At 40.7% G+C, this 57,671-nt stretch carries 46 protein-coding genes and 1 tRNA gene (1 of these 47 running past the window's edge); 43 read left to right on the forward strand and 4 right to left on the reverse strand.

Annotated features, from left to right (window positions below; all coding sequences use genetic code 11):
- The coding region (locus E7C97_RS00805; protein ID WP_316107726.1) for a bL34 family ribosomal protein at window positions 1–86 on the forward strand (86 nt) is incomplete at its 5' end.
- Between the two features lie 182 nt (window positions 87–268).
- On the opposite strand, the gene E7C97_RS00810 is transcribed toward E7C97_RS00805, so the two are convergent.
- On the reverse strand, window positions 269–2,113 hold the full coding sequence (locus E7C97_RS00810) for an APC family permease (protein WP_060956227.1): 1,845 nt from the start codon (window positions 2,111–2,113) through the stop codon (window positions 269–271).
- A gap of 154 nt (window positions 2,114–2,267) precedes the next feature.
- On the opposite strand from E7C97_RS00810, the gene E7C97_RS00815 reads away from it, so the two are divergent.
- From E7C97_RS00815 to pflA, 13 genes are all read left to right on the forward strand, one after another.
- Window positions 2,268–3,044: a TatD family hydrolase gene (locus E7C97_RS00815; protein WP_316107664.1), complete on the forward strand. Its 777-nt coding sequence runs from the start codon at window positions 2,268–2,270 to the stop codon at window positions 3,042–3,044.
- The gene (rnmV, locus tag E7C97_RS00820) at window positions 3,041–3,604 is read left to right on the forward strand and encodes a ribonuclease M5 (protein WP_075228318.1); all 564 of its coding nucleotides are present in this window, start codon (window positions 3,041–3,043) and stop codon (window positions 3,602–3,604) included. Before E7C97_RS00815 ends, rnmV begins: the two co-directional genes overlap by 4 nt.
- A gap of 132 nt (window positions 3,605–3,736) precedes the next feature.
- Window positions 3,737–5,164, forward strand: coding sequence for an SseB family protein (locus E7C97_RS00825; protein WP_316107667.1), 1,428 nt, complete (start codon window positions 3,737–3,739; stop codon window positions 5,162–5,164).
- 89 nt (window positions 5,165–5,253) lie between these two features.
- Window positions 5,254–5,967 carry a dimethyladenosine transferase gene (locus E7C97_RS00830; RefSeq protein ID WP_075228316.1) on the forward strand — a complete coding sequence of 238 codons (714 nt, stop codon included), beginning with the start codon at window positions 5,254–5,256 and terminating at the stop codon, window positions 5,965–5,967.
- Between the two features lie 19 nt (window positions 5,968–5,986).
- Window positions 5,987–6,859, forward strand: coding sequence for a 16S rRNA (adenine(1518)-N(6)/adenine(1519)-N(6))-dimethyltransferase RsmA (gene rsmA / locus E7C97_RS00835; RefSeq protein ID WP_075228315.1), 873 nt, complete (start codon window positions 5,987–5,989; stop codon window positions 6,857–6,859).
- 1 nt (window position 6,860) lies between these two features.
- Window positions 6,861–7,739, forward strand: coding sequence for a ribosome small subunit-dependent GTPase A (gene rsgA / locus E7C97_RS00840; RefSeq protein WP_316107671.1), 879 nt, complete (start codon window positions 6,861–6,863; stop codon window positions 7,737–7,739).
- 10 nt (window positions 7,740–7,749) lie between these two features.
- Window positions 7,750–8,406 carry a ribulose-phosphate 3-epimerase gene (gene rpe, locus E7C97_RS00845; protein WP_316107673.1) on the forward strand — a complete coding sequence of 219 codons (657 nt, stop codon included), beginning with the start codon at window positions 7,750–7,752 and terminating at the stop codon, window positions 8,404–8,406.
- Window positions 8,369–9,031, forward strand: coding sequence for a thiamine diphosphokinase (locus tag E7C97_RS00850; RefSeq protein WP_316107676.1), 663 nt, complete (start codon window positions 8,369–8,371; stop codon window positions 9,029–9,031). Before rpe ends, E7C97_RS00850 begins: the two co-directional genes overlap by 38 nt.
- Before the next feature lies 1 nt (window position 9,032).
- Window positions 9,033–10,289 carry a DNA recombination protein RmuC gene (rmuC, locus tag E7C97_RS00855; RefSeq protein ID WP_316107678.1) on the forward strand — a complete coding sequence of 419 codons (1,257 nt, stop codon included), beginning with the start codon at window positions 9,033–9,035 and terminating at the stop codon, window positions 10,287–10,289.
- A complete protein-coding gene (locus E7C97_RS00860) occupies window positions 10,279–11,220 on the forward strand; it encodes a 3'-5' exoribonuclease YhaM family protein (protein ID WP_000703215.1) in 942 nt (313 codons plus the stop codon). Before rmuC ends, E7C97_RS00860 begins: the two co-directional genes overlap by 11 nt.
- A gap of 208 nt (window positions 11,221–11,428) precedes the next feature.
- Complete coding sequence (gene purR / locus E7C97_RS00865; RefSeq protein ID WP_006146682.1) at window positions 11,429–12,253, forward strand: pur operon repressor; 825 nt, start codon at window positions 11,429–11,431, stop codon at window positions 12,251–12,253.
- A 72-nt stretch (window positions 12,254–12,325) separates the two neighbouring features.
- The gene (locus E7C97_RS00870) at window positions 12,326–13,579 is read left to right on the forward strand and encodes a diaminopimelate decarboxylase (protein WP_316107685.1); all 1,254 of its coding nucleotides are present in this window, start codon (window positions 12,326–12,328) and stop codon (window positions 13,577–13,579) included.
- Window positions 13,580–13,712: 133 nt separating this feature from the next.
- On the forward strand, window positions 13,713–14,507 hold the full coding sequence (gene pflA, locus E7C97_RS00875) for a pyruvate formate-lyase-activating protein (protein ID WP_075228310.1): 795 nt from the start codon (window positions 13,713–13,715) through the stop codon (window positions 14,505–14,507).
- A gap of 83 nt (window positions 14,508–14,590) precedes the next feature.
- Here pflA and yidC read toward each other — a convergent pair whose 3' ends face one another.
- Together yidC and E7C97_RS00885 are read right to left on the reverse strand one after the other, a co-directional pair.
- The gene (gene yidC / locus E7C97_RS00880) at window positions 14,591–15,517 is read right to left on the reverse strand and encodes a membrane protein insertase YidC (RefSeq protein ID WP_316107689.1); all 927 of its coding nucleotides are present in this window, start codon (window positions 15,515–15,517) and stop codon (window positions 14,591–14,593) included.
- Between the two features lie 77 nt (window positions 15,518–15,594).
- Entirely contained in the window at window positions 15,595–15,873 is a 279-nt protein-coding gene (locus E7C97_RS00885; RefSeq protein ID WP_001174501.1) for an acylphosphatase, read from the reverse strand.
- 33 nt (window positions 15,874–15,906) lie between these two features.
- Between E7C97_RS00885 and E7C97_RS00890 the strand changes: the two genes are divergently transcribed.
- The 11 genes from E7C97_RS00890 to E7C97_RS00940 all read left to right on the forward strand — a co-directional run bounded on the left by E7C97_RS00890 (window position 15,907) and on the right by E7C97_RS00940 (window position 24,935).
- A complete protein-coding gene (locus E7C97_RS00890; RefSeq protein WP_316107692.1) occupies window positions 15,907–16,647 on the forward strand; it encodes an RNA methyltransferase in 741 nt (246 codons plus the stop codon).
- A 53-nt stretch (window positions 16,648–16,700) separates the two neighbouring features.
- Window positions 16,701–17,384, forward strand: a complete 684-nt coding sequence (locus E7C97_RS00895) for a Bax inhibitor-1/YccA family protein (protein WP_316107694.1) — start codon at window positions 16,701–16,703, stop codon at window positions 17,382–17,384.
- A gap of 97 nt (window positions 17,385–17,481) precedes the next feature.
- Window positions 17,482–18,474, forward strand: a complete 993-nt coding sequence (gene asnA / locus E7C97_RS00900; RefSeq protein ID WP_316107696.1) for an aspartate--ammonia ligase — start codon at window positions 17,482–17,484, stop codon at window positions 18,472–18,474.
- Between the two features lie 60 nt (window positions 18,475–18,534).
- A complete protein-coding gene (rsmD, locus tag E7C97_RS00905) occupies window positions 18,535–19,074 on the forward strand; it encodes a 16S rRNA (guanine(966)-N(2))-methyltransferase RsmD (RefSeq protein WP_316107697.1) in 540 nt (179 codons plus the stop codon).
- Window positions 19,064–19,552, forward strand: coding sequence for a pantetheine-phosphate adenylyltransferase (gene coaD, locus E7C97_RS00910; protein ID WP_316107700.1), 489 nt, complete (start codon window positions 19,064–19,066; stop codon window positions 19,550–19,552). The genes rsmD and coaD overlap by 11 nt, the downstream gene beginning before the upstream one ends.
- Window positions 19,536–20,573, forward strand: a complete 1,038-nt coding sequence (locus E7C97_RS00915; protein WP_316107702.1) for a SepM family pheromone-processing serine protease — start codon at window positions 19,536–19,538, stop codon at window positions 20,571–20,573. The genes coaD and E7C97_RS00915 overlap by 17 nt, the downstream gene beginning before the upstream one ends.
- Window positions 20,574–20,629: 56 nt before the next feature.
- Window positions 20,630–20,860: a DUF1146 family protein gene (locus tag E7C97_RS00920; protein WP_000615324.1), complete on the forward strand. Its 231-nt coding sequence runs from the start codon at window positions 20,630–20,632 to the stop codon at window positions 20,858–20,860.
- A 25-nt stretch (window positions 20,861–20,885) separates the two neighbouring features.
- Complete coding sequence (murA, locus tag E7C97_RS00925; RefSeq protein WP_316107705.1) at window positions 20,886–22,172, forward strand: UDP-N-acetylglucosamine 1-carboxyvinyltransferase; 1,287 nt, start codon at window positions 20,886–20,888, stop codon at window positions 22,170–22,172.
- Complete coding sequence (locus E7C97_RS00930) at window positions 22,159–22,353, forward strand: DNA-directed RNA polymerase subunit beta (RefSeq protein WP_080980079.1); 195 nt, start codon at window positions 22,159–22,161, stop codon at window positions 22,351–22,353. The genes murA and E7C97_RS00930 overlap by 14 nt, the downstream gene beginning before the upstream one ends.
- A gap of 46 nt (window positions 22,354–22,399) precedes the next feature.
- Window positions 22,400–23,230, forward strand: coding sequence for a DNA/RNA non-specific endonuclease (locus E7C97_RS00935; protein ID WP_316107708.1), 831 nt, complete (start codon window positions 22,400–22,402; stop codon window positions 23,228–23,230).
- Window positions 23,231–23,603: 373 nt separating this feature from the next.
- Window positions 23,604–24,935: a hemolysin family protein gene (locus tag E7C97_RS00940; protein ID WP_316107709.1), complete on the forward strand. Its 1,332-nt coding sequence runs from the start codon at window positions 23,604–23,606 to the stop codon at window positions 24,933–24,935.
- 384 nt (window positions 24,936–25,319) lie between these two features.
- Here the strand turns inward: E7C97_RS00940 and E7C97_RS00945 are convergent.
- Window positions 25,320–25,390, reverse strand: a tRNA-Cys gene (locus E7C97_RS00945).
- A gap of 182 nt (window positions 25,391–25,572) precedes the next feature.
- Between E7C97_RS00945 and E7C97_RS00950 the strand changes: the two genes are divergently transcribed.
- The 18 genes from E7C97_RS00950 to E7C97_RS01035 form a co-directional block, all read left to right on the forward strand.
- Window positions 25,573–27,552, forward strand: coding sequence for a peptide ABC transporter substrate-binding protein (locus tag E7C97_RS00950; RefSeq protein WP_316107711.1), 1,980 nt, complete (start codon window positions 25,573–25,575; stop codon window positions 27,550–27,552).
- Between the two features lie 65 nt (window positions 27,553–27,617).
- Entirely contained in the window at window positions 27,618–29,114 is a 1,497-nt protein-coding gene (locus E7C97_RS00955; RefSeq protein WP_049528232.1) for an ABC transporter permease, read from the forward strand.
- Complete coding sequence (gene oppC / locus E7C97_RS00960) at window positions 29,114–30,040, forward strand: oligopeptide ABC transporter permease OppC (protein ID WP_316107712.1); 927 nt, start codon at window positions 29,114–29,116, stop codon at window positions 30,038–30,040. The genes E7C97_RS00955 and oppC overlap by 1 nt, the downstream gene beginning before the upstream one ends.
- A gap of 8 nt (window positions 30,041–30,048) precedes the next feature.
- Window positions 30,049–31,116, forward strand: coding sequence for an ABC transporter ATP-binding protein (locus E7C97_RS00965; protein WP_070460776.1), 1,068 nt, complete (start codon window positions 30,049–30,051; stop codon window positions 31,114–31,116).
- Window positions 31,117–31,126: 10 nt separating this feature from the next.
- Entirely contained in the window at window positions 31,127–32,053 is a 927-nt protein-coding gene (locus E7C97_RS00970) for an ATP-binding cassette domain-containing protein (RefSeq protein ID WP_049502741.1), read from the forward strand.
- Window positions 32,054–32,497: 444 nt separating this feature from the next.
- Window positions 32,498–33,481 (forward strand): acetylxylan esterase, encoded by a 984-nt coding sequence (locus E7C97_RS00975; RefSeq protein ID WP_316107714.1) that lies wholly within the window; start codon window positions 32,498–32,500, stop codon window positions 33,479–33,481.
- A gap of 366 nt (window positions 33,482–33,847) precedes the next feature.
- Entirely contained in the window at window positions 33,848–38,005 is a 4,158-nt protein-coding gene (locus E7C97_RS00980) for an SIALI-17 repeat-containing surface protein (RefSeq protein WP_316107715.1), read from the forward strand.
- 624 nt (window positions 38,006–38,629) lie between these two features.
- On the forward strand, window positions 38,630–41,842 hold the full coding sequence (locus E7C97_RS00985; protein ID WP_316107716.1) for an SIALI-17 repeat-containing surface protein: 3,213 nt from the start codon (window positions 38,630–38,632) through the stop codon (window positions 41,840–41,842).
- A 294-nt stretch (window positions 41,843–42,136) separates the two neighbouring features.
- Window positions 42,137–42,835: an N-acetylmannosamine-6-phosphate 2-epimerase gene (locus tag E7C97_RS00990; protein ID WP_001135642.1), complete on the forward strand. Its 699-nt coding sequence runs from the start codon at window positions 42,137–42,139 to the stop codon at window positions 42,833–42,835.
- A 117-nt stretch (window positions 42,836–42,952) separates the two neighbouring features.
- Window positions 42,953–44,278 (forward strand): ABC transporter substrate-binding protein, encoded by a 1,326-nt coding sequence (locus E7C97_RS00995; protein WP_061863813.1) that lies wholly within the window; start codon window positions 42,953–42,955, stop codon window positions 44,276–44,278.
- Between the two features lie 233 nt (window positions 44,279–44,511).
- Entirely contained in the window at window positions 44,512–45,378 is an 867-nt protein-coding gene (locus E7C97_RS01000) for a carbohydrate ABC transporter permease (RefSeq protein WP_033587514.1), read from the forward strand.
- Window positions 45,379–45,393: 15 nt separating this feature from the next.
- Window positions 45,394–46,236, forward strand: a complete 843-nt coding sequence (locus tag E7C97_RS01005; protein WP_001183246.1) for a carbohydrate ABC transporter permease — start codon at window positions 45,394–45,396, stop codon at window positions 46,234–46,236.
- Between the two features lie 200 nt (window positions 46,237–46,436).
- A complete protein-coding gene (locus tag E7C97_RS01010; protein WP_006150881.1) occupies window positions 46,437–46,889 on the forward strand; it encodes a YhcH/YjgK/YiaL family protein in 453 nt (150 codons plus the stop codon).
- Between the two features lie 20 nt (window positions 46,890–46,909).
- On the forward strand, window positions 46,910–47,560 hold the full coding sequence (locus E7C97_RS01015) for a YesL family protein (protein WP_075228294.1): 651 nt from the start codon (window positions 46,910–46,912) through the stop codon (window positions 47,558–47,560).
- 164 nt (window positions 47,561–47,724) lie between these two features.
- A complete protein-coding gene (locus tag E7C97_RS01020; RefSeq protein WP_316107719.1) occupies window positions 47,725–48,642 on the forward strand; it encodes a dihydrodipicolinate synthase family protein in 918 nt (305 codons plus the stop codon).
- A gap of 15 nt (window positions 48,643–48,657) precedes the next feature.
- A complete protein-coding gene (locus E7C97_RS01025) occupies window positions 48,658–49,542 on the forward strand; it encodes an ROK family protein (protein ID WP_316107721.1) in 885 nt (294 codons plus the stop codon).
- Window positions 49,543–49,864: 322 nt separating this feature from the next.
- Window positions 49,865–56,173, forward strand: a complete 6,309-nt coding sequence (locus tag E7C97_RS01030; RefSeq protein ID WP_316107722.1) for an SIALI-17 repeat-containing surface protein — start codon at window positions 49,865–49,867, stop codon at window positions 56,171–56,173.
- A 666-nt stretch (window positions 56,174–56,839) separates the two neighbouring features.
- Window positions 56,840–57,671: part of an accessory Sec-dependent serine-rich glycoprotein adhesin coding region (locus E7C97_RS01035; RefSeq protein ID WP_316107724.1), annotated on the forward strand (this coding region is incomplete at its 3' end). The annotated region continues 1,661 nt past the right edge of the window; the window shows 832 of its 2,493 annotated nt.

The following is a 57,671-nucleotide window of genomic DNA, read 5'->3' on the forward strand; positions in this document are numbered from 1 at the left end:
GATTCCGTAACCGTATGTCAACTAAAAACGGTCGTCGCGTATTGGCAGCTCGTCGTCGTAAAGGACGCAAAGTTTTGGCTGCATAATCCAAACGAATTCAACAAAGAAGTCAGTAGGAACTCGAGTCTACTGGCTTTTCTGTTGCCTAAAAAAGTGAATTTTCTAAAATACCTTTTTTAGAATAAAAACTTCAGCAGATGTATTGGAAAGGAGACATATAGAAAAAAGCTCAAAATCAGAAGGTGAATTTCTGATTTTGAGCTTTTCTTTATTCTTTCAAATGATAAGAGTAGCTGGCAACGACGACATCTTCGTGCCATCTGAGAGCATATTTTAATTTGAGACTCATTTGATTGTGGAGGATATTTTGCCAAGGTTTGTTAGGGATAAATTGAGGTACTAGAACTGTGACTGTGTAGTTCTTTTTCTTGGCTTCTTGAGAGATTTTTCGAACATAGCGAACTGTTGGTGTGATGATATCGCGATAGCTAGTATTAATGTTTTTTAGAGTGATATTTGGGAAGTAGTCGGCAAATTCTTGGAGGATTTCTTGGTCTTTTTCCTCAGTTTCCTTGGTGGAAATGTGCATCGCCAAAACCTCATCTCCAATACTTTGCGCGTAATTAATCGCTCCGACGCTGACTCGAGTGACATTTCCTACTAAGACAAGGACGACATTGCCATCGTAGGTTTTCTTTTGAATTCCTTCATAAAGTCGAAGCTGTTTGGCCACTTTTTGGTAATGACTGTGGATAGACAAAAAGAGGAAGGTTAAGACTAGGATAATTGGGAAGAAGGGCCAGATATCTCCAAGTCTGAAGAAGAGTAAGATAAGAACGATAGCATAACAAATGATGGCACCGAGGATATTTGCAAAGGCAGATTTTAAGAAATGAGAACCTTTTTCTTTTTTCCAGTGGCGAATCATCCCTGTTTGAGAAAGTGCAAAAGGAACAAAAACTCCAATAGTATAGAGAGGGATCAAGCGTTCTGTATTTCCGTTAAAAATGAGCAGAAGGATCATAGCGCCAAAGGCCAAGGTTAGGATACCGTTTGAGTAACCTAGGCGATCTCCTTTTTCCATAAAAAGATGGGGCATGTACTTGTTTTTAGCCATATTGTAAGCCAACATTGGAAAGGCAGAAAAACCAGTATTTGCAGCTACGGCAAGGATGAGGGCAGTTGAAAATTGGAAGAGATAATAAACAATCTGACCGAGAGCTGAATCCCCTAAAATTCCTTTAGCCATTTGTGAGAGGATTGTTTCTCCGTGTTGAGGTGTAATTCCCATCCAGTAATTTAAGAAGGTAATCCCTGCAAAGAGAAATCCAAGAATAAGAGACATGATAGTAAGCGTTTGGGCTGCGTTTTTCTCTTTGGGAGTCTTGAAAAATGGAACAGCATTTGAGATAGCTTCAACTCCAGTTAGTGAAGCTGAACCGCTGGTAAAGGCTCTTAAAATCAGGACGATTGAGAGACTTGGGACAGTTTGACCAATTGCAGAAGTTGCATGATAGCTGAGAGAACCAGTCAATAGTTGGAAGATACCAAACAATAAGAGGAAGACCGTGCTAAAGATAAAGAGATAGACAGGGATCATCAGAGAACTAGCAGATTCCCTCAAGCCTCGCAGATTCAAAAGCATGAGTAAACAGACCAAAAAAATGGAGATGTGGAGGTTGTAGGGGTGGAGGGCAGGCAGTGCTGCTGTGATCGCATCAGCTCCTGCAGCCACGGATACGGCTACTGTTAGCATATAGTCAACAAGCAAGCTTCCACCGGCAATCAAACCGAGCTCAGGAGAAAGATTTTCTCGTGTTACCATATAGGCACCCCCACCTTGAGGGTAGGCGTGAATGATTTGTCGGTAAGAAATGGTTAGACTAGCAAGTAGCAAGAGGACAAAAATGCCGATAGGGAGACTCCACCAAATAGCAAGTGGAGATAGGCTAGCCAAGACAAGGACGACCTGCTCAGGTCCATAGGCGATAGATGAAAGGGCATCGCTTGAGAGCATTGCAAGTGCCTGTGTTTTTCCAAGTAGTCCTCCCTCGCCTTCAGTCAAGGACTTAAGGGGACGACCAATAAAGGTATATTTTAATTTCGTAAACATTTTCTTTCCTTTTCTGAAAATTTCAACAAGAGTTATTATACTGCTATGAAAATAAGTCGTCAAGAAAAAGTGAGTGATTTTAAAATATTTTTTCCTATAAGGATGAGAGCAGTTTTTTGGTATAATAGAAGGTAGAAAAAACGAGGGAATATAAATGATTTTTGATACTCATACCCACTTGAATGTGGAAGAATTTTTGGGACGCGAAGAAGAAGAACTTGCCTTAGCGGCTGAAATGGGTGTAACTCGGATGAATATTGTTGGTTTTGACAAACCGACTATTGAGCGGGCGCTAGAACTAGCAGATAAGTACGATCAACTCTATGCGACTATTGGTTGGCATCCTACAGAGGCAGGAACCTATACAACGGAAGTTGAGAATTACTTGTTGGAAAAACTAAAACACCCCAAAGTGATTGCCTTGGGGGAGATTGGTTTGGACTATCACTGGATGACAGCCCCTAAAGAAGTACAGGAACAAGTTTTCCGTCGTCAGATTCAGCTATCTAAGGAACTGGACTTACCTTTTGTGGTTCACACACGTGATGCGCTCGAAGATACCTATGAAATTATTAAGAGTGAGGGAGTTGGTCCACGTGGCGGCATCATGCATTCCTTCTCAGGTTCTCTGGAGTGGGCCGAGAAGTTTGTGGAGCTTGGCATGACCATTTCCTTTTCTGGAGTGGTGACCTTTAAAAAAGCAACAGACATTCAGGAAGCAGCCAAAGAGTTACCTTTGGATAAGATTTTGGTAGAAACGGATGCGCCTTATTTAGCCCCAGTACCCAAGCGTGGGCGTGAAAATAAGACAGCTTACACGCGCTATGTAGTGGACTTTATAGCCGACTTGCGTGGCATGACGACAGAAGAATTGGCTGCTGCGACAAGTGCTAATGCAGAACGAATCTTTGGATTGGAACGTAAATCATGAAAGAGAAAATTTCCCAAGTCATCGTAGTCGAAGGACGTGATGATACGGCCAATCTCAAACGTTACTTTGACGTTGAGACCTATGAGACTCGCGGATCGGCTATCAATGAAGAAGATTTTGGACGAATCCAACGTCTACACGAACGTCATGGGGTGATTGTCTTTACAGATCCTGATTTTAATGGAGAGCGCATTCGTCGGATGATTATGACGGCCATTCCGACAGTTCAGCACGCCTTTCTCAAACGTGATGAAGCTGTTCCCAAGTCCAAGACCAAGGGACGTTCCCTAGGAATCGAACATGCCAGTTATGAAGACTTGAAAACAGCACTGGCTCAAGTAACAGAGCAATTTGAAGTAGAAAGTGACTTTGATATTAGCCGTAGTGACTTGATCCGCCTTGGTTTTCTAGCTGGAGCAGACAGCCGAAAACGCAGAGAATATCTAGGAGAGAATCTTCGTATCGGTTATTCCAATGGTAAACAACTTCTCAAGCGTTTAGAATTATTTGGCATCAGTCTAGCTGAAGTTGAAGATGCCATGAAATCGTATGAGAATTGAGAAACCGTCCCAAAATGTAGGGGGAATATGATACAATAGAAGTAATCATATACGGTTTAATCAGGCTTGATAGCAAGCATTAGAAAAGTGCTCCACAGGATTAGCCTTGTGTGGAGTTAATGAGGAAAAGTTATGGGAATCTTTGATTTTTTAAAAAAGACGGAAACTGCAGAGGCAACTGAAATAGCTGAAGCACAGAAAGAAAGAGAAGAATCTAAAAACAATGCATGTATTGGAGTTTTAGATTTGTTCCCAATGAAGGAAACGAATCAATTATTGATTGTTGGGAGTTTAGAAGGGACTCTCAAGGTTGGGGATCAGTTGCAGTTTTGCAATCCTGACCAAGGAATGGATGCTCTTGGTACTGTAGAGGTTAAAAAACTTAGCAGTCAAAACAAAGATGCAGATAGTCTTACTGATGAAGTTCTCGCGCATCTAGTGGTTGATAGGCTTCCTTCTTTGGATAAATTGAAAAAAGGAAGTGTGCTCTTTAGTTCAGGTGTTGAGGAAGAGCAAAAATTATCAAGCTATTCAGATGCTCTGTATCGTGCTTTTGTAGCCATCCAAGAAGGTCAATTGACTAATGAAGACTATTTGGCAGCTAGCCTTGATGACAGCGTAGAGATTTTACGTCTCTTTTTATGGAAATGCCGTCAAAATCAGGAAACTGAAAGTGAAGAAAGCTATCAAGCCAACACTCGTAAGTTGGAACGCCTAGCGGAAATCGTTAAAGATAAGCTCTTAGCAGCAGATGCAGTTTATGCTGTTTATTCGGAAAAAACAGGCGAACCCTATCTTTTCTCAACGACCTATGATAGGGGAGAAGAGGGGTATCTCTGTACGGATCCCATGATCATGCTTTTGACGCCATCTTGGTATCGCCAATTCAAGGAAACCATTGATAGTCGACCAAACTCTGTCGTAAAACTGATTGAAAATACGGAAGATAAAAAAGGGATTGAGAATTTCCTTGGAATAGCCTTTTACTTAAATGGTGCCTTGGGAGCAATCTTTAATTCCAAGGAAGTCAGCATCAGTGCCTCGGCTTTGGTTCAAAAACCAGATTATTCTAATTTGCCAGAAATACAAGTTCCTGTAATGAATCCTGACTTGGTAAGATGGATGCTGTTGATGGGACAATTGGATAGCCCGACGACAGAAGATGAAGAAGTAATTTATAAGCTCTATTATAAGTTCTTTTCAGAAGCTATACCGAAAGCTAAATTCCTAATTCCTCTAGATGCGGCTTCGGAATTTAAGGGCGATAGTCAGGAAGGAAATTCCTTCGTTTTAGAAAAAGATTCTAGTTTCAACATTCCAGTTAAAGAAGGAAAAGATGGGCGAAACTCTGTGCCGGTATTTACTGATTGGAAACGCCTGCGAATGGTCTTTGACGAAAAATGGAATGGCATGATTGAAGAAGCAGGAGGCATGATTGAAATTTTTGACTATGCCATTAATCCAACGGAGTATTATGAAGCGGGTGCCTATGTTAGTCTAACAGCTTTTAAAGAGATGCAAAAGCTTGGCGAGGAACTAGAAGGCAGAGCTAAAGATTAGAGAGTTTCTTTACATTGGGAAACTATATGGTTTTATCTACATCCTACTTGAACCACTAACCTTTTTCAAAGATTGTGAAAGGAAATGATATGGCAAATAGAAGTTATATTTACTTAAAAAACGGAAATGAAGCTCGTATCTTAACAGAAGGCATCTACACAATACCCTATTTTTGGCAATTGTTTTGGGATGAAGAAGATTTAAAAGCTCCGATTGCTCTCTGGAAAACAGCAGAAAAACTCGAAGAAGATGAAGAGCAAGCAGAAAGATTTTACCAAGAGCAGAATGTAGATATCTTGCTTTCTATTGAAAAATTCCAACAGAATGCCCTCAAAAACCGATCTTTTTTAGAAGAGAATGCCCCGCAATCCGTGCAACTATATGATGACTTTGTCCGTTATATTCTTGCAAACGTCAAAGACGGTGATGTGCTCGGATTTGATCTTTTAGATGTTGTTTTTATGGACCAAGTGTCTGTTGTTTCTGATAAACTGTTAAAAAATATCCGGGCTATTCGGGAAAATCAACCCAAAGATTTAGATTTTTCTTTGACAGAAGAGAACTTAATTGGTCTTGCTATGGGCTTTCCTGATTATTATGCTTCAGAATTATTGCCAGAAGACAATATTCTAGATTCGGTTGCCTATCAGGATGAACTGAAGAAAACGAACCCCCAAGAAGATAAGAAAGTGCTTGATATGACTGGATCTGATTCAAAAGGGAACAAGCCTCGTGTTCTTTTAGTGTTTTGGATTTTGTTGGCACTAGGAATTATGTGGGTTTTATATATTATTTTTAGCTAATAAATAGAAAAGAGAATAAATGAGAATTGCAGATTATAGCGTGACCAAGGCAGTGCTGGAGCGTCACGGTTTTACCTTTAAAAAGTCCTTCGGGCAAAATTTCCTGACGGATACCAATATCCTTCAAAAAATTGTGGATACGGCTGAGATTGATGACCAGGTCAATGTCATTGAGATCGGGCCGGGTATTGGTGCCTTGACGGAATTTTTGGCTGAGCGTGCAGCTGAAGTTATGGCCTTTGAGATTGACCATCGCTTGGTACCAATCCTAGCGGATACCTTGCGGGATTTTGACAATGTGACCGTAGTCAACGAGGACATTCTAAAAGTTGACCTAGCGCAACATATCCAGAATTTCAAAAATCCTGACTTGCCCATCAAGGTAGTGGCAAACTTGCCTTATTACATCACGACACCTATTCTCATGCACTTGATCGAAAGTGGGATTCCTTTTAGTGAGTTTGTGGTCATGATGCAAAGAGAAGTGGCGGATCGTATCTCTGCTAAGCCAAATACCAAGGCTTACGGTAGCTTGTCGATTGCCGTTCAGTATTACATGACAGCTAAGGTTGCCTTTATTGTACCTCGTACGGTCTTTGTGCCAGCACCAAATGTGGATTCAGCTATCCTGAAAATGGTACGTCGTCCAGAACCGGTTGTAGCAGTAAAAGATGAGAACTTCTTCTTTAAGGTTTCCAAGGCTAGTTTCACCCATCGTCGTAAGACCTTGTGGAATAACTTGACAGGTTACTTTGGCAAGACTGAGGAAGTTAAGGATAAGTTGACTAGGGCTTTGGACCAGGCCGGACTATCCCCAAGTGTACGCGGTGAAGCTCTTGGCTTAGAAGAATTTGCCAGTCTAGCAGATGCGCTTAAAGGACAAGGACTCTAAGATGCAAGGACAAATCATTAAAGCTTTGGCCGGCTTCTACTATGTGGAAAGTGAGGGTCAGGTTTATCAAACACGTGCGCGTGGAAATTTCCGTAAAAAGGGGCATACGCCCTATGTTGGAGATTGGGTAGATTTTTCTGCGGAGGAAAATTCCGAAGGTTATATTCTCAAGATTCATGAACGAAAAAATAGTCTGGTTCGCCCACCCATTGTCAATATTGACCAAGCTGTGGTTATCATGTCTGTTAAAGAACCTGACTTTAATAGCAACTTGCTGGATCGCTTCTTGGTCCTTTTGGAGCACAAGGGCATTCACCCTATTGTCTATATTTCCAAAATGGACTTACTAGAGGATAAGAGAGAACTGGATTTCTACGAGAAAACCTATGATGCTATTGGTTACGATTTTGTGACGAGTAAAGAAGAACTTTTACCCTTGTTGACAGGCAAGGTTACGGTCTTTATGGGGCAGACGGGTGTTGGAAAGTCAACTCTCCTCAATAAAATCGCACCTGACCTTAATCTTGAAACAGGAGAAATCTCAGACAGTCTGGGTCGCGGTCGTCATACCACACGAGCTGTTAGTTTTTACAACCTCAATGGGGGTAAAATCGCGGACACACCAGGCTTTTCATCACTGGACTATGAAGTGTCAACGGCTGAAGACCTCAATCAGGCTTTTCCAGAGATTGCCTCTGTCAGTCGAGACTGTAAATTCCGTACTTGTACCCATACCCATGAACCTTCTTGCGCGGTTAAACCGGCTGTCGAAGAAGGTATCATTGCGAACTTCCGTTTTGACAACTACCTGCAATTCCTCAGTGAGATTGAAAATCGTAGAGAAACCTATAAAAAAGTCAGCAAAAAAATTCCAAAATAAGGAGAAACCTATGTCTCAATACAAGATTGCTCCGTCAATTCTGGCAGCGGATTATGCCAACTTTGAACGTGAAATTAAACGCCTAGAAGCAACTGGGGCAGAATATGCCCACATCGATATCATGGATGGTCACTTTGTACCCCAAATTAGTTTTGGTGCAGGTGTGGTTGAAAGTCTTCGCCCCCACAGCAAGATGGTCTTTGATTGCCACTTGATGGTATCAAATCCCGAACATCATTTAGAAGATTTTGCGCGTGCGGGAGCAGATATTATCAGCATCCATGTCGAGGCAACACCTCATATCCATGGGGCTCTTCAAAAGATTCGTTCTCTCGGTGTTAAACCTTCGGTAGTCATCAATCCTGGTACGCCTGTTGAGTCTATCAAGCACGTGCTTCACTTAGTTGATCAAGTCTTGGTCATGACGGTGAATCCTGGCTTCGGTGGGCAAGCATTTCTGCCAGAAACCATGGATAAGGTACGTGAATTGGTTTCCCTTCGTGAGGAAAAAGATTTGAACTTTGAGATCGAAGTGGATGGTGGGATTGATGATAAAACCATTGCTCAAGCCAAAGAAGCTGGTGCAACAGTTTTTGTAGCAGGATCCTATGTCTTTAAGGGAGATGTCAATGAACGAGTGCAAGCTCTCAGAAAAGAACTGGACTAGAGTTGCAGTTTTTGCTGGTGGAGACCGTGGTCACTATCGAACAGATTTTGATTGCTATGTCGGTGTGGATCGAGGCTCGCTTTGGGTACTAGAGGAAAAACTTCCTCTTGCTCTTGCAGTTGGGGATTTTGATTCTGTGACTGTAGAAGAACGTCAGTTGATTCAAAAACGTGCCCAGCAGTTTGTTCAAGCCCAACCAGAAAAAGACGATACCGATTTGGAATTAGCCCTTCTCACTGTTTTTGAAAAAAATCCGCAAGCTCAGGTGACTATTTTTGGTGCCCTAGGTGGTCGCATTGACCATATGTTAGCTAATGTCTTTCTACCCAGCAATCTTAAATTGGCGCCCTATATGCGTCAAATAGAGATTGAGGATGGGCAAAATTTGATTAGCTATTGCCCAGAAGGAATCAGTCGACTTGAACCACGTTCGGACTATGATTATTTGGCCTTTATGCCTGTGAGGGATAGTCGTTTGACAATACTCGGTGCCAAGTATGAACTGACAGAGGAAAATTTTTTCTTTAAGAAAGTTTATGCTTCTAACGAATATATAGATAGGGAAGTGTCAGTGACTTGCCCAGATGGCTATGTGGTCGTCTTGCATAGCAAAGATAGGAGGTAGGATGGAAAGTTTACTTGTTGTTTTATTAGTTGCTAATCTAGCCGGCCTCTTTCTTATTTGGCAAAGGCAGGACAAGCAGGAAAAATATCTGACCAAGAGCTTGGAGGATCAGGCAGATAACCTATCAGACCAGCTAGATTATCGATTTGAACAAGCTCGACAAGCTAGTCAGCTGGATCAAAAAAATCTTGAAGTGGCTGTCAGTGACCGTTTGCAGGAGGTGCGGATTGAATTGCACCAGGGTCTGACACAGGTGCGCCAAGAGATGAACGAAAACCTTCTCCAAACCAGAGATAAGACTGACCAACGACTACAGGCCTTGCAGGAATCAAATGAACAACGCTTAGAACAAATGCGCCAAACGGTCGAGGAAAAGTTAGAAAAGACTTTGCAAACACGCTTGCAGGCCTCTTTTGAGACAGTTTCCAAGCAACTAGAATCTGTCAATCGTGGCCTAGGTGAAATGCAAACTGTTGCGCGAGATGTCGGTGCGCTAAATAAAGTTCTTTCTGGAACTAAAACGCGAGGAATTCTAGGTGAATTACAACTGGGGCAGATTATTGAAGACATCATGACACCTGCCCAGTATGAACGAGAATTTGCAACGGTTGAAAATTCGAGTGAGCGAGTCGAGTACGCTATCAAGTTGCCTGGGCAAGGCGACCAAGAATATGTTTATCTACCGATTGACTCTAAGTTTCCATTGGCGGATTATTACCGTCTGGAAGAAGCCTATGAAGCAGGTGACAAGGACGAGATTGAGCGCTGTCGTAAGTCTCTCCTAGCAAGCGTCAAGCATTTTGCTAAGGATATTAAGAGTAAGTACCTGGCGCCACCTCGGACAACCAATTTTGGAGTCTTGTTTGTTCCGACAGAAGGTCTCTATTCGGAAATCGTTCGCAATCCGATTTTCTTTGATGATTTGAGACGGGAGGAACAGATTATTGTTGCAGGTCCAAGTACCTTGTCGGCTCTTCTTAACTCCTTATCGGTTGGCTTCAAAACTCTCAATATCCAAAAGAGTGCTGACCATATTAGCAAAACCCTTGCTAGTGTCAAAACCGAGTTTGGCAAGTTTGGAGGTATTCTGGTCAAGGCACAAAAACATCTCCAACATGCCTCTGGCAATATTGATGATTTATTAAATCGTCGTACTACAGCTATCGAGCGAACGCTTCGTCACATTGAGTTATCAGAAGGTGAGCCTGCGCTTGATTTGCTCCAATTCCAAGAAGATGAGGAAGAATATGAAGATTAGTCACATGAAGAAAGATGAGCTTTTTGAAGGCTTTTACCTGATCAAGTCAGCTGACCTGAGACAGACACGTGCTGGGAAAAATTACCTAGCCTTCACCTTCCAAGATGATAGTGGAGAAATCGAAGGGAAGCTCTGGGATGCTCAACCCCACAATGTTGAAACCTTTACAGCAGGGAAAGTAGTCCATATGCAAGGTCGTCGTGAAGTGTACAACAATACGCCTCAGGTTAATCAAATCACCCTTCGCTTACCACAACCTGGCGAACCAAATGACCCAGCGGACTTCAAGGTTAAATCTCCAGTAGATGCCAAAGAGATTCGTGAGTATATGGCGCAGATGATTTTTAAAATTGAAAATCCAATTTGGCAGCGAATTGTTCGAAATCTCTACACCAAGTATGACAAGGAATTCTACTCTTATCCAGCTGCTAAGACCAACCATCATGCCTTTGAAACAGGGCTTGCTTATCATACTGCCACTATGGTTCGTTTGGCAGAAGCAATTGCAGATATTTATCCTCAGCTCAATAAGAGCTTGCTCTACGCGGGGATTATGCTGCACGACCTTGCCAAGGTTATTGAGTTGACAGGTCCTGACCAGACAGAGTACACAGTAAGAGGAAACCTTATTGGTCATATCGCTCTGATTGATAGCGAGATTACCAAAGCAGTAATGGAGCTTGGCATTGATGACACCAGAGAAGAGGTTGTACTTCTTCGCCATGTCATTCTCAGTCATCATGGTCTCCTCGAGTATGGTAGTCCAGTTCGTCCTCGAGTGATGGAAGCAGAAATTATTCATATGATTGATAATTTGGATGCCAGCATGATGATGATGACAACAGCTCTGGCCCTTGTTGATGAGGGAGAAATGACCAATAAGGTCTTTGCTATGGACAATCGTTCCTTCTACAAGCCAAAATTAGACTAGAAACTAAAAAAATGAACTTTATTTAGGCAATAAAGTTCGTTTTTTTGCTTTTGTGTGATATAATGAGAAAAAGACTAATACTCTTCTAAAATCAAATTCAAACCACGTCAGCTTTGCCTTGCCGTACTCAAGTACAGCCTGCGGCTCGCTTCCTAGTTTGCTCTTTGATTTTCATTGAGTATAAATAAAAAAGAATGGTAAAAATATAATGAAATTAAGAAGAAGTGATCGGATGGTTGTCATTTCCAATTACTTGATTAACAATCCATACAAATTAACCAGTCTCAACACCTTTGCGGAAAAGTATGAATCTGCCAAATCGTCTATTTCTGAAGACATCGTCATCATTAAACGTGCTTTCGAAGAAATTGAAATTGGTCATATTCAAACGGTGACAGGTGCTGGTGGTGGTGTTATTTTTACACCATCGATCTCTCCCCTTGAGTCTAAAACGATTATCGAAGAGCTTCGTGATAAACTTTCAGAGAGTGATCGCATTCTTCCGGGTGGCTACATTTATTTATCTGACCTATTGAGTACTCCAGCTATTTTGAAAAATATCGGTCGCATTATTGCCAAGAGCTTTATGGATCAGAAGATTGATGCTGTTATGACGGTAGCGACCAAAGGGGTTCCGCTTGCAAACGCAGTGGCAAATGTTCTCAACGTACCATTTGTCATTGTCCGTCGCGACTTGAAAATCACTGAAGGTTCAACTGTTAGTGTCAACTATGTTTCAGGTTCTAGTGACCGTATCGAAAAGATGTTCCTTTCAAAACGTAGCCTCAAAGCAGGAAGTCGTGTCTTGATCGTCGATGACTTCTTGAAGGGTGGAGGAACCATTAACGGGATGATTAGCCTCTTGTCTGAGTTTGATTCAGAGTTGGCTGGTGTAGCTGTCTTTGCTGATAATGCACAGGAAGATCGTGAACAACAGTTCGACTACAAGTCACTCTTGAGAGTCACAAATATTGATGTGAAGAACCAACAAATTGCTGTTGAAGTTGGAAATATCTTCGATACAGAAAAATAAGAATTGACTTGAAATACAAAGGTTGGAACTTTCGTCCCAGCCTTTCTTTGATAATGAATATGAAGGAGTCCTATGAAAACACCATTTATTAAACGTGAAGCTTTAGAAAAGATTGTCGAAGAGTTTCCAACCCCTTTTCACCTCTACGATGAAAAAGGGATTCGTGAGAAAGCACGCGCAGTAAACAAAGCCTTTTCTTGGAATAAGGGCTTTAAAGAATACTTCGCAGTTAAAGCGACCCCAACTCCAGCTATCTTGAAAATCTTACAAGAAGAAGGATGTGGAGTGGATTGTTCTAGTTATGTCGAACTCTTGATGAGTCACAAGCTTGGGTTTACAGGGGCGGATATGATGTTCTCATCTAATAACACCCCAGATAGAGAATATGCCTATGCTCGTGAATTAGGTGCGACGATTAATTTAGATGCCTTTGAAGATATCGAGCATTTGGAACGTGCAGCAGGCATCCCAGAAATCATCTCTTGCCGTTACAATCCTGGTGGCGTATTTGAACTGGGAACGGACATTATGGATAATCCTGGTGAAGCTAAGTTCGGGATGACTAAGGAACAGCTTTTTGAAGCCTTTGCCATCTTGAAAGAAAAGGGAGCTAAAACCTTTGGGATTCATTCCTTCCTTGCTTCCAATACAGTGACCCATCTCTACTATCCAGAATTAGCACGTCAGCTTTTTGAATTGGCAGTAGAAATCAAGGAAAAGTTAGGTATTTCACTGGACTTTATCAATCTTTCTGGAGGTATCGGGGTTAACTATCGCCCAGACCAGGAGCCTAATGATATTGCTTTGATTGGAGAGGGAGTTCGTCAGGTTTATGAAGAAGTCCTCACACCAGCAGGTCTTGGTCAGGTTAAAATCTTTACAGAACTAGGTCGCTTTATGTTGGCACCTCATGGCATTCTCGTCACAAAAGTTACTCATAAAAAGAAAACCTATCGTACTTATCTAGGAGTAGATGCGTCAGCTGTCAATCTTATGAGACCGGCTATGTATGGCGCTTATCACCACATCACCAATATGATGCATCCTGATGGTCAGACTGAAGTAGTTGATGTTGTTGGCTCTCTTTGTGAAAACAACGATAAGTTTGCAGTTAATCGTGAACTACCTCAAACAGAAATTGGTGATTTGTTAGTCATTCATGATACAGGTGCGCATGGCTTCTCTATGGGCTACCAGTACAATGCCAAGCTTCGTTCGGCAGAAATTCTCTATACAGAGGACGGTGGAGCACGCTTGATCCGCCGAGCAGAGCGACCAGAGGATTATTTTGCGACTCTCTATGGCTTTGATTTTGACAAGGATTAATAAATATTTTGAAAATCATGAAAGTTGAAAGTGAAAAACAGATTGTTTTCTAAAAAATAGGCAAAATCTGTGGTTTTTCTTTTCAGTCATGGTATAATAAAGACTATAAAACGTTTTCAAGGAAGGTAACGATATGTCTGAGGAAATAATTGACTATGGACAAGTGACAGGAATGGTGCATTCGACAGAGAGTTTTGGGGCGGTAGATGGCCCTGGAATTCGTTTTATTGTCTTTTTGCAAGGCTGTCAGATGCGTTGCCAATACTGCCATAACCCTGATACTTGGGCTATGGAAACCAATAAATCTCGTGTACGAACAGTAGATGATGTTCTAGAAGAAGCGCTTCGTTATCGTGGTTTCTGGGGAGACAAGGGAGGTATCACAGTCAGCGGAGGAGAAGCCCTCTTGCAGATTGATTTCTTGATTGCCCTCTTTACCAAGGCAAAAGAAAAGGGTATCCACTGTACCTTGGATACTTGTGCCCTTCCATTCCGTAACAAACCACGCTATCTAGAAAAGTTCAACAAGTTAATGGCCGTGACAGACTTGGTTCTCCTTGATATCAAGGAAATCAACGAAGCACAACACAAGATTGTAACCAGTCAAACTAATAAAAACATCTTGGCTTGTGCTCAGTACTTGTCAGAAATCGGTAAACCTGTTTGGATTCGTCACGTGCTAGTGCCAGGATTGACAGACAGAGATGAAGATTTGATTGAACTTGGTAAGTTTGTGAAAACTCTCAAAAATGTTGATAAGTTTGAAATCTTGCCTTATCACACAATGGGTGAGTTCAAATGGCGTGAGCTTGGGATTCCGTACTCACTTGAAGGAGTTAAACCTCCAACAGCAGAACGTGTTAAGAATGCTAAGGAATTGATGGATACAGAAAGCTATCAAGATTACATGAAACGTGTACATGGATAAAATGAAAGAAGAGGTCGGGATTTTTTCTCGGCCTCTTTTCAACTATAGAAAAGGCTCAGCATTTAAGCTAAGCCTTTTATTTTTTATCTAGAATGTTGCTTTCCAGCATTGCGTTTTTTGTTTTTCTTCTTGTTAGAAGTTGTGATAGCTGTTGCTGGTTCAGGGGTTACATCTTTACGAGTGCTTGAAGTTTTGCTTGCTTTTGGTGGGTTCTTAGCAAATTCTTCACGTACTTTTTTACGAAGTTTTGGACGAACGATGTAGTTGATGATAAATTGTTGAAGGATCATCATGAAACCACCGACAACCCAGTAAAGTGTAACGCTGGCTGGTGAGAAGACAGAGAACACGACAATCATGAGAGGGCTCATATAGAGCATCTTCTTGATTTGTTCTCTTTGAGTTTCATCTTCAACTCCATGTAAAGAAAGGAGTGATTGAAGATAGTAAAGGATACCAGCAAAGGCAACCAAAATCATACTAGGTGAGCCTAGAGGAATTCCTAGGTAGCTTGCTTGGGCAACTCCTTCAGTATGTTGGGCAGCAAAGTAGATAGCAGAGAAGAAAGGCATTTGAATGAGGATAGGGAAACATCCCACGCCGCCAAACATGCTGATGCCGTGCTCTTTTTGAGCAGCAAAGAGAGCTTGTTGAGCTTCTAATTTTTCTTCTTGTGTCGTTGCTTCTTTCAGGCGAGTCTGATGTGGTTCAAGGACGTGCTTGAGAGCATTCATCTTCTCAGAGTGAAGCGTCGCCTTCCATGATTGGTAGATACCAAGTGGGAGGATAATCAAGCGAACGATAATGGTTACGATGATAATCCCAACACCGAAACCGAGACCTTGATCATTAGCGAAGTATTTGATAGCTTCTCCCATTGGAGCACCCAAGAAATCCCAAACGGGACCAATTGGCTTACCTGTTGCTTTATCGATCTGAACGCAACCTGCCAAGACTAATAGCATAGCCACTCCCATGACTGAGAGAGCGATTCGTTTAATTGATTTCACTGTTTTTATTCCTTCTTTAAAAATTATACCTTTCTATTCTACTGTTTTTTTGGAAAATATACAATAGTTCTAGAGACCTAATTTGCGACTTTGAAGTCTGAATAAGATGGAAAGTTACTCAATTGAACATCAAGATAGGTTACTTTAGAGAATGGGGTAGGGCCTTTTCGGATCTCTTGGATAAATTTAGCCATGATGGCTGAAGACTCTGCTTGGGCAAGAATTTCAACGGTTCCGTCATCGTTATTCCAGACACGACCCGTAATGCCACCTAGTTCTAGAGCTAGGGTATAGACACCCCATCGGAAGCCCACTCCTTGGACGCGACCTTGGGCGATCATTTTAACCTTTTGCATACCAAACCTCCTTGATTGTGTTATAATATTTCTATGACTATTATAACCTCTAAAGCCAATTCTGTGGTGAAAAATGCCAAAAAATTGCATCAAAAAAAATATCGGAAAACCTCATATCTGATTGAGGGATGGCATCTGTTTGAAGAAGCCGTTCAGGCAGGTGCAAAGATTGAGAAAATTTTTGCTCTCGCAGAGTATGGTGAAAAATTAGTAGACTATCCTCAGACTGTCCTTGTGACAGAAGAAATCTTGCTCGATTTAGCTGATTCCCAAACACCTCAGGGCATTGTAGCTATTGTTCAAAAAGAAGAGGAGCTGTTGCCGGATTTTACCTCAGGTAAATATCTTTTCTTAGAAGATGTGCAGGATCCTGGAAATGTAGGGACCATGATACGGACGGCAGATGCGGCAGGTTTTTCAGGAGTCATCGTTTCCAGCAAGTCGGCTGATATATACAGTCTCAAGACTCTTCGCTCCATGCAAGGCAGTCATTTCCATTTACCGATTTATCGCATGTCTGTCGAAGGGTTTGTGGAACAAGCTAAAAAGAGCGGTTTACCAATTCTAGCAACCACCTTGTCCCAGAACTCTAAAGATTATCGTGAACTGGCTCGGTTAGAAGATTTTGTCTTAGTCATGGGAAATGAAGGTCAAGGGATTAGTCCATTCATGACAGACCAGGCAGACCAATTGGTCCACATCAGCATGAAAGGGCAGGCGGAAAGTCTAAATGTTGCCATTGCGGCAGGCATACTCATGTTTTATTTGAGTTAAATCAATTTATTTTTGTTATAATCAGTAAAAAGATTTCATAAGGAGAAAAAGATATGAATCAAACAATTATTCAAGAACGTTCAGGTTTGAATCAATTTTATGCAAAAGTTTATGCTTTTGTAGGGATTGGGATCGCCTTATCTGCACTTGTTTCAGCCTTAATGTTAACGACCTTCCAAGACCTTCTTGTTCAGTTGATGTTTAACGCCCGCATATGGTTAATCGTAACAGGAGTAGTTGAAGTTGCTCTTGTAATAGCAGCAAGTAATATGGCTTATAAAAATAGCCCAGCAGCTCTTCCGATGTTTCTCATCTATTCAGTAGTGAACGGTTTTTCACTGAGTTTCATCGTGTCGCTCTATCTACCAGGAACGGTTCTAACGGCTTTCATTTCTAGCGCTGCCCTCTTCTTTGTCATGGCAATTATCGGAGTTGTGATTAAAAAGGACTTGAGTGGTATCGGGCGTGCTTTGATTGGAGCCCTGGTGGGTCTTATCTTGGCTATGATTGTCAATGTATTTTTAAACAGTGGCCTCTTCGACTACATTATCAGTATTGTCATGGTTCTTGTTTTTGCAGGTTTGATTGCTTGGGATAACCAAAAGATTCGCTATGTTTATGAAGAATCAAATGGTCAAGTCGCTACAGGTTGGGCAATTTCATTGGCACTTAGTCTCTACCTCGACTTTATTAACATTTTCCTTAGCTTCTTGCGTATCTTTGGAAGTGACGATTAATACTTTTAGAGCTCAAATGAGCTCTTTTTTTAAATTTTTACTTTTATTTTTACTGGCAAAAGGGTATAATCATCTTATTATTCAAAAGGAGAGATGTATGAAGAAAAGTTTTATCCATCAACAGGAAGAAATTTCCTTTGTAAAAAATACCTTTACCCAGTATTTGAAAGATAAATTAGAAGTTGTGGAAGTGCAGGGGCCAATCTTGAGTAAGGTTGGGGACGGGATGCAGGACAACCTTTCAGGGATTGAACATCCAGTTTCTGTTAAGGTTTTGCAAATCCCAGATGAAACCTATGAAGTGGTGCATTCCCTTGCTAAGTGGAAACGCCATACCTTAGCACGTTTTGGTTTTGGTGAAGGAGAAGGCCTCTTTGTTCACATGAAGGCTCTTCGTCCAGACGAAGATTCATTAGATGCGACTCACTCAGTCTATGTAGACCAGTGGGATTGGGAAAAAGTTATTCCAAACGGACAGCGCAATCTTGCCTATCTTAAAGAAACGGTAGAAAAGATTTATAAGGCTATTCGTTTGACAGAGTTAGCAGTAGAAGCTCGCTACGATATTGAGTCAATTCTACCTAAACAAATTACCTTTATCCATACTGAAGAGTTGGTGGAACGCTACCCAGACTTGACACCAAAAGAACGTGAAAATGCTATCTGTAAGGAATTTGGTGCTGTTTTCTTGATTGGTATCGGTGGAGAATTGCCAGATGGAAAACCTCATGACGGACGTGCACCAGACTATGATGACTGGACAACTGAGTCTGAAAATGGCTATCATGGCTTGAATGGGGACATCCTTGTTTGGAATGATAACTTGGGTGCAGCCTTTGAATTGTCTTCAATGGGCATTCGTGTCGATGAAGACACCCTCCGTCGCCAAGTAGCTATCACAGGAGATGAAGACCGTCTAACTTTAGAATGGCATAAAGCTCTCCTAAATGGACTCTTCCCATTGACAATTGGTGGAGGAATTGGCCAATCTCGTATGGCTATGTTCCTACTTCGTAAGAAGCACATCGGTGAAGTCCAAACCAGTGTTTGGCCACAAGAAGTGAGAGACACCTACGAAAATATTCTTTAATCAATCGAGCCGTAAGGTTCGATTTTCTTTTTTTGATAAGAATTTGGTATAATATACGGTATGAAAATCGTATCAGGAATCTACGGTGGGCGTCCTTTAAAGACGCTGGACGGTAAAACGACAAGGCCAACATCAGATAAGGTTAGGGGCGCTATTTTTAATATGATTGGCCCCTACTTTGAAGGAGGACGTGTGCTAGATCTTTATGCTGGCAGTGGTGGTTTATCCATCGAAGCGGTCTCAAGAGGGATGTCCAGTGCCGTTCTGGTCGAGAAGGATCGTCGAGCCCAGAATATAGTCGCAGAAAATATCCGAATGACTAAGGAAACCTTTAAGTTTCAATTGTTGAAAATGGAATCCAGTCGTGCATTAGAACAGGTTGATGGTGTCTTTGATCTTATTTTTTTGGACCCTCCCTATGCAAAAGAACAAATCGTGTCAGATATTGAAAAAATGGCAGAGAGAAATCTTTTTTCAGAGGATGTCATGGTGGTATGTGAGACCGATAAATCAGTAGAACTTCCAGAAGAAATCGCTTGTTTGGGCATCTGGAAGGAAAAAATATATGGGATTAGTAAGGTGACGGTTTATGTCAGATAAGATTGGGCTATTTACAGGTTCTTTTGATCCGATGACCAATGGACATTTGGATCTCATTGAGCGTGCAAGTAAGCTCTTTGATCAATTGTATGTAGGAATTTTTTATAATCCTCATAAAACGGGATTTTTACCGATAGAGAGTCGAAAGAAAACTGTGGAAAAAGCAGTAGCACATCTCAAAAATGTCCAAGTCATAGCTTCTCACGATGAATTAGTCGTTGATGTTGCTAGAAGATTAGGTGCAGAGGTCTTGGTGCGTGGCTTGCGTAATGCAACAGATCTTCAGTATGAAGCTAGTTTTGATTTTTACAACCATCAACTAGCGGGAGAAATGGAGACAATCTATCTCCACAGTCGCCCAGAGCATGTATACATCAGCTCTTCGGCTGTGAGAGAACTATTGAAATTTGGTCAAGATATCAGCGGGTATGTACCAAATGCTGTTCTAGAGGAGTTAAACAATGAAGAAAAAAACTAGATGGCCCTTATATCTCATTATTGGGCTCATTATCACTTTTATCGCTTTTACGGTGCCCCTGCCTTATTATATCGAGGTGCCAGGAACTTCTGAAGATATTCGAAAGGTTTTACAAGTTAATAACCAACCTGACCAAGAGGAAGGTTCCTACCAATTTGTGACGGTTGGAGTTAAGCACGCTAGACTGGTTGACTTAGTCTATGCTTGGCTAACACCTTTTACGGACATACATAGTGCCAAAGAGATGACGGGTGGTTCGTCAGATGCAGAATTTATGCGAATCAACCAGTTTTACATGGAAACTTCGCAAAACATGGCTAAATATCAAGGTCTGAAGACGGCTGGTAAGGAAATAGAGCTCAAATATCTGGGTGTCTATGTTTTGACTGTAACAGATAACTCGACTTTCAAGGGAGTTCTTAATATTGCTGACACCGTAACAGCTGTGAATGGCAAGACTTTTGAGAGCTCCAAGGAGATGGTTGACTACGTTAATTCTCAAACTCTAGGTGATCAGGTTAAGGTTACCTATGAGGAGGATGGAAAAGTCAAGACTGCCGAAGGAAAGATCATTACTCTAGAAAATGGGAAAAATGGTATCGGAATCGGCTTGATTGACCGCACAGAAGTATCTAGTGATGTGCCAATCAAGTTTTCAACTGCAGGCATTGGTGGTCCTAGTGCTGGGATGATGTTTAGTCTATCCATCTATACGCAAATTGCAGATCCCACTCTTCGAAATGGACGCATCATTGCTGGTACAGGAAGTATCGACAGAGATGGGAATGTTGGTGATATTGGTGGAATTGATAAAAAGGTTGTGGCCGCAGCTAAGAAAGGAGCAACTGTATTCTTTGCTCCTAACAATCCAGTAACTGAAGAAGCTAAAAAAGCAAATCCAAATGCCAAGAGTAATTATGACACAGCTCTCGAAGCAGCTCAAATGATTAAAACAGACATGAAAATCGTTCCAGTCAAAACGCTTCAAGATGCGATTGACTATTTGAAAAACAATCCCTAAACAGTAGGCGAATCCCTAAACTAGCTTAGAAAAAAAGAAGATGGTATAATAGGCAAATGATTCAATTGTTTTTTACCCTTAGTAGTCATATGTTTTTTGTCTACCTAGTCTTTCAGCTCTTGAAAGATTTGGTCAGATGGGATCAAATTTTGAAGGTGACAAAGGATAATGCGAAGAAGGTTCGACTCTTGGTAGTATTGTGTAGTATCGGTTTAGGATATCTGATTAGTTCCTTTTTCCTAAATCTCTACCAACTTTGGCAAGAAGCAGTTAGAACACTATTCTAAAATTGTAAGTGAAGGAAAATACTCTATGGAAAAAATTGTAGTTCAAGGTGGCGATAATCGTTTGGTTGGAAGTGTTACCATCGAGGGCGCAAAAAATGCAGTTTTGCCACTGCTTGCAGCAACTATTTTAGCAAGTGAAGGAAAAACGGTCTTAAAAAATGTTCCTATTTTATCGGATGTTTTTACCATGAATCAGGTGGTTCGTGGATTAAATGCGAAAGTAGACTTTGATCAAGAAGCACATATTGTTGAAGTTGATGCAACCGGTGACATCACAGAAGAAGCTCCCTATAAGTATGTCAGCAAAATGCGTGCTTCTATTGTGGTATTGGGGCCAATCTTGGCTCGTGTAGGACATGCTAAAGTTTCTATGCCAGGTGGTTGTACTATCGGTAGTCGCCCTATCGACCTTCACCTAAAGGGACTCGAAGCGATGGGGGCTCAAATTACTCAAACGGCAGGATATATCGAAGCTAAGGCAGAACGCTTGCACGGAGCTCACATTTACATGGACTTCCCAAGTGTAGGTGCTACTCAAAACTTGATGATGGCGGCAACTCTTGCTAACGGCGTTACAGTCATTGAAAATGCTGCGCGTGAACCTGAGATTGTCGACTTAGCTGTTCTCCTAAATAAAATGGGTGCCAAGGTCAAAGGTGCAGGAACTGAAACTGTGACGATTACTGGTGTTGAGCAACTACACGGTGCAACCCACAATGTTGTACAAGACCGAATCGAAGCAGGGACCTTCATGGTAGCAGCTGCCATTACAGGTGGAGATGTCTTGATTCAAGATGCCATTTGGGAACACAATCGTCCCTTGATTGCTAAATTACAGGAAATGGGTGTTGAAGTCATTGATGAGGACGAAGGAATTCGTATTCGTTCTCAACGTGAAAAATTAAAGGCTGTCCACGTTAAGACACTTCCACATCCAGGATTTCCGACAGACATGCAAGCGCAGTTCACTGCTCTGATGACTGTTGCTCAAGGTGAGTCAACCATGGTAGAGACAGTCTTTGAGAATCGTTTCCAACATTTAGAGGAAATGCGTCGTATGGGTTTGAACTCTGAAATCATCCGTGATACAGCCCGTATCGTCGGAGGACAGCCTCTCCAAGGTGCAGAAGTTCTATCGACAGACTTACGTGCCAGTGCAGCCTTGATTTTGACAGGCTTGGTAGCTGAAGGCGAAACAGTTGTAGGAAAGCTTGTCCATTTAGATAGAGGTTACTACCGTTTTCATGAAAAATTAGCCCAGTTAGGAGCTAAGATTGAACGGGTAAGTGTGGAAGCTGATGAAGATGAATAAACAATCCAAATATGTCTTACGTCGCTTTATCCTAGTAATTGTAGTATTACTACTAGGATTCTTAGCTCTTGCTATTGGTTTGATGATTGGCTATGGTATTCTAGGAAAAGGTCAAGATCCTTGGGCTATTTTAGCACCAGCAAAATGGCAAGAACTCATCGCAAAATTTACAGGAAAATAGACTGGGAGACCAGTCTTTTTCTAGAAAGTGAAATGAAGGAGAAAGTATGAACAAAAAAACAAGACAGGCCCTAATTGGCCTCTTGCTCTTTTTGCTCTTGTCAGCAGGAAGCTACTATATTAAACAAATGCAGTCTTCCAACACTGCACCACAAACACAAGCAAAACAAAAATCACAGTCGTCTGATACTCCAAGTCAAGAACTGGCAGAAAGTGTCCTAACAGATTCGGTTAAAAAACAAATTAAGGGCACGCTAGAGTGGAATGGCGCAGGAGCCTTTATCGTCAATAACAATAAAACCAATCTGGATGCTAAGGTTTCAAGCAAACCCTATGCGGATAACAAGACAAAAACTGTAGGAGGAGAGACAGTTCCCACAGTAGCGAATGCAATCATGTCAAAGGCAACAAGACAGTACAAGGACCGTGAAGAAACTGGCAATGGTTCAACATCTTGGACGCCTGCGGGTTGGCATCAGGTTAAGAACCTAAAAGGAAGTTATAATCACGCAGTTGATAGAGGACACTTGTTAGGTTATGCCTTGATAGGTGGCTTAGATGGCTTTGATGCTTCTACCAGCAATCCTAAAAATATTGCCGTACAGACAGCTTGGGCCAACCAAGCGCGTGCAGAAGATTCCACAGGCCAAAACTACTATGAAAGTCTGGTTCGAAAAGCCCTAGATCAGAATAAACGAGTGCGTTACCGTGTGACGTTGCTCTATGCGTCTGAGGAAGACTTGGTGCCGTCCGCATCGCAGATTGAAGCCAAGTCCTCTGATGGAGAATTGGAGTTTAATGTCGTGATTCCAAATGTCCAAAAGGGAATTCAGTTAGATTACCGAACAGGTGAGGTCACAGTCACAAAAAATAACTAATTGTTCAAGAGGTTGAGAGGAAATCCCAACCTCGTTTTTTATTAGTCATGAACTGTTGACACGATTGGTTGTTTTTTGCTTTAATACTCAATGAGAATCAAAGAGCAAACTAGCCGCAGGTTGCTCAAAACACCGTTTTGAGGTTGTGGATAGAACTGACGAAGTCAGTAACACATATACGGCAAGGCGACGTTGAGCAGTTTGAATAGTATAAAGAGCATTTTTGAAGATTCACAAGGCTTGAACTAGGGTGTCAGGACTTGGATTGCTGCTCTCTATTCCGCGACTCTTTATCATAGAAATTGAAAATTAATGTGTAGAAATTGGAAAATATGGTATAATAGTTTCAATTATACTTTTTAGGAGAAGGAAAATGGAAGACCCGAGCAGTCAGGATTTGTTACTGCAATTTGTTTTATTAGTTGTTTTGACCTTTTTAAATGCCTTTTTCTCTGCAACAGAAATGGCCATGGTTTCACTTAGTCGTTCACGTGTTGAGCAAAAAGCTGAGGAGGGGGATAAACGCTATATCCGTTTACTAAAGGTACTTGAAAACCCGAATCACTTTTTATCAACCATTCAAGTTGGTATCACCTTAATTACAATCTTGTCAGGGGCTAAACTAGCAGATTCACTTGGAGAGTTGATTGCCTCTTGGATGGGAAATAGCGAAACTGCCTATGCGGTAGCTAGCTTCTTATCATTAGCTTTCTTGACCTATATTTCTATTGTTTTTGGCGAGCTTTATCCTAAGCGAATTGCTCTAAATCTTAAGGACGCCTTGGCTATCAGAACAGTACCGTTTATTATTGCTCTTGGTAAGATTGTGAGTCCCTTCGTTTGGATGCTCTCAGCATCAACTAATCTCTTGAGTCAATTGACACCTATGACATTTGACGATGCAGATGAAAAAATGACTCGTGATGAGATTGAGTACATGTTGTCTAAGAGTGAAGAAACCTTGGATGCTGATGAAATTGAAATGTTACAAGGGATTTTCTCGCTAGATGAGCTCATGGCACGTGAAGTCATGGTTCCTCGAACAGATGCTTTCATGGTAGATATTCAAGATGACACTCAGACCATTATCCAAAGTATCTTAAAACAGAACTTTTCTCGTATTCCTGTTTATGATGGAGATAAGGATAATGTTATTGGATTGATTCATACTAAGAGTCTCCTTAAAGAAGCCTTTGCCAGCGGGTTTGACAATATTGTCTGGAAGCGAATCTTACAAGATCCACTCTTTGTACCTGAAACCATTTTTGTGGATGATTTATTAAAAGAGTTGAGAAATTCACAAAGACAAATGGCTATTCTTCTCGATGAATATGGGGGAATGGCTGGTTTGGTCACTCTTGAAGACTTGCTCGAAGAGATTGTTGGTGAGATTGATGATGAAACTGACAGAGCTGAAGTCTATGTTCATACAATTGGTGAAGATACCTATATCGTCCAAGGTACAATGAATTTAAATGACTTCAATGACTACTTTGATGTTGAACTTGAAAGTGATGATGTAGATACGATCGCTGGTTACTATTTGACTGGCGTGGGAACTATTCCAACATCAGAAAAACTTAGCTATGAGTTAGAAAGTAGCAATAAGCATATCACCCTAACCAATGATAAGGTCAAAAATGGACGTGTAACCAAGCTTAAGGTTCAAATCCAAGAACTCGAATCAGAAGAAGAAACAGAATAAAACAAAAGCTTTATCAGAGCAGAACTGATAAAGCTTTTCTATTAGTTAAAAAGAAAAGACTCCTGTAGGAGTCTATGATAATATAAAGGCGGATTCAGGGTATGAGCATTGGGTGGATGTGACTTATAGTGTACCGATTTTGAAAAACGAATACACGGTCAGATTGTTGCTACTCTTTGATTTTGAAATTGAAGATGCTGAAGTGATTGAGTATCTGGTCTTACATTCTGTGAGGATGTATGAACTTGAGAGAAAATGATTGCTCGCCCCAAACTCGCCCCAAAAGTTTTTTAAAGTTATCCTTATTTATATGAAGAAAAAAACAAAAAAGCCCGATTTTACGGGCTTTCTTTTCGGATAAATTCCGATAAAATCGGTATTATAAGGCGGTAGACGGATTTGAACCGACGATCAAGCTTTTGCAGAGCCGTGCCTTACCACTTGGCTATACCGCCTTAACTTTTATTATTATACCTTTTAAATTAAATCTCGTCAATAGTTTCTTTTCTGAAAATGTAAGTTTTCCTGCTTTCAAAAGGCATGCGACAAAATATTCTGAAAATTCGTTTACTTTTGAAAGGGAGTGTGGTATAATTAACAGTATCTCATTAATTTTATATAGAGGAGTTAACTAAACATGAAAAAAAGTCGGATTTTTGCGGTAGCAGGGGTTGCCCTACTCGCAACAGGCGTTCTCGCAGCTTGTGGTTCTTCAAAATCATCAAATGCTGAAGCACCAAAAGCCTATGGCTATACTTATACTGCTGACCCAGAAACATTGGACTACCTTATCTCTGGGAAACAAAGTACTAAAGTTGCCACTTCAAACGGTATCGATGGACTCTTTACAAATGATAAGTATGGTAACCTTACTCCTGCAGTCGCTGAAGACTGGTCAGTGTCTCAAGATGGATTAACATACACTTATAAGATTCGTAAAGGTGTAAAATGGTTAACATCTGATGGTGAAGAATATGCAGAAGTAACTGCAAATGACTTTGTTACAGGTTTGAAACACGCAGCCGACAATAAATCAGCCGCTCTTTACCTAGCACAAAATTCTGTAAAAGGATTGGCTGACTATGTGTCAGGGACTAATACGGACTTTTCTGCAGTAGGTGTTAAAGCTGTTGATGATTACACTCTTCAATATACATTGAACCAACCTGAACCATACTGGAACTCTAAATTGTCTTACGCAATCTTCTGGCCTTTGAACGCAGAGTTTGAAAAATCAAAAGGTAAAGACTTTGGTAAGGCAACAGACCCAACATCATTGCTTTACAATGGACCTTTCTTGCTTAAAGGGTTGACGGCTAAGTCTTCTATCGAATTTGCGAAGAATGAACAGTATTGGGATAAAGATAATGTTCACATCGATACTGTAACACTTGCTTATTATGATGGTTCAGACCAAGAGTCACTTGAGCGTAACTTTACAAATGGAGCCTACAGTTATGCCCGTCTCTTCCCTACTAGCTCAAACTATTCTAAGGTAGCAGAAACATATAAAGATAATATCTACTATAACCCACAGGGAGCAGGTATTGCTGGTTTAGGTGTTAACATTGACCGTCAAAGTTATAAATATACATCAAAAACAACTGACGAGGAAAAGACTTCTACTAAGAAAGCTCTTCTTAACAAAGACTTCCGTCAAGCTTTGAACTTTGCTTTTGACCGTACTGCTTATTCAGCTCAGCTAAATGGTAAGGATGGAGCAGCACTTGCTGTCCGTAATCTATTTGTAAAACCTGAATTTGTTTCAGCAAATGGAAAATCATTTGGTGATTTAGTTACTGAGAAGGTTGTTTCTTATGGTGATGAATGGAAAGACGTAAACTTTGCTGATGCTCAAGATGGTCTTTACAATGCTGATAAAGCTAAAGCAGAACTAGCTAAAGCTAAAAAAGACCTTGTAGCAGATGGTGTAAAATTCCCAATCCACTTGGATATTCCAGTTGACCAAACAGCTAAAAACTATATCGCTCGTATCCAATCATTTAAACAATCTGTTGAGACCGCTTTGGGTACAGATAATGTAGTTATCGATATCCAACAAATCACTACGGATGAATTACACAATATCACATACTACGCTGCTAGTGCGGCAGCAGAGGATTGGGATATTTCAGGTGCAGTTGGATGGAATCCAGACTATGATGATCCATCAACTTACCTTGATATCTTGAAAACAACTAATAGTGAAACAACTAAGACCTACATGGGCTATGACAATCCATCAAACCCAGCGGTTGCTCAAGTTGGTTTGAAAGAATATGATAAATTAGTTGACGAAGCTGGAAATGAAACAACCGATCTTAACAAACGTTATGAGAAATATGCAGCAGCACAAGCTTGGTTAACAGACAGCTCACTCTTCCTTCCAGCTATGTCTTCTTCAGGAGCAGCACCAGTTATTTCTCGTGTAGTACCATTCTCAGCCTCTTACACTCAATCTGGTGATAAAGGTTCAGATGTATACTTCAAGTACCTTAAATTGCAAGCTAACACTGTAACAACAAAAGAGTACAAGGAAGCTCGTGAAAAATGGCTCAAAGAAAAAGCTGAATCAAACGAAAAAGCTCAAAAAGAGTTAGCGAGTCATGTGAAATAAATAATGCTCATCAGAACTTTCTCTCCTAAAGGAGAAGGTTCTTTTGGGATTTTAAAGGAAATAATATGAAAAAATATGTTTTTATGCGTATCTTGCGGTCGTTGGTTTCTATTTTCTTAGTAACGACCTTGATTTACACAATCATCTATACGATGGTTCCACGGAAGTTGATCTTCAAACAAGATACTAACTACAATAAAATTGCGACAACGGCTGATAAACGAGATAACTATGAAAATACTGTCTTTGAGCGTATGGGTTATATCGAATATTACGATACGAAAGAGTTGCAGGAAAAAGCTAGTAGCATTGACTCTTCTGTTACAGTAGATGCAAATGATACAAATAAAGCAATCTATGAAAAATATATCCAACAACTTGGGAATGGTTGGACTCTAGGTGAGTTTACAGAGAGTGGACAATTCTACGCTACACGTGAAATTCCTATTTTTGAACGTGTGTTCAAATTCTATGCAAACTTGCTTGATATTGACCATACAAACAAGATTCAAGACCCAGAAAATCCAAACTTAGAGCGTTATTTGCGCTTTGAGAATGACCCTGCGATCGGTTGGTCTCTTGTGGGTTCAGGTACTAAACATAAATACCTCTTGTACTTCAATAGTCAGTTCCCATTTGTTCACCAAAACTTTGTCAACTTGAACCTAGGAGATTCTTATCCAACTTATGCCAATACTCCTGTTCTTCAAGTTATTACACAAGGACAAGGACAAACCAAGACTTCTGAAGTTCAATTCCCAACTGGTAAGAAAACATCATCAGTTAATATTTACTCAAGAACTTATAAATCTCCGAGTCAAGCTGATGCTCGTGAAGTAGCGAACTACGGTAAAGATGATCCTTATACAGCTACTGAGAGCAACTATCAGTACCCATCTATGATTGCAAGTTCTGCTATCACTGGTTTGATTGGTCTTTCGATTTCATACGCGATTGCGATTCCTCTTGGTTCAGCAATGGCTCGTTTCAAAAACACTTGGATTGATAGTTTCGCTACAGGGACTCTAACTTTCTTGTTGGCTCTTCCAACGATTGCCCTAGTCTATATTATTCGTTTGATTGGTTCTTCAATCGGCTTCCCAGATTCATTCCCAATCTTGGGTGCTGGTGATTGGCGTTCTTATGTCCTTCCTGCTGTGATTTTGGGCTTGTTAGGAGCACCTACTATGGCAATTTGGATTCGCCGTTATATGATTGACTTGCAATCACAAGATTTCGTTCGTTTTGCTCGTGCAAAAGGTTTGTCTGAGAAAGAGATTTCTGATAAGCATATCTTTAAAAATGCTATGGTACCACTTGTTTCTGGTATTCCAGGTGCTATCATTGGTGTTATTGGTGGAGCAACTCTTACAGAAACAGTCTTCGCCTTCCCAGGTATGGGTAAAATGTTGATCGACTCTGTAAAGGCTTCAAACAATAATATGGTAGTTGGTCTTGTCTTTATCTTCACTTGTGTCTCAATCTTCTCAAACCTTATTGGTGATATTTGGATGACGATTATTGACCCACGTATTAAATTGACAGAGAAAGGAGGCAAATAATGTCTACAATTAGTAATGAAAAATTTCAGTTTGTAAAACGTGATGATTATGCCTCTGAAGCAATTGATGCTCCTGCCTACTCATACTGGGGTTCTGTCTTTAGACAGTTTTTGAAGAAGAAATCAACAGTAATCATGCTAGGTATCTTGATTGCAATTGTTTTGATGAGTTTCATTTACCCAATGTTTTCTGATTTTGACTTTAATGATGTAAGTAAGGTAAACGATTTTAGCGCTCGTTACATTAAGCCAAATGCTGAGCATTGGTTTGGTACAGATAGTAATGGTAAATCTCTCTTTGATGGTGTCTGGTTTGGAGCTCGTAACTCTATCTTGATTTCGGTTATTGCTACCTTTGTTAACCTTTTTATCGGTGTTGTCATTGGTGGACTTTGGGGGATCTCAAAATCAGTTGACCGTATCATGATGGAAGTCTACAACGTTATCAACAATATTCCATCACTTTTGATCGTTATTGTTTTGACTTACTCTATCGGGGCAGGTTTCTGGAACTTGATCTTTGCCATGAGTGTAACCACTTGGATTGGTGTTGCCCATTCAATTCGTATCCAAATGTTACGTTACCGTGATTTAGAGTACAACCTTGCTTCACGTACCTTGGGAACACCAAGTTATAAGATTATTGTGAAAAACATTATGCCCCAATTGGTATCTGTTATTGTTACGAGTACGTCGCAAATGCTTCCAGCCTTTATCTCATATGAGGCTTTCCTATCATTCTTTGGACTTGGCTTGCCCATCACAGTACCAAGTTTGGGACGTTTGATTTCAGATTATTCTCAGAACGTAACAACCAATGCATATCTCTTCTGGATTCCATTGACAACTTTGGTCTTGGTATCCTTGTCCCTTTTCGTAGTAGGTCAAAACCTAGCGGATGCTAGTGATCCACGTACACATAGATAGGAGTAGACATGATAAAAGGAAAAAATGTAATTTTGACTGCTCAAGATATTGTCGTGGAATTTGATGTTCGTGACAAGATTTTGACAGCTATTCGAGGTGTCTCCATCGATTTGATTGAGGGAGAGGTCCTCGCCTTAGTTGGGGAGTCAGGTTCAGGTAAATCAGTTTTGACAAAAACATTCACAGGAATGTTGGAAGAAAATGGTCGTATTGCACAAGGTAGTATTAATTACCGTGGACAAGATTTGACAGCCTTATCTTCTCATAAAGAATGGGAAAGTATTCGTGGTGCGAAGATTGCAACTATCTTCCAAGATCCGATGACCAGTCTAGACCCAATCAAGACAATCGGAAGTCAAATCACAGAAGTTATTGTTAAACACCAAGGCAAGACTGCTCAAGAAGCTAAAGAGATGGCTATTGACTATATGAATAAAGTTGGTATTCCAGATTCTGAGAAACGTTTTGACGAGTATCCATTCCAATATTCAGGGGGAATGCGTCAACGTATTGTTATCGCGATTGCTCTTGCCTGTCGTCCAGACATTCTTATCTGTGATGAGCCGACAACAGCTCTTGACGTGACCATTCAGGCACAGATTATTGATTTATTGAAGTCACTTCAACACGAATACCACTTTACAACAATCTTTATCACCCACGACCTAGGTGTAGTAGCAAGTATCGCTGATAAAGTTGCGGTTATGTATGCTGGTGAAATCATCGAGTATGGTACTGTTGAAGAAATCTTCTACGATCCACGTCATCCATATACATGGAGCCTCTTGTCGAGCTTGCCTCAACTTGCGGATGACAAAGGTGAATTGTACTCAATCCCTGGGACACCTCCATCTCTTTATACTGAATTGAAGGGAGATGCTTTTGCTCTTCGTTCAGATTATGCTATGAAGATTGACTTTGAGGAAAAAGCACCTCAGTTTGCAGTATCTGATACTCATTGGGCTAAGACATGGTTGCTTCATGAACAAGCTCCAAAAGTTGAAAAACCATCGGTGATTGCAGATTTACACGACAAGATTCGTGAAAAGATGGGCTTTACACATCTTGAGGACTAGGAGGAAGGAAATGTCTGAAAAATTAGTAGAAATTAAAGACTTAGAAATTTCCTTCGGTGAAGGAAGCAAAAAGTTTGTCGCTGTTAAAAATGCGAACTTCTTTATCAACAAAGGAGAAACTTTCTCACTTGTTGGAGAGTCTGGTAGTGGTAAGACAACAATTGGTCGTGCTATTATCGGTCTTAATGATACCAGCAAAGGTGATATCATCTTTGAAGGTAAAAAAATTAATGGTAAAAAATCACGTGAACAAGCTTCGGAATTAATTCGTCGTATCCAAATGATTTTCCAGGACCCTGCTGCAAGTTTGAATGAACGTGCAACAGTTGACTATATCATTTCTGAAGGTCTTTATAACTACCATTTATTTAAAGATGAAGAAGAAAGAAAAGAAAAAGTTCAAAATATCATTCGTGAAGTGGGACTTTTGGCTGAACACTTGACACGTTACCCACATGAGTTCTCAGGTGGACAACGTCAACGTATCGGGATTGCCCGTGCCTTGGTTATGCAACCTGACTTCGTTATTGCGGATGAGCCAATTTCAGCCTTGGACGTTTCAGTACGTGCCCAAGTTTTGAACTTGCTCAAGAAATTCCAAAAAGAATTAGGATTGACCTATCTCTTTATCGCCCACGATTTGTCAGTAGTTCGTTTCATTTCTGATCGTATTGCGGTAATTTATAAGGGTGTTATTGTTGAAGTGGCTGAAACTGAAGAATTGTTTAATAATCCAGTTCATCCATACACGCAAGCACTTCTATCAGCTGTTCCTATTCCAGACCCAATCTTGGAACGTAAAAAAGTTTTGAAAGTCTATGATCCAGATCAACATGACTATGAAACTGATAAACCTTCTATGGTAGAAATTCGTCCAGGTCACTATGTTTGGGCAAACCAAGCAGAGTTGGAACGCTATAAAAAAGATTTGAAATAAGAAAGAGTTTTGTAATCTTGGTAGAACAGTTCTATTAAGATTATGAAACTTTTTTATTTTTGTAAAAGAACATTAGTTTAAAGATAGACAACTCTATACCCGAAAACATGCTAATACTCAATGAAAATCAAAGAGCAAACTAGGAAGCTAGCCGCAGGTTGCTCAAAGCATGGCTTTGAGGTTGCAGATAAAGCTGACGTAGTTTGAAGAGATTTTCGAAGAGTATAAGACTAGTCTTCAATGACTCTTGGATGAGAGATCAAAGAAGCTGTTTTCTTTGAATGTGTATTGAATCTATGCAGAATGGAATGAATAAAACTACTTTCAGATAAGCTTTTATGAATCTTCAAAATTAAAATCACTTTCTATTTAAAAATCCATCTTGCAAAGCCTACCTATATGTGCTAGAGTTATGGTAACGGTTACAAAATTAAGGAGGGTTTTATGAGAAATCCAGCATTAGTAGAAGAAATGAAAACATACCAAGGAAGGGATGAAGTTCCTCATGATTTTGATGCTTTTTGGGATGGGGAAATAGAGAAGGTTTCAGTCTTACCAGATTACCAACTAGAGGAACGTGATTTTCGTATTCCAAATGTGAAGTGTTATGAGCTAACTTTTAAAGGTACACGTGATGGTCTTGTTTATGCACGTGTGGTCTTACCAAAATCTGAACATAAAGTACCAGTTATTTTTCACTTCCATGGCTATATGGGACGTTGTTGGGATTGGACAGATATGTTGGCCTTTACAGTCGCTGGTTATGGTGTTGTATCTATGGATGTCCGTGGTCAGTCTGGTTACTCACAAGATGGGTTACGTTCGCCTCTCGGAAATACAGTTAAGGGCCAAATCATTCGTGGTGCAGTAGAAGGAAAAGAGCAACTCTTCTATAAGGATGTTTATCTTGATATTTATCAATTAGTTGAGATTGTAGCTAGCTTCCCACAAGTGGATGAAGGCCAATTAGCAAGCTATGGAGCTTCTCAAGGAGGAGCGCTGGCTCTGGTGGCTGCGGGGTTAAATCCACGGATTAAGCGAACCGTAGCTATTTATCCATTCTTGTCAGACTTTAGACGAGTGGTAGAGATTGGAAATACTAGCGAAGCCTATGATGAGCTCTTTCGTTACTTTAAGTTCCATGATCCATTCCATGAGACAGAAGAGCAGATTATGGAAACACTTAGTTATATCGATGTAAAAAATCTTGCCCATCGTATTAAGGGGGAAGTTCGGATGATTACTGGACTTGATGACGATGTCTGCTATCCAATCACTCAGTTTGCTATTTACAACCGTTTGACTTGTGAAAAGAGTTATCGTATCATGCCTGAATATGCTCATGAAGCCATGAATGTTCATGTCAATGATCAAGTTTACAACTGGTTATGTGGTAGTGAGATCCCCTTTACCTATCTTGGTCACTAAAAATTGAAAAAAAGCTCTGTAGTTTCGAATGAACTACAGGCTTTTCTTTATGTGCCCCAGATAATGAGAAAGTAGTTTTAGGTAGTTTGAAACTTCTAAATATCTTTGAAAGTAGAATCTATTATAGATTATAAAGTCTAAAATTTAGAATATTTATTATATAATATGATTAAGATAAAAAGTGAAAGGAGTATAGCTAGTTGCGAATCTTTTAACTTGGAATTTATAAAAGCGCAACAGCATTTCATTTACAAAGAATGGCAATTCCATTCAATAATACAGTTTCTTATTTGCAGCTAGTCTGAGTGGCTAAAAATTTTAAGCAAAAAAGAAAGCGCTTTATTTTTTAAAAACGGAAGGGAAAATATGAATCAGAGACATTTTGATAGAAAACAGCGATACGGAATTCGAAAATTTGCAGTTGGAGCAGCTTCAGTAGTGATTGGAGCAGTTGTTTTTGGTGCTTCACCAGCTTTAGCTCAAGAAGCTCCAGCAACCAGTGGTGAAACAGCTGGACAAGCTTTGCCAGAATTGCCTAAGGAAGTAGAGACAGGAAATCTGACGAATCTCGATAAGGAACTCGCAGACAAATTGGCAACGGCAACAGATAAGGGCACAGAAGTAAACCGTGAAGAGCTGAAAGCAAACCCAGGGTCTGAAAAACCAACCGGAACAGAAGCATCAAACGAAACTCCAGCTACAGAGAGGGAAGACGAAGAAGAAGTTGGAAACATTCCTCGTGACTTTTATGCCAGAGAGTTGGAAAATGCCAATACTGTTATAGAGAAAGAAGATGTTGAAACCAATCCTTCAAACGGTCAAATAGTTGACATGAAAGACGAGCTGGACAAGGTTAAAAAACTTCAGAATGCGACTATTCATATGGAGTTCAAACCAGATGCATCTGCACCAAATTTATACAGTCTTTTCTCAGTTTCAAGTGATACCAAAGTAGATGAATACTTCACCATGGCAATCCTTAATAACACAGCTATCGTTGAAGGTCGTGATGCCAATGGAAAACATTTCTATGGTGATTATAAAACTGCTCCTTTGAAGATTAAGCCAGGTGAGTGGAACTCTGTAACCTTTACAGTTGAAAGACCAAATGCAGACCAACCAAATGGTCAGGTTCGCGTCTATGTAAATGGTGTCTTGTCTCGCACAAGTCCTCAGTCTGGTCGTTTCATCCAAGACATGCCAGATGTCAATCGTATGCAAATTGGTACATTGAAACGTAAAGGCAAAAACCATTGGGGCGCTAATCTTAAAGTCCGTAATCTAACGGTTTATGACCGTGCCCTTTCTCCAGAAGAAGTTAAAAAACGTAGCCAACTTTTTGAAAGAGGAGAGTTGGAGAAGAAACTTCCTGAAGGAGCAGAAGTTACTGATAAACTGGATGTTTTTGAAGGTGGTGAGAACCGCAAGCCAAATAAAGATGGTATCGCAAGCTATCGTATTCCAGCCTTGCTGAAAACTGATAAGGGAACCTTGATTGCTGGAGCAGATGAGAGACGTTTGCATCACTCTGACTGGGGTGATATCGGTATGGTTGTTCGTCGTAGTGATGATAAGGGAAAAACTTGGGGAGATAGAATTGTCATTTCAAATCCTCGTGACAATGAGAATGCCAGAAGAGCTCATGCGGGCTCACCAGTTAACATTGACATGGCCCTCGTCCAAGATCCAAAGACGAAGCGAATCTTCTCTATTTTTGATATGTTCGTAGAAGGTGAAGCTGTCAGAGATTTACCAGGAAAAGCACCACAAGCCTATGAGCAAATTGGTGACAAGGTTTACCAAGTTCTGTACAAAAAAGGTGAAGCAGGACGATATACAATCCGTGAAAATGGTGAAGTCTTTGATCCTGAAAATAGAAAGACAGAATACCGTGTTGTAGTTGATCCTAAGAAACCAGCCTATAGTGATAAGGGTGATTTGTATAAAGGTGAAGAACTGATTGGTAATGTCTACTTCGATTATAGCGACAAGAATATCTTTAGAGTTTCAAACACCAACTATCTCTGGATGTCTTATAGCGATGACGATGGAAAAACTTGGTCTGCACCAAAAGATATTACATATGGTATTCGTAAGGACTGGATGCACTTCTTAGGTACTGGACCTGGTACAGGTATTGCCTTGCATTCAGGACCTCATAAAGGGCGTCTGGTTATCCCAGCCTACACAACAAACAACGTATCCTACCTAAGTGGATCCCAGTCTTCACGCGTTATTTATTCAGATGATCATGGTGAAACTTGGCACGCTGGTGAAGCTGTCAATGATAACCGCCCAGTAGGCAACCAAACAATTCACTCTTCAACTATGAATAATCCAGGTGCTCAAAATACTGAATCAACTGTTGTTCAGTTGAATAATGGAGACCTCAAACTCTTTATGCGTGGATTAACAGGGGATTTGCAGGTTGCAACAAGTAAAGATGGCGGGGCGACTTGGGAAAAAGATGTAAAACGCTATTCAGATGTCAAAGATGTCTATGTTCAAATGTCTGCCATTCATACGGTGCAAGATGGTAAGGAATATATCATCCTCAGTAATGCAGGTGGGCCAGGACGTTACAATGGTCTGGTGCACTTAGCGCGTGTGGAAGCTAATGGGGATCTAACTTGGATCAAGCACAATCCAATTCAAAGTGGTAAATTTGCTTATAACTCATTGCAAGATCTTGGAAATGGTGAATTTGGCTTACTTTATGAGCATGCAACTGCCACTCAAAATGAATACACCTTATCTTATAAGAAATTCAACTGGGATTTCTTAAGCAAGGATAGAATTGCTCCAACAAAAGCAACTGTGAAAAATGCTGTGGAGATGAGCAAAAATGTCATTGCTCTAGAATTTGATTCTGAAGTATTGGTGAATCAACCACCAGTTCTTAAATTGGCAAATGGGAACTTTGCGACTTTCTTGACGCAATACGATACAAAAACATTGCTTTTCGCAGTTAACAAGGAAGATATTGGTCAAGAAATTACAGAAATCATTGATGGTGCAATTGAGAGCATGCATAATTTGCCTGTAAGTCTTGAAGGTGCAGGAGTCCCTGGTGGTAAAAATGGAGCAAAAGCAGAAATCCATGAAGTCCCAGAATTTACAGGTGCAGTCAATGGTGAAGAAGGTGCAGTTCATGAGGCTCCAGCCTTTGATGGTGGTGTCAACGGTGAGGAAGCCGCTGTTCATAATGTGCCAGCCTTTGAAGGTGGTGTGAACGGCGAAGAAGCCGCTGTTCATGAAGTTCCAGAAATAGAGGTTGAAGAAAATCCACCGGGAACTATTCATGAAGTCCCAGAATTCGAAGGTGGAGTCAATGGTGCTGAAGCAGCCATTCATGAGATTCTGGACTTCGAAGGTGGTGTGAACGGTGAGGAAGCCGCGGTCCATGAAGTTCCAGAAGGTAGTCTAGTAGAAAGCTCAAAAGGAGAGTCTGCCGTTCATGAAGTTCCAGCTTTTGAAGGTGGCGTCAATGGTGAGGAAGCAACTAAATCAGAAGTCCCAGAATTTGAAGGTGGTGTCAATGGTGAGGAAGGAGCTAAGGCAGAGAGTCCAGAGTTCGAAGGCGGAGTCAATGCAGTAGAAGCAGCTAAAGCAGAGAGTCCAGAGTTCGAAGGTGGTGTCAATGGCGATGAAGGAGCTAAGGCAGAGAGTCCAGAGTTCGAAGGTGGTGTCAATGGTGAGGAAGCAGCTAAGTCAGACGCATCAGCCTTCGAAGGTGGAGTCAATGGAGAAGAAAGTGCGAAGGCAGAGGCGCCAGAATATACAGGTGGTGTTAATGGAGTAGAGGCCGCTAAGTTAGAAGTTCCAGAATACACAGGTGGCGTCAATGGATTAGAATTTGCTAAGTTAGAAGCTCCAGAATACACAGGTGGCGTTAATGGAGTAGAGGCCGCTAAGTTAGAGGTTCCAGAATACACAGGTGGCGTCAATGGATTAGAATCTGCTAAGTTAGAAGTTCCAGAGTACACAGGTGGCGTCAATGGAGTAGAGGCCGCTAAGTTAGAGGTTCCAGAATACACAGGTGGCGTCAATGCAGTGGAATCTTCTAAGTTAGAAGTTCCAGAGTACACAGGCGATGTCAATGGAGTAGAGGCCGCTAAGTTAGAGGTTCCAGAATATACAGGCGGTGTTAATGGAGTAGAGGCTACTAAGTTAGAAGTTCCAGAGTACACAGGTGGTGTCAATGGAGTAGAGGCCGCTAAGTTAGAGGTTCCAGAATACACAGGCGGTGTCAATGGGCTAGAAGCTGCGAGTACAGAAGTTCCAGCGTATGTAGGTGGTGTAAACAGTGCTGAAGCTGCTGTCCATGAGGTCTCAGAGTATAAGGGAGAACAGTCAATTGTGGTTCAGGCTATGGCACAAGATAAAACTTATCAAGCCCCTGCTGCTCGTCAGCAACTTCTTCCTGAAACAGGAAGTGAAGCTGTTGCTCCTCTTGCATCTCTAGGACTTGTAGGCATGCTCCTAGGTATGTTTGCCATGGGCAAGAAAAAAGAAGATCAATGAAATAGTTAAAATCAACGAAATTCATAGAGAAATTTGATCTTATATTAGAAAGAGTCGTGACTAGAACTAGTTACGGCCTTTTTGATCTAGATAAATCAGGAGTCAAATAGTTAATACTCTTCGAAAATCAAATTCAAACCACGTCAGCTTCGCCTTACCGTATATGTGTTACTGACTTCGTCAGTTCTATCCACAACCTCAAAACTGTGTTTTGAGCAGCCTGCGGCTAGCTTCCTAGTTTGCTCTTTGATTTTCATTGAGTATAAGTTTGAGATAAAGTTCATTAAAAAAACGATTCAACCGAATGAAGCAATTTTCTGTTTGAAAAAATCCAAAGTACCCGAAAGTAGTTTCAAATGTCTGAGTTTATGTTTCAAAAATTGAAAGTGAAATCTGTTCTATATTCATCTATCTTAAAATAGGGAAATTTATTATATAATGAGAATAAGATGAAATTTGAAAGGAGTAGGAGACTCTAGTTAACGATGGGTCGTTAAGTGAGAGAAAATTTGAAAGAGCGAGTGTAACCATTCGTGAAAAAGTAATTTTTGTTAGTTAGTCAGATGGCTAAAAATTTTAAGCAAAAAAGAAAGCGCTTTATTTTTAAAAATGAAAGGAAGAAAGATGAAGCATAATCAGTTGGAGAGAAAACAACGATACGGAATTCGCAAATTTACAGTAGGAGCCGCTTCAGTAGTGATTGGAGCAGTTGTTTTTGGTGCATCGCCGGTATTAGCACAAGAAGCAACAACTACCAATAAGGAGACGACAGAACTAGGAGTAGAGAAGGAACAGGCAGAAAAAGCAGTAGATACTGAAAAGAGTGCGACAGAGTCTAATGGGGTAGATACAGTCACACATGCATCTACAGAAGCACATACTGGAACAGAGACAACTGCAACGGCAGCAACAACTGCAACAGCAGAAACGGCAGAAGCAACTAGAGAAACCGAAAAAGATCCAGCTGCGCTTCCACGTGATTACTATGCTAGAGAGTTGGAAAATGTCAATACTGTTCTTGAAAAGGAAGATGTAGAGACTAATGCTGCAAATAGCAATAGAATTGATCTGACAGAGCAATTGGAAAAACTGAAACAGCTTCAAAATGCGACCATTCATATGGAGTTCAAACCAGATGCTTCTGCACCAGCATTTTACAACCTTTTCTCAGTATCAAGTGATAAGGTAAGAAATGAATACTTTACAATGGCTGTGTATAACAACGTTGCCTTGATTGAGGGCCGCGATCAAGATGGAAATCAATTTTATGATCGATACACAGACGCACCTTTAACAGTCAAGCCAGGTCAGTGGAACTCAGTAACCTTTACAGTTGAAAGACCAAGTGCAGATTCTCCAGATGGACAAGTTCGTCTCTATGTAAATGGAGTCTTGTCACGAACAAGTAAGAAATCAGGACGCTTTATCAAAGATATGCCTGATGTGAATCATATGCAAATTGGTACCACAAATCGTGCAGGAAGTATGGTTTGGGGAGCAGGCTTACAAGTTCGTAATCTAACTGTTTACGATCGTGCCTTGAGTCCAGAAGAGGTTCAAAATCGTAGCTACCTCTTTGAAAGATCCGAATTAGAGAAAAAGCTTCCAGAAGGAGCTGAGATAACAGATAAAAAGGATGTCTTTGAAGCTGGTAAAAATGGGCAGTCAAATCCAGATGGTATTAATAGCTATCGTATTCCAGCCCTCCTTAAGACTGACAAGGGAACTCTGATTGCTGGAGCTGACGAACGTCGATTGCACCACTATGACTGGGGCGATATCGGTATGGTCGTCAAACGAAGTGAAGATCAGGGTCGAACATGGGGCGATCGTATCACACTTACGAATCTACGCGACAATCCAAAAGCCAACGATCCATCTGTCGGTTCACCAGTAAATATCGACATGGTCTTGGTTCAAGATACTGAAACCAAGCGTATCTTCTCAGTCTATGATATGTTCCCAGAAGGGAAAGGTATCTTTGGTATGTCTTCTCAAAAAGAAGAAGCCTACAAAGAAATCGATGGAAAAACTTATCAAATTCTATACCGTGAAGGAGAAAATGGAGCCTATACCATTCGTGAAAATGGCCTTGTCTACACACCAGATGGCCAGGCAACGGATTACCGTGTTGTTGTAAATCCAGTCAAGCCGGCTTATAGTGATAAAGGTGATCTTTATCAGGGTGAGCAACTGCTAGGAAATATCTATTTTACAAGCAATAAAACTTCTCCATTTAGAATTGCTAAAGACAGCTACCTATGGATGTCTTACAGTGATGATGACGGTAAGACTTGGTCTGCGCCACAAGATATTACACCAATGGTCAAAGCTGATTGGATGAAATTCTTAGGTGTGGGACCTGGAGTAGGCATTACCCTCCAGAATGGACCTCATAAAGGTCGTATCGTCGTTCCTGTCTATACGACGAATAGAACAAACCATCTCAATGGTTCTCAATCATCTCGTATCATCTACTCAGATGACCATGGTAAGACTTGGCATATGGGTGGCGGTGTCAATGATAACCGTACACTTTATGATGGTACAGTAGTTGATTCAAGCAACATGAACAATTACTACGCTCAAAATACGGAATCTTCTGTTGTTCAGCTGAATAATGGTCAGTTGAAACTCTTTATGCGTGGTTTGACTGGTGATTTGCAAGTTGCGACAAGTAATGATGGTGGTATTACATGGGACAACTATGTAGCACGCTATGATGTACCAGATGTCTATGTTCAAATGGCAGCGACTCATACGGTTCAAGATGGTAAGGAGTATATCCTTCTAGCAAATGCCAATGGCCCAGGTCGTAAGAATGGTTACATTCGAGTGGCTCGCGTAGAAGAAGATGGCGAGTTGACTTGGCTGCATCATCATTTGATTCAAGAAGGGGAATATGCCTATAACTCACTTCAACAGATTGGACCAAAAGAATTTGGTCTCTTGTATGAACATCATGAAGCTGGTGGCAATCCTTATACTCTATCCTTCAAAAAATTCAACTGGGATTTCTTAACGAAGGAAAGAATTTCTCCTAAAGAAGCCAAAGTTAAAAATGTTATTGAAAAATGGCCAGGAATTCTTGCAGTAGAGTTTGATTCAGAAGTTTTGGTCAACAAAATCCCAACACTTCAGTTGGCAAATGGTAAAAAAGTAAACTTCATGACCCAGTACGATACGAAGACTTTGCTATTTACAATAGACAAGTCAGATCTTGGTCAGGAGATAACTGGACTTGCTTCTGGAGCTATCGAGAGTATGCACAATCTTCCAGTGAGTCTTGAAGGAGCAGGTATTCCTGGAGCTGCCAACGGTAGTGAAGCTGCTGTTCACGAAGTTCCAGAATTTACAGGTGGTGTGAATGGTGTAGAAGCTGCTGTTCATGAATTACCAGAATTCACAGGTGGTGTGAATGGTGTAGAAGCAGCTGTTCATGAAGTCCCAGAATTCACAGGCGGAGTAAGCGCTGATAGTCCTGTAACTCCTGAAAAACCAGGATTTGTGGGTGGAGTCAATGGTAGTGAAGCAGCTGTTCATGAAGTGCCAGCATTCACGGGCAGTGTGAAGAATAACGTCGCACCGACAGAAAACCCAGGATTTACAGCTGGCACCAAAGGTTCAGAAGGAGCAGGCCATAAAGATCCAGATTACAAAGGTCAGCAGTCTATTGTATCACAGGCTATGTCACAAGATAAGACCTATCAAGCACCTGCAGTTCGTCAAGATGTTCTTCCTAAGACAGGAAACGAAGATGCCTCTGCCCTTGCATCAGTAGGACTTGTGGGGATGCTCCTTGGTATGTTTGCTTTGGGGAAGAGAAAAGAAGATTAGTCAAATCGTTGAAAGTGAAAGTTTCCTTAGTGAAACTAGATCTTAGTTAGAAAGGGTCGTAACGGAAATTTGTTACGGCCTTTTTTCTTTCATGTTTGCGAGAAAAAAGGGCTGGTTTCAAGATTTAAGAGGTGTTGGGATAGATTTTAGGTCCCTGAAACTACTTTCAGAAGAAACTGTTGCATAAAATTGTTTTGAAACTCCAATCTATTCTAGCACAAGTTATTGAAAGCGCTTTAATAATAAGCTATAATAGTCACATAAACACAAAGGAAAAGAAAAGGAGGAAAGTAGATGCCACAAATTAGTAAAGAAGCCTTGATTGAACAAATCAAAGATGGAATCATCGTTTCTTGTCAGGCACTTCCTCATGAACCGCTCTACACAGAAGCGGGAGGAGTAATCCCCTTGTTGGTAAAAGCAGCTGAACAAGGTGGTGCAGTCGGTATCCGAGCAAACAGTGTTCGAGATATCAAGGAAATTAAAGAGGTCACTAAACTTCCGATTATAGGAATTATTAAACGTGATTATCCACCACAGGAACCATTCATTACTGCTACAATGAAGGAAGTGGATGAACTAGCAGCTCTTGACATCGAAGTCATTGCTCTTGACTGTACCAAGCGTGAACGTCATGATGGCTTAGAAATCCAAGAATTTATCCGTCAGATCAAAGAAAAATATCCAAATCAACTCTTGATGGCTGATACAAGTACCTTTGAGGAAGGTCTAACAGCAGTTGAAGCGGGAATTGACTTTGTAGGAACAACCTTGTCAGGTTACACTTCTTACAGTCCAAAAGTGGATGGTCCAGACTTTGAACTCATCAAGAAACTCTGTGATGCAGGAGTGGACGTCATCGCTGAAGGAAAAATTCACACACCAGAACAAGCTAAGCAAATCCTAGGTTACGGAGTGCGAGGTATCGTAGTTGGTGGCGCTATTACTAGACCAAAAGAGATTACGGAACGATTTGTTGCGGGTCTTAAATAACACAATATAAAAAACGAGGAGAGTGGTTGATTAGTAGGAAAAAATGAAAACGTATACAAAGTCGACATTGCTCATTATCCGATTCGGATACGCTTATCATCATTTAGGAGAATACAAATGAAATTTAAAAAACTAGCTTGTACAGTACTTGCAGGTGCTGCGGTTCTATCTCTTGCTGCTTGTGGCAAATCAGATGCTAACAAAGATGCTGCTAGCTCTGGTAGTGACAGTGGAAAAACTGAAATCACTTGGTGGGCATTCCCAGTCTTTACTCAAGAAAAAACTGGCGATGGTGTAGGAACTTATGAAAAATCTATCATCGAAGCTTTCGAAAAAGCAAATCCAGATGTTAAAGTTAAACTAGAAACAATCGACTTCAAGTCTGGTCCAGAAAAAATCACAACAGCAATCGAAGCAGGAACTGCGCCAGACGTTCTCTTTGACGCACCAGGACGTATCATCCAATACGGTAAAAATGGTAAATTGGCTGAGTTGAACGACCTCTTTACAGATGAATTTGTTAAAGATGTCAACAACGAAAATATCATCCAAGCAAGTAAAGCTGGTGATAAAGCTTACATGTATCCAATCAGTTCTGCACCATTCTACATGGCTATGAACAAGAAAATGTTGGAAGATGCAGGAGTTGCAAACCTTGTAAAAGAAGGTTGGACAACTGATGACTTTGAAAAAGTTTTGAAAGCGCTTAAAGATAAAGGGTATACACCGGGTTCATTGTTCAGTTCAGGTCAAGGGGGAGACCAAGGAACACGTGCCTTCATCGCTAACCTTTATGGCGGTTCTGTAACTGACAAAGATGTAACTAAGTATACAACTGACGATCCTAAATTCGTTAAAGGTCTTGAAAAAGCATCAAGCTGGATCAAAGATGGTTTGTTGAACAACGGTTCACAATTTGACGGTGGAGCAGACATCCAAAACTTTGCAAATGGTCAAACTTCTTACACAATCCTTTGGGCACCAGCTCAAAATGGTATCCAAGCTAAACTTTTGGAATCAAGTAAAGTAGAAGTGGTAGAAGTACCATTCCCATCTGATTCAGGTAAACCAGCTCTTGAATACCTTGTAAATGGATTTGCAGTATTTAACAACAAAGACGAAAAGAAAGTCGCAGCAGCTAAGAAATTCATCCAATTCATCGCAGATGACAAAGAATGGGGTCCTAAAGACGTAGTTCGTACAGGCGCATTCCCAGTTCGTACTTCATTTGGAAAACTTTATGATGACAAACGTATGGAAACAATCGGTAGCTGGACCCAATACTACTCACCATACTACAACACAATCGACGGCTTTGCTGAAATGAGAACACTTTGGTTCCCAATGTTGCAAGCTGTATCAAATGGTGACGAACAACCTGCTGCAGCATTGAAAGCATTCACTGAAAAAGCGAATGAAACAATCAAAAAAGCAGCTAAATAATAAGCCCTAAATAAAAACTGAGTTCCCCCCTTTTCCCTGAGCATATCTGTGTATGAAAAGGGGGACTTTTGTTTGAAATAGAAGCAACTGACAGGTCAAAATTAAAATGAAGTTTTTACATTGACGAATCTTAGAAAAATTTCATTTTGATTTTAGATCAGGGTCAGATAACAGTCAAAAAAACAAAACTATGTGAAAGTGAGGTGCCGACTGTGAAAATCAATAAAATTCGCATGCGGGAAACTATTATTTCCTACGCATTCCTAGCACCAGTATTAATCTTCTTTACCGTCTTCGTTTTAGCTCCAATGATCATGGGCTTCATCACAAGTTTCTTTAACTACTCGATGACAAGCTTTGAGTTTGTTGGCTTAGACAACTACATTCGTATGTTTAAAGACCCTGTCTTTACAAAATCTTTGATTAATACCGTAATCTTGGTTATCGGGTCTGTACCAGTCGTTGTACTCTTCTCGCTCTTTGTAGCATCACAAACTTACCAACAAAATGCCGTTGCTAGATCTTTCTATCGTTTCGTATTCTTCCTTCCTGTAGTAACAGGTAGTGTTGCCGTAACAGTAGTATGGAAATGGATCTACGATCCACTATCAGGTATTTTGAACTTCGTGCTTAAGTCAAGCCATATCATCAGCCAAAACATTTCTTGGTTGGGAGATAAAAACTGGGCTTTGATGGCGATTATGATTATCCTTTTGACAACATCAGTTGGTCAACCAATCATTCTCTACATCGCTGCAATGGGTAATATTGATAACTCACTTGTGGAAGCAGCGCGTGTTGACGGAGCGACTGAATTTCAAGTGTTCTGGAAGATTAAATGGCCAAGCCTTCTTCCAACAACACTTTATATCGCAATCATCACAACCATCAACTCATTCCAATGTTTCGCCTTGATTCAATTGTTGACATCTGGTGGTCCAAACTACTCAACAAGTACACTTATGTACTACCTCTACGAAAAAGCCTTCCAATTGACTGAATATGGCTATGCTAATACTATTGGTGTATTCTTGGCAGTTATGATTGCCCTTGTCAGCTTCGCTCAATTCAAGATCCTCGGAAACGATGTAGAATACTAAGGAAAGGAGACAGCTATGCAACCTACACAACAAAAGAAACCATTAACAGCCTTTACTGTTATTTCAACAATCATTTTGCTCTTGTTGACTGTACTGTTTATCTTCCCATTCTACTGGATCTTGACAGGTGCATTCAAATCACAACCAGATACCATTATGATTCCACCACAATGGTTCCCTAAAGCTCCAACCATGGAGAACTTCCAACAATTGATGGTGCAAAACCCAGCCTTGCAATGGATGTGGAACTCAGTCTTCATTTCTTTAGTAACGATGTTCTTGGTTTGTGCAACCTCTTCACTAGCAGGTTATGTATTGGCTAAGAAACGTTTCTATGGTCAACGCATTCTCTTTGCAATCTTTATCGCTGCCATGGCTCTTCCAAAACAAGTTGTCCTTGTACCATTGGTACGTATCGTCAACTTCATGGGAATCCATGACACTCTTTGGGCAGTTATCTTACCTTTGATCGGATGGCCATTCGGGGTCTTCCTTATGAAACAGTTCAGTGAAAACATTCCTACAGAATTGCTCGAATCTGCTAAAATCGATGGATGTGGCGAAATTCGTACCTTCTGGAGCGTAGCCTTCCCTATCGTGAAGCCAGGATTTGCAGCTCTTGCAATCTTCACCTTCATCAATACTTGGAATGACTACTTCATGCAATTGGTAATGTTGACTTCACGTCAAAACTTGACCATCTCACTCGGGGTTGCGACTATGCAGGCCGAGATGGCAACTAACTACGGTTTGATCATGGCAGGGGCTGCCCTTGCAGCTGTGCCAATCGTAACAGTCTTCCTTGTCTTCCAAAAATCCTTCACTCAAGGGATTACTATGGGAGCTGTCAAAGGATAGTACTCTGCGAAAATTGAAAATAGTACAAATTGTTTATCAGTATGCAGCAGTATAGTTGATAGACTAAGAGAATACAGGATATATAAGTGTCTACAAAATGGAGAGGAGTTGCTTACTTCATGAAGTTTTGTTAGACACTTATAAACTTACTGGCCAGACATCTTATGTCTGAAGGTAACAATCAGGTAAAGGAAATTACTATGATTTTTGATGATTTAAAAAACATTAGCTTTTACAAGGGAATTCACCCAAATCTGGACAAGGCTATTGATTATCTCTATGAGCATCGTAAAGATAACTTTGAATTAGGGAAATACGAGATTGATGGGGATAAAGTTTTCCTAGTTGTACAAGAAAATGTTCTCAATAAAGAAGAAAATGATCGCTTTGAGCATCATAAAAACTATGCAGATTTGCATTTGTTAGTTGAAGGACATGAGTATTCTAGTTACGGTTCTCGTGTAAAAGACGAGGCTGTAGCCTTTGACGAAGCTAGCGATATCGGCTTTGTTCATTGTCATGAACAATACCCACTTTTATTGGGTTATCACAATTTTGCAGTCTTTTTCCCAGGTGAACCTCATCAGCCTAATGGCTATGCAGGTATGGAAGATAAAGTTCGCAAATACTTATTTAAAATTTTAATCGATTAGTCAGTTAGGAGGAGCAAACAATGGCACATAAAGGATCTGGATTAATAAAAGCGGCATTCGATACGGATAACTTTCTTATGCGATTTTGTGAGAAGGTTTTAGATATCGTGACGGTTAACCTACTCTTTGTTGTGTCTTGTTTGCCTATTGTGACGATTGGAATAGCAAAGATCAGTCTCTATCAGACAATCTTCGAAGTTAAGAGTAGTCGACGTGTTCCTGTTTTTAAAACGTATATGAGAGCCTTTAAGCAAAATTTGAAATTAGGTCTCCAGTTAGGTTTGTTGGAACTAGGAATTTTTCTGATTAGCGTGGTTGACTTATCTCTATTCTGGGGGCAAACCAGTCTAGGCTTCCAGTTCATTAAAGCCATTTGCTTGGGAATTTTGATATTTTTAACTCTAGTTATGTTGGCTAGCTATCCAATTGCAGCACGCTATGACTTAACTTGGAAAGAAGTGCTCCAAAAGGGCTTGCTCTTGGTAAGCTTTAACTTCGTGTGGTTCTTCTTGATGCTTGCGATTATTTTATTAATCATGATGATTCTCTATCTATCAGGCTTTACTCTAGTGCTCGGTGGATCAGCATTTCTACTCTTTGGCTTTGGTCTTCTTGCCTTTTGCCAGGCTGGATTAATGGAAAAATTGTTTGCTAAATATCAAGCAGATTGAAAATGATATGAAACTACTTTCAAGCATGAAAAGCTACGAGAGATGAATAGAAATTAAAATCTAAGTGGCTGAGATGTATTGAAAGCGCTTTTCACAAGGTGTATACTAAAATAGTAAAAAATCATCTGCCCAGAGCAGAAAATAAGAAATCTTAGGAGAAATCTATGTCAGATTTAAAAAAATATGAAGGTGTTATTCCTGCCTTCTACGCATGTTATGATGATGCGGGCGAAGTAAGCTCAGAACGTACTCGTGCTTTGGTGCAATACTTTATTGATAAAGGTGTTCAAGGACTTTATGTCAACGGTTCTTCAGGTGAATGTATCTACCAAAGTGTAGAAGACCGTAAATTGATCTTGGAAGAAGTCATGGCAGTTGCTAAAGGTAAATTGACAATCATTGCTCACGTGGCTTGCAACAATACTAAAGACAGTATCGAACTTGCTCGTCATGCAGAAAGCTTGGGTGTTGATGCTATCGCAACAATCCCACCAATTTACTTCCGTTTGCCTGAATACTCAGTAGCCAAATACTGGAACGACATCAGTGCAGCAGCACCAAACACAGACTATGTTATCTATAACATTCCTCAATTGGCAGGTGTTGCTTTGACTCCAAGTCTCTACACAGAAATGTTGAAAAACCCACGTGTCATTGGTGTTAAGAACTCTTCAATGCCAGTTCAAGATATCCAAACATTCGTTAGCCTTGGTGGTGATGATCATATCGTCTTTAATGGTCCAGACGAACAATTCCTAGGCGGACGTCTCATGGGTGCAAAAGCTGGTATCGGTGGTACTTATGGTGCTATGCCAGAACTTTTCTTGAAACTCAACCAATTGATTGCAGATAAAGACCTAGAAACAGCGCGTGAATTGCAATACGCTATCAACGCTATCATCGGTAAATTGACTGCAGCCCATGGGAATATGTACTGTGTGATTAAAGAAGTCTTGAAAATCAATGAAGGACTTAATATCGGATCAGTTCGTTCTCCACTTACACCAGTGACCGAAGAAGATCGTCCAGTTGTAGAAGCAGCTGCGGCATTGATTCGTGAAACTAAGGAGCGTTTCCTCTAATCAACAGGAGGCTTTATGGCTAATTATGTTGCAATTGATATTGGTGGAACTAATATCAAATACGGTTTGATTGACCAATATGGACAACTTGTAGAGTCTCACGAAGTAGCGACTGAGGCTCATAAGGGTGGTCCACACATCTTACAAAAGACAAAAGATATCGTAGCTAGCTATCTAGAAAGAGGACCAGTGTCAGGTGTGGCCATTTCCTCTGCGGGAATGGTTGACCCTGATAAGGGTGAGATTTTCTATGCTGGTCCACAAATTCCAAACTATGCAGGAACTCAATTTAAAAAAGAAATTGAAGGAAGCTTTGGAATTCCTTGTGAAATTGAAAATGATGTCAACTGCGCAGGGCTAGCAGAAGCTGTTTCTGGATCTGGAAAAGGTGCAGGAATAACGCTATGTCTGACCATTGGAACGGGTATCGGTGGTTGTTTAATCATTGATGGTCAGATTTTCCATGGATTTAGTAATTCTGCCTGTGAAGTTGGCTATATGCATATGCAGGATGGGGCTTTCCAAGATTTAGCTTCTACAACTGCCTTGGTTGAGTATGTAGCCAAGGCTCATGGTGAAGAAGTAGCCCATTGGAATGGTCGTAGAATTTTCAAAGAAGCTACAGAAGGCAATAAACTCTGTATGGAGGGCATTGACCGTATGGTAGACTATCTTGGGAAAGGTCTTGCTAACATCTGTTATGTTGCCAATCCAGAGGTTGTTATACTAGGTGGTGGTATTATGGGGCAAGAAGCGATTTTGAAACCGAAAATTCGTACAGCTCTGAAAGATGCGCTTGTTCCGAGCTTAGCGGAAAAAACAAGATTAGAATTTGCGCGTCATCAAAATACTGCAGGTATGCTTGGAGCCTACTATCACTTCAAAACAAAACAATCCTAAGTTGGCCTTGCCAATTTAGGATTTTTTAGTCATAAATAGTAAAATAATCATTTAGTAAAAATCTAGTTAAAACTTTGAAAACCCTTGCATTTTTTAATATAACATAGTATATTTATAATAATGCAGAAACTCTAGGTAAAATTTTTGCTAATTTGAGCCTTATTTTATTTTCAAAAAATGTAAGCGATTTCTATAAAGAGACTTACCCAAAAATAAATAGCTTAGGAGCAGAGTTTTAAGCTAGGGAATCAAACAAAAAATGTCGCCAGCTAAAGCTGGGCTTGGGCAGTAGCTGACTGCTCTAGAATAGTAGGAGTATTTGATGAAACAATATTTTTTAGAAAAAGGTAGGATATTTAGTATTCGTAAACTGACTGTTGGTGTTGCTTCTGTTGCAGTTGGGCTTGCTTTTTTTGCATCTGGGAATGTTGCGGCTAATGAACTCGCGACAGAGCCAAAACTAGAAGTAGAAGGTCAAGCGAAAGAAGTGACAGATGTAGATCATGAAAAAGAAGAAGCAGTCAAAGAAGAAGTAACTGAAAAAACAGAACCTGCTGTCGAGAAAGTGGCAGAGGAAGGAAAAACTGCTGAAGTGGCTGGCGATTTACTCCCTGAAGAAATCCCTGATCGTGCTTATCCTGATACACCAGTGAAAAAAGTGGATACTGCAGCTATTGTATCAGAAAAAGATAGCCCACAAGTAGAGACTAAGAGCATTTTGAAACCTACAGAAGCAGCTCCATCTGAAGGCGAAAAAGAAAATAGAGCCATTATCAATGGCGGACAAGACCTTAAGCATATCAATTATGAAGGTCAACCAGCTACATCTGCTACTATGGTTTATTCAATCTTTAGCTCACCTTTGGCCAATGGCGGTAGTCAGCGATACCTTAACTCAGGTTCAGGTATCTTTGTTGCTCCAAATGTCATCTTGACAGTGGCCCACAACTTCTTAGTCAAGGATGCGGATACTAATGCGGGATCTATCCGTGGTGGTGATACGGCTAAGTTCTACTACAATGTAGGTTCAAATACTGCTAAGAATAATTCTTTGCCAAGCTCAGGAAACACTGTTTTGTTCAAGGAAAAAGATATTCATTTCTGGAATAAAGAAAAATTCGGTGAAGGCTATAAGAATGATCTAGCCTTGGTTGTAGCTCCAGTTCCACTTTCAATTGCAAGTCCAAATAAGGCAGCTACCTTTACTCCTTTAGCAGAACATCGAGAATACAAAGTTGGAGAACCTGTTAGCACCATCGGTTACCCTACAGATTCAACTTCTCCAGAATTGAAGGAACCAATTGTTCCAGGTCAATTGTATAAGGCTGACGGTGTTGTCAAAGGTACTGAAAAGTATGATGATAAGGGAACAGTTGGTGTCACTTATCGTTTGACTTCTGTATCAGGTCTTTCAGGTGGTGGAATTATCAACGGTGATGGTAAGGTCATTGGGATCCACCAACGTGGAACTGTCGATAATGCGAACATTGCTGAAAAAGATCGCTTTGGAGGAGGGCTTGTCCTCTCGCCAGAACAATTGGCATGGGTCAAAGAAATCATTGACAAATACGGTGTCAAAGGTTGGTATCAAGGAGATAACGGCAATCGTTATTACTTCACTCCAGAGGGAGAAATGCTCAGAAATAAGACAGCTGTAATCGGTGAAAACAAATATTCCTTCGATGAAAGTGGTGTAGCGACTCTCCTTGAAGGTGTTGATTATGGACGAGTTGTTGTCGAACACCTAGACCAAAATGATAATCCAGTCAAAGAAAACGATACTTTTGTTGAAAAGACAGAAGTTGGAACTCAGTTCGACTACAACTATAAAACAGAAATTGAAAAGACTGACTTCTTCAAGAAGAATAAAGAAAAATATGAAATTGTATCGATTGACGGCAAAACTGTCAATAAGCAACTAAAAGACGCTTGGGAAGATGATTATAGTGTTGTGAGCAAGGCTCCTGCAGGAACTCGCGTTATCAAGGTTGTTTATAAGGTCAATAAAGGTTCCTTTGATGTTCATTATCGTTTGAAAGGTACCGACCAAGAATTAGCAACTGCGACTGTGGATAATAACGATGGTAAAGAATATGAAGTTTCCTTTGTTCACAGATTCCAAGCCAAAGAAATTGCAGGCTACCGTGCAGTCAATGCAAGCCAAGAAGCAACAATCCAACATAAAGGAGTGAACCAAGTTATTTTTGAATACGAAAAAATTGAAGATCCAAAACCAGTAACTCCTGTAACTCCAGTAGTGGATCCAAAAGACGAAGAAACAGAAATTGCTGCTTACGGTCCACTTCCAAGCAAGGCTCAATTAGACTACCACAAGGAAGAATTGGCTGCCTTCATCCACTATGGAATGAACACTTACACCAACTCTGAGTGGGGGAATGGTAGAGAAAATCCTCAAAACTTTAACCCGACAAACCTTGATACAGACCAGTGGATTAAGACTTTGAAGGATGCTGGATTCAAACGAACAATCATGGTTGTCAAACACCATGACGGTTTTGTGATTTATCCATCTAAATACACAGACCATACGGTAGCTGCAAGTCCATGGAAAGACGGTAAAGGTGACCTTCTCGAAGAAATCTCTAAATCAGCAACGAAATATGACATGAATATGGGTGTTTACCTATCACCATGGGATGCCAATAACCCTAAATATCATGTTTCAACTGAAAAAGAGTACAACGAATACTACCTCAACCAGCTCAAGGAAATCCTTGGCAATCCTAAATACGGAAATAATGGTAAATTTATCGAAGTCTGGATGGATGGTGCGCGTGGTAGCGGAGCTCAAAAAGTAACCTACACCTTTGACGAGTGGTTCAAGTACATCAAGGAAGCTGAAGGAGATATCGCTATCTTCTCTGCACAACCGACAAGTGTCCGTTGGATTGGTAATGAACGTGGTATCGCTGGAGATCCCGTTTGGCATAAGGTTAAGAAAGCTAAGATCACTGACGATGTGAAGAATGAATATCTCAATCATGGAGACCCAGAAGGAGATATGTACTCTGTCGGTGAAGCAGACGTTTCTATTCGTTCAGGTTGGTTCTACCATGACAATCAACAACCAAAATCAATCAAAGATTTGATGGATATCTACTTCAAGTCTGTTGGTCGTGGAACACCGCTTCTTCTCAATATTCCACCAAACAAAGAAGGTAAATTCGCAGATGCAGACGTGGCTCGCTTGCAAGAATTCCGAGCAACCTTGGACCAAATGTATGCGACTGACTTCGCAAAGGGAGCAACTGTAACGGCAAGCTCTACTCGTAAGAATCACTTGTACCAAGCAAGTAACCTAACCGATGGTAAGGATGATACTAGTTGGGCATTGTCAAATGATGCCAAGACAGGTGAATTTACTGTCGATCTCGGTCAAAAGAGACGCTTTGACGTAGTCGAACTCAAAGAAGATATTGCTAAAGGTCAACGTATCTCTGGATTTAAGGTTGAAGTTGAGCTCAATGGTCGCTGGGTTCCATATGGAGAAGGTTCGACTGTTGGTTATCGTCGTCTTGTCCAAGGTCAACCTGTGGAAGCACAAAAGATTCGTGTGACTATCACGAATTCACAAGCAACTCCTATTTTGACAAACTTCTCTCTTTATAAGACACCAAGTAGTATCGAAAAAACAGATGGCTATCCTCTAGGCTTGGATTACCATTCAAACACAACAGCTGACAAAGCAAATACAACCTGGTATGACGAATCTGAAGGCGTTCGTGGAACATCTATGTGGACCAATCAAAAAGATGCTAGCGTAACCTACCGTTTCAATGGAACTAAGGCTTATGTCGTATCTACAGTGGATCCAAATCACGGTGAAATGTCAGTTTATGTGGATGGTCAAAAGGTTGCAGATGTACAAACCAATAATGCGGCTCGTAAACGTAGCCAGATGGTTTATGAAACAGATGACTTGGCTCCAGGTGAACATACCATCAAACTCGTTAACAAAACTGGAAAAGCTATTGCAACTGAAGGTATCTACACGCTCAACAATGCTGGTAAAGGTATGTTTGAGTTGAAAGAAACAACCTATGAAGTTCAAAAAGGTCAACCAGTTACTGTAACCATTAAACGTGTTGGTGGTAGCAAAGGAGCTGCAACAGTTCATGTCGTGACTGAACCAGGAACAGGGGTTCATGGTAAAGTGTACAAGGATACAACAGCTGATTTGACCTTCCAAGAAGGTGAAACAGAAAAAACGTTGACCATTCCGACAATTGACTTTACGGAGCAAGCTGACTCTATCTTTGACTTCAAAGTGAAAATGACGAGTGCTTCAGACGAAGCTTTGCTTGGCTTTGCTTCAGAAGCAACGATTCGAGTGATGAAAGCTGAATTACTTCAAAAAGATCAAGTCAGTCATGATGATCAGGCACCTCAGCTTGACTATAGTCCAGGTTGGCACCATGAAACGAACTCAGCTGATAAATACCAAAATACAGAATCATGGGCATCGTTTGGACGTTTGACAGAAGAGCAGAAGAAAAATGCCAGCGTAACAGCCTACTTCTACGGAACAGGTCTTGAGATCAAAGGATATGTGGATCCAGGACATGGTATCTACAAAGTAACGTTAGACGGTAGAAAAGTCGAGTATCAAGATGGCCTGGGTAATGCTTCTGAGTACAACGGTAAGAAGTACTTCAGTGGGACAGCTGCCACACGTCAAGGTGATCAGACTCTCGTTCGTCTGACAGGGCTTGAAGAAGGTTGGCATGCTGTAACCTTGCAATTGGATCCAAAACGTAATGATACTACAAGAAACATTGGTATCCAAGTTGACCAGTTTATCACTCATGGAGAAGATAGTGCTCTTTATACCAAAGAAGAGTTGCTTCAAGCTATGAAGAACTGGAAAGATGAATTGGTTAAATTTGACCAAACAAGTTTGAAGAACACTCCAGAGGCGCGTCAAGCCTTCAAGTCAAACTTGGACAAATTATCAGAGCAACTTTCAGCAAGTGAAGCTAAACCACAAGAAGTTCTCAAAACAGCTACAGCCTTGCAAACGATCCTTGATAAGGAAGAGAACTACGGTGTCGAAGAAACGCCAGCCCAACCAGAAGAGCCTAACTATGATAAGGCCATGGCAAGTTTGGCAGAGGCCATTCAAAACAAGACCAAAGAACTAGGTGATGATAAAGAAGCTAAGAAGAAACTAGTTGAATTATCCGAGCAAGCTCTTACTGCTATTGAGGCAGCTAAGACACAGGATGCGGTAGACAAAGCCTTGCAAGCAGCTCTAACTTCTATAAACCAACTTCAAGCGACTCCAAAAGAAGAACCAAAACCAGAGGAACCAGCTCAACCAGAAGAGTCTAAGATTGACTACGATAAGGCTATGGCAAGCTTGGCAGAGGCTATTCAAAACAAGACCAAAGAACTAGGTGATGATAAGGAAGCTAAGAAGAAACTAGTCGAGTTATCCGAGCAAGCTCTTACTGCTATCGAAGCAGCTAAGACACAGGATGCAGTAGACAAAGCCTTACAAGCAGCTCTAACTTCTATCAACCAGCTTCAAGCGACTCCGAAAGAGGAACCAAAACCAGAGCAGCCAGCTCAACCAGAAGAATCTAAGATTGACTACGATAAGGCTATGGCAAGCTTGGCAGAAGCTATTCAAAACAAGAGCAAGGAACTAGCCAACGATAAGGAAGCTAAGAAGAAACTAGTCGAGTTATCTGAGCAAGCTCTTACTGCTATCGAAGCAGCTAAGACTCAGGATGCAGTAGATCAAGCCTTGCGAGCAGCTTTAACTTCTATCAATCAACTCCAAGCGACTCCGAAAGAGGAAGCAAAACATTCAAATCTTCCGACTGAAGGTGTTAAAGAATTGAGCTTTACTCAACCAAGCCTTGAGGTAGTAGAAGAAGCTATCAACTTCAAGACTGTTAAACGAGAAGATCCAACTCTGCCAGAAGGTGAAACTCGCGTAACTCAGGTAGGTCGCGCAGGCAAGGAACGTATCTTAACAGAAGTAGCACCAGATGGAAGCCGTATTGAAAAACTGCGTGAAGTTGTTGAAGTGGCGCAAGATGAGATTGTGCTAGTCGGAACTAAGAAAGAAGAATCAGGTAAAACAGAGGCAGCTATCCATGAAGTACCAGAGTTTACTGGTGGTGTAAATGGTTTGGAAGCAGCTATCCATGAAGTGCCAGAGTTTACTGGTAGTGTAAATGGTTTGGAAGCAGCTATCCATGAAGTACCAGAGTTTACCGGTAGTGTGAATGGTTCTGGAGCAGCTATCCATGAAGTGCCAGAGTTTACTGGTAGTGTGAAGGGTTCTGAAGCAGCTGTCCACAGAGTTCCAAACTTTGAAGGAGGAATTCCTGGTGGACAAGCACCTATTCATCAAGTACCAGGATTTACTGGTGGTGTAAATGGTTCTGAAGCAGCTATTCAGGAGATTGCCGAACACAAGGAAGAACAGTCGCGTGTAGCTCAGGCTATATCACCAGATAAGACTTATCAAGCACCTGCAAATCGTCAAAATGGTCTCCCTGAAACAGGCGCTAAAGAAACGGCTACTCTCGCAAGCTTGGGAGCTGTAGGAGCACTTCTTGGTCTAGTTGCAATGGGAAAGAAAAAAGAAGACGAATAGAATCTGTCAAACTCAAGAAAGACTGTTGAGGAAGTATAGATTTTGTGGAAATTATTGCAGAATATTAAAGAAACTGCTGTAATAACTGTCCAAACTTTAGAGATTGAAACCAATAACTAATCTCAATTATAAAAAGCGAGCAAAACGAGTTTTCTGAGAATCGGAATTCCGTCTTGTTCGCTTTTTTGGCTCTTTGTCAACTGTAGTGAACTAGAATTTAGACAAGGTTGAGAATGCTAGGCATTTGCTTCTTAGTGATGTAGCCAAGTTTCACAAGGTTGTAAATCTTTAGAAGGCATAGACTCAAGTAGCTGTCTTTTAAGAGTGAATAAACTATTCATAGACTGCTAGTTATTCATGTTTAAGCTTTTAAAATAGATTCGAGAAAGCTTGGATTGCATTTTCTACTATTCTATCCGGTAAGCATATTGGAGATCTCGTTCATGATTGGTATAGCATGGAATAAGTCCTTAAAAGAGTGATTATCCTTGTACACTAGTGTCCATTTTTACAATTTTTCATGACTTTAAAAAATCAGTATTTTACAGCTTTTGTGCCGAAATTCTCCTTTTTATAGTATTTAAGTGGTTTAAGGTCAAATTGCTTGCTTTTGTCTACTAATCATGTATAATGGGGGTGGATAGTAATAAAAAAAAGGAGACTGCAATGTTTTTTAAACGTTCAAACGGTGAATTCCGTGAAACCGATCGAGTGACTCGGTTCAAATTGATTAAGTCGGGTAAGAATTGGTTGCGCGCATCTACTTCGAACTTTGGGCTTCTAAAAGTGATTCGTGGTCAAGTCGAAGAGACTATTGTAGCCGAAGTGCATGAAGATGCGGTGTCAGAAAAGGGACTGACAAGTCGAGGATTCTTAAAAGGGATCGTCGTGGCCGCAGCTGTTCTTAGTGCGACATCGCTTGTACATACTGGTCATGCAGATGAGCTAGGAAAGGATGCAACTACTGCATCAGTTTTGGTTAGTGCACCTGCGGTTACATCAGAGTCAGAATCATTGAGTGAGCAAGGTTCTACAGACCAATCAGCAACTCTAAATGAATCTGCTACTGAAACAAAAGAAGATACAGTGGTTTCATCTAAACTAGTTGAAGATGCTCCTGTGTCTGAAGACAAAGCAATCTTGGAACAAAATGCTTCTGAAGCAGCTTTGTTGATTAACATCGCTGAAAAATACGCATCAAACCATCAAGATGCAGATCAAAAAGCAGCGATCCATGTAGCTGTTGCTAAGGTTCAATCAGAATTGTCTGCAAGCACTAGTTTGGCCAATGCAACTGCTCAAGCTTATGCAGATCAACGTGCACGTTTGAGCAAGTCAGTGGATGAGCTGATGGCAGTCTTAACAGTGGCAGGTTTTGAAGGAAACACTACTGTTAACGGATCACCAGCAGTCTCTGCACAATTGGATGCTATTTCAACGTCAACTACTCTTACTGCGCCATCTGTTGTAGAAAAAATGGATCAACCAAATGGTGCTT

This window comes from Streptococcus sp. (assembly GCF_032481935.1).
Classification (GTDB): Bacteria; Bacillota; Bacilli; order Lactobacillales; family Streptococcaceae; genus Streptococcus.

Bases quoted from the DNA above. Each gene is read 5' to 3' on its own strand.
- E7C97_RS00920 (WP_000615324.1), top strand. From the start codon at position 20,630: ATGATTCAATTGTTTTTTACCCTTAGTAGTCATATGTTTTTTGTCTAC.
- E7C97_RS00930 (WP_080980079.1), top strand. From the start codon at position 22,159: ATGAAGATGAATAAACAATCCAAATATGTCTTACGTCGCTTTATCCTA.
- E7C97_RS00830 (WP_075228316.1), top strand. From the start codon at position 5,254: ATGGCAAATAGAAGTTATATTTACTTAAAAAACGGAAATGAAGCTCGT.
- purR (WP_006146682.1), top strand. From the start codon at position 11,429: ATGAAATTAAGAAGAAGTGATCGGATGGTTGTCATTTCCAATTACTTG.
- E7C97_RS00940 (WP_316107709.1), top strand. From the start codon at position 23,604: ATGGAAGACCCGAGCAGTCAGGATTTGTTACTGCAATTTGTTTTATTA.
- E7C97_RS01025 (WP_316107721.1), top strand. From the start codon at position 48,658: ATGGCTAATTATGTTGCAATTGATATTGGTGGAACTAATATCAAATAC.
- E7C97_RS00890 (WP_316107692.1), top strand. From the start codon at position 15,907: ATGACTATTATAACCTCTAAAGCCAATTCTGTGGTGAAAAATGCCAAA.
- E7C97_RS00810 (WP_060956227.1), bottom strand. From the start codon at position 2,113: ATGTTTACGAAATTAAAATATACCTTTATTGGTCGTCCCCTTAAGTCC.
- E7C97_RS00990 (WP_001135642.1), top strand. From the start codon at position 42,137: ATGCCACAAATTAGTAAAGAAGCCTTGATTGAACAAATCAAAGATGGA.
- E7C97_RS01005 (WP_001183246.1), top strand. From the start codon at position 45,394: ATGCAACCTACACAACAAAAGAAACCATTAACAGCCTTTACTGTTATT.
- E7C97_RS00825 (WP_316107667.1), top strand. From the start codon at position 3,737: ATGGGAATCTTTGATTTTTTAAAAAAGACGGAAACTGCAGAGGCAACT.
- rsgA (WP_316107671.1), top strand. From the start codon at position 6,861: ATGCAAGGACAAATCATTAAAGCTTTGGCCGGCTTCTACTATGTGGAA.
- asnA (WP_316107696.1), top strand. From the start codon at position 17,482: ATGAAGAAAAGTTTTATCCATCAACAGGAAGAAATTTCCTTTGTAAAA.
- E7C97_RS00955 (WP_049528232.1), top strand. From the start codon at position 27,618: ATGAAAAAATATGTTTTTATGCGTATCTTGCGGTCGTTGGTTTCTATT.
- E7C97_RS00815 (WP_316107664.1), top strand. From the start codon at position 2,268: ATGATTTTTGATACTCATACCCACTTGAATGTGGAAGAATTTTTGGGA.
- E7C97_RS00935 (WP_316107708.1), top strand. From the start codon at position 22,400: ATGAACAAAAAAACAAGACAGGCCCTAATTGGCCTCTTGCTCTTTTTG.
- rmuC (WP_316107678.1), top strand. From the start codon at position 9,033: ATGGAAAGTTTACTTGTTGTTTTATTAGTTGCTAATCTAGCCGGCCTC.
- E7C97_RS00985 (WP_316107716.1), top strand. From the start codon at position 38,630: ATGAAGCATAATCAGTTGGAGAGAAAACAACGATACGGAATTCGCAAA.
- E7C97_RS00975 (WP_316107714.1), top strand. From the start codon at position 32,498: ATGAGAAATCCAGCATTAGTAGAAGAAATGAAAACATACCAAGGAAGG.
- E7C97_RS00895 (WP_316107694.1), top strand. From the start codon at position 16,701: ATGAATCAAACAATTATTCAAGAACGTTCAGGTTTGAATCAATTTTAT.
- rsmA (WP_075228315.1), top strand. From the start codon at position 5,987: ATGAGAATTGCAGATTATAGCGTGACCAAGGCAGTGCTGGAGCGTCAC.
- E7C97_RS01030 (WP_316107722.1), top strand. From the start codon at position 49,865: ATGAAACAATATTTTTTAGAAAAAGGTAGGATATTTAGTATTCGTAAA.
- E7C97_RS00995 (WP_061863813.1), top strand. From the start codon at position 42,953: ATGAAATTTAAAAAACTAGCTTGTACAGTACTTGCAGGTGCTGCGGTT.
- E7C97_RS01000 (WP_033587514.1), top strand. From the start codon at position 44,512: ATGCGGGAAACTATTATTTCCTACGCATTCCTAGCACCAGTATTAATC.
- E7C97_RS00850 (WP_316107676.1), top strand. From the start codon at position 8,369: ATGAACGAGTGCAAGCTCTCAGAAAAGAACTGGACTAGAGTTGCAGTT.
- E7C97_RS01020 (WP_316107719.1), top strand. From the start codon at position 47,725: ATGTCAGATTTAAAAAAATATGAAGGTGTTATTCCTGCCTTCTACGCA.
- E7C97_RS00970 (WP_049502741.1), top strand. From the start codon at position 31,127: ATGTCTGAAAAATTAGTAGAAATTAAAGACTTAGAAATTTCCTTCGGT.
- E7C97_RS00950 (WP_316107711.1), top strand. From the start codon at position 25,573: ATGAAAAAAAGTCGGATTTTTGCGGTAGCAGGGGTTGCCCTACTCGCA.
- E7C97_RS00965 (WP_070460776.1), top strand. From the start codon at position 30,049: ATGATAAAAGGAAAAAATGTAATTTTGACTGCTCAAGATATTGTCGTG.
- oppC (WP_316107712.1), top strand. From the start codon at position 29,114: ATGTCTACAATTAGTAATGAAAAATTTCAGTTTGTAAAACGTGATGAT.
- pflA (WP_075228310.1), top strand. From the start codon at position 13,713: ATGTCTGAGGAAATAATTGACTATGGACAAGTGACAGGAATGGTGCAT.
- rpe (WP_316107673.1), top strand. From the start codon at position 7,750: ATGTCTCAATACAAGATTGCTCCGTCAATTCTGGCAGCGGATTATGCC.
- E7C97_RS01010 (WP_006150881.1), top strand. From the start codon at position 46,437: ATGATTTTTGATGATTTAAAAAACATTAGCTTTTACAAGGGAATTCAC.
- E7C97_RS00870 (WP_316107685.1), top strand. From the start codon at position 12,326: ATGAAAACACCATTTATTAAACGTGAAGCTTTAGAAAAGATTGTCGAA.
- coaD (WP_316107700.1), top strand. From the start codon at position 19,064: ATGTCAGATAAGATTGGGCTATTTACAGGTTCTTTTGATCCGATGACC.
- murA (WP_316107705.1), top strand. From the start codon at position 20,886: ATGGAAAAAATTGTAGTTCAAGGTGGCGATAATCGTTTGGTTGGAAGT.
- rnmV (WP_075228318.1), top strand. From the start codon at position 3,041: ATGAAAGAGAAAATTTCCCAAGTCATCGTAGTCGAAGGACGTGATGAT.
- E7C97_RS00885 (WP_001174501.1), bottom strand. From the start codon at position 15,873: ATGCAAAAGGTTAAAATGATCGCCCAAGGTCGCGTCCAAGGAGTGGGC.
- rsmD (WP_316107697.1), top strand. From the start codon at position 18,535: ATGAAAATCGTATCAGGAATCTACGGTGGGCGTCCTTTAAAGACGCTG.
- E7C97_RS01015 (WP_075228294.1), top strand. From the start codon at position 46,910: ATGGCACATAAAGGATCTGGATTAATAAAAGCGGCATTCGATACGGAT.
- E7C97_RS00860 (WP_000703215.1), top strand. From the start codon at position 10,279: ATGAAGATTAGTCACATGAAGAAAGATGAGCTTTTTGAAGGCTTTTAC.
- E7C97_RS00915 (WP_316107702.1), top strand. From the start codon at position 19,536: ATGAAGAAAAAAACTAGATGGCCCTTATATCTCATTATTGGGCTCATT.
- E7C97_RS00980 (WP_316107715.1), top strand. From the start codon at position 33,848: ATGAATCAGAGACATTTTGATAGAAAACAGCGATACGGAATTCGAAAA.